This is a genomic window from Halomonas sp. ND22Bw (genome assembly GCF_003011945.1).
In the GTDB taxonomy this organism is placed as follows: domain Bacteria; phylum Pseudomonadota; class Gammaproteobacteria; order Pseudomonadales; family Halomonadaceae; genus Halomonas; species Halomonas halophila.
This window is the reverse complement of sequence record NZ_PXWD01000012.1, coordinates 1-55,677: the sequence shown is the minus strand read 5'-3', so window position 1 is coordinate 55,677 and position 55,677 is coordinate 1. Positions and strand designations below refer to the sequence as shown.

General features: G+C 67.7%; 55 protein-coding genes and 1 pseudogene (1 of these 56 only partly in view). 40 read left to right on the top strand and 16 right to left on the bottom strand.

Annotation, left to right across the window (positions count from 1 at the left end; translation table 11 throughout):
* Both CVH10_RS14215 and nadB read left to right on the top strand, forming a co-directional pair.
* A protein-coding gene (locus tag CVH10_RS14215) for an FUSC family protein (protein ID WP_035595553.1) crosses the window boundary here: on the top strand, positions 1-406 show its final stretch. The gene continues 722 nt to the left of window position 1, outside the view; 406 of the gene's 1,128 nt are visible here — the last part of the coding sequence; the start codon falls outside the window, past its left edge; it ends in the stop codon at positions 404-406.
* Positions 407-430: 24 nt separating this feature from the next.
* Entirely contained in the window at positions 431-2,017 is a 1,587-nt protein-coding gene (nadB, locus tag CVH10_RS14210) for an L-aspartate oxidase (RefSeq protein WP_106489023.1), read from the top strand.
* A 136-nt stretch (positions 2,018-2,153) separates the two neighbouring features.
* Here the strand turns inward: nadB and CVH10_RS14205 are convergent, their stop codons facing one another.
* The gene (locus tag CVH10_RS14205; protein ID WP_106489022.1) at positions 2,154-2,504 is read right to left on the bottom strand and encodes a hypothetical protein; all 351 of its coding nucleotides are present in this window, start codon (positions 2,502-2,504) and stop codon (positions 2,154-2,156) included.
* A 7-nt stretch (positions 2,505-2,511) separates the two neighbouring features.
* Complete coding sequence (locus CVH10_RS14200; protein ID WP_035595558.1) at positions 2,512-2,805, bottom strand: succinate dehydrogenase assembly factor 2; 294 nt, start codon at positions 2,803-2,805, stop codon at positions 2,512-2,514.
* A gap of 224 nt (positions 2,806-3,029) precedes the next feature.
* On the opposite strand from CVH10_RS14200, the gene CVH10_RS14195 reads away from it, so the two are divergent.
* The 3 genes from CVH10_RS14195 to lapB are packed head-to-tail and all read left to right on the top strand — an operon-like array spanning position 3,030 to position 4,898.
* Positions 3,030-3,350 (top strand): integration host factor subunit beta, encoded by a 321-nt coding sequence (locus CVH10_RS14195; RefSeq protein ID WP_258393819.1) that lies wholly within the window; start codon positions 3,030-3,032, stop codon positions 3,348-3,350.
* Positions 3,351-3,405: 55 nt separating this feature from the next.
* Positions 3,406-3,711: a lipopolysaccharide assembly protein LapA domain-containing protein gene (locus tag CVH10_RS14190; protein WP_035595562.1), complete on the top strand. Its 306-nt coding sequence runs from the start codon at positions 3,406-3,408 to the stop codon at positions 3,709-3,711.
* 2 nt (positions 3,712-3,713) lie between these two features.
* Positions 3,714-4,898, top strand: a complete 1,185-nt coding sequence (gene lapB, locus CVH10_RS14185; protein WP_035595564.1) for a lipopolysaccharide assembly protein LapB — start codon at positions 3,714-3,716, stop codon at positions 4,896-4,898.
* Between the two features lie 7 nt (positions 4,899-4,905).
* Here lapB and pyrF read toward each other — a convergent pair whose 3' ends face one another.
* A complete protein-coding gene (gene pyrF / locus CVH10_RS14180) occupies positions 4,906-5,607 on the bottom strand; it encodes an orotidine-5'-phosphate decarboxylase (RefSeq protein WP_106489021.1) in 702 nt (233 codons plus the stop codon).
* Between the two features lie 221 nt (positions 5,608-5,828).
* Between pyrF and CVH10_RS14175 the strand changes: the two genes are divergently transcribed.
* Positions 5,829-6,107, top strand: coding sequence for a ComEA family DNA-binding protein (locus tag CVH10_RS14175; RefSeq protein WP_035595567.1), 279 nt, complete (start codon positions 5,829-5,831; stop codon positions 6,105-6,107).
* A 66-nt stretch (positions 6,108-6,173) separates the two neighbouring features.
* Here CVH10_RS14175 and CVH10_RS14170 read toward each other — a convergent pair whose 3' ends face one another.
* Positions 6,174-6,935, bottom strand: coding sequence for an SDR family NAD(P)-dependent oxidoreductase (locus CVH10_RS14170; RefSeq protein WP_106489020.1), 762 nt, complete (start codon positions 6,933-6,935; stop codon positions 6,174-6,176).
* A gap of 180 nt (positions 6,936-7,115) precedes the next feature.
* On the opposite strand from CVH10_RS14170, the gene CVH10_RS14165 reads away from it, so the two are divergent.
* The 6 genes from CVH10_RS14165 (at position 7,116) to CVH10_RS14140 (ending at position 12,765) form a co-directional block, all read left to right on the top strand.
* A complete protein-coding gene (locus tag CVH10_RS14165; protein WP_035595570.1) occupies positions 7,116-7,634 on the top strand; it encodes an FxsA family protein in 519 nt (172 codons plus the stop codon).
* 204 nt (positions 7,635-7,838) lie between these two features.
* The gene (locus tag CVH10_RS14160) at positions 7,839-8,132 is read left to right on the top strand and encodes a co-chaperone GroES (RefSeq protein ID WP_035595572.1); all 294 of its coding nucleotides are present in this window, start codon (positions 7,839-7,841) and stop codon (positions 8,130-8,132) included.
* Between the two features lie 58 nt (positions 8,133-8,190).
* On the top strand, positions 8,191-9,840 hold the full coding sequence (groL, locus tag CVH10_RS14155) for a chaperonin GroEL (protein WP_035595573.1): 1,650 nt from the start codon (positions 8,191-8,193) through the stop codon (positions 9,838-9,840).
* A gap of 156 nt (positions 9,841-9,996) precedes the next feature.
* Positions 9,997-10,728 (top strand): RNA methyltransferase, encoded by a 732-nt coding sequence (locus CVH10_RS14150; RefSeq protein ID WP_106489019.1) that lies wholly within the window; start codon positions 9,997-9,999, stop codon positions 10,726-10,728.
* Between the two features lie 302 nt (positions 10,729-11,030).
* Positions 11,031-11,519, top strand: a complete 489-nt coding sequence (locus tag CVH10_RS14145) for a phosphate-starvation-inducible PsiE family protein (RefSeq protein ID WP_052052447.1) — start codon at positions 11,031-11,033, stop codon at positions 11,517-11,519.
* A 127-nt stretch (positions 11,520-11,646) separates the two neighbouring features.
* Positions 11,647-12,765, top strand: coding sequence for a histidinol-phosphate transaminase (locus CVH10_RS14140; RefSeq protein ID WP_106489018.1), 1,119 nt, complete (start codon positions 11,647-11,649; stop codon positions 12,763-12,765).
* Positions 12,766-12,779: 14 nt separating this feature from the next.
* Here the strand turns inward: CVH10_RS14140 and CVH10_RS14135 are convergent, their stop codons facing one another.
* Positions 12,780-13,070, bottom strand: coding sequence for a hypothetical protein (locus CVH10_RS14135; RefSeq protein WP_369335809.1), 291 nt, complete (start codon positions 13,068-13,070; stop codon positions 12,780-12,782).
* 1 nt (position 13,071) lies between these two features.
* Positions 13,072-13,260 (bottom strand): hypothetical protein, encoded by a 189-nt coding sequence (locus CVH10_RS14130; RefSeq protein ID WP_035595579.1) that lies wholly within the window; start codon positions 13,258-13,260, stop codon positions 13,072-13,074.
* A 231-nt stretch (positions 13,261-13,491) separates the two neighbouring features.
* On the opposite strand from CVH10_RS14130, the gene CVH10_RS14125 reads away from it, so the two are divergent.
* The 12 genes from CVH10_RS14125 (at position 13,492) to CVH10_RS14070 (ending at position 24,985) form a co-directional block, all read left to right on the top strand.
* Positions 13,492-13,740 carry a hypothetical protein gene (locus tag CVH10_RS14125; RefSeq protein ID WP_106489017.1) on the top strand — a complete coding sequence of 83 codons (249 nt, stop codon included), beginning with the start codon at positions 13,492-13,494 and terminating at the stop codon, positions 13,738-13,740.
* A gap of 318 nt (positions 13,741-14,058) precedes the next feature.
* Positions 14,059-15,513, top strand: coding sequence for an alkaline phosphatase (locus tag CVH10_RS14120; protein ID WP_106489016.1), 1,455 nt, complete (start codon positions 14,059-14,061; stop codon positions 15,511-15,513).
* A gap of 78 nt (positions 15,514-15,591) precedes the next feature.
* Positions 15,592-16,050, top strand: a complete 459-nt coding sequence (locus CVH10_RS14115; RefSeq protein ID WP_106489015.1) for a hypothetical protein — start codon at positions 15,592-15,594, stop codon at positions 16,048-16,050.
* Positions 16,051-16,647: 597 nt separating this feature from the next.
* Positions 16,648-17,313: a YoaK family protein gene (locus tag CVH10_RS14110; protein ID WP_106489014.1), complete on the top strand. Its 666-nt coding sequence runs from the start codon at positions 16,648-16,650 to the stop codon at positions 17,311-17,313.
* A 128-nt stretch (positions 17,314-17,441) separates the two neighbouring features.
* Positions 17,442-18,617 (top strand): zinc-binding dehydrogenase, encoded by a 1,176-nt coding sequence (locus CVH10_RS14105; protein WP_106489013.1) that lies wholly within the window; start codon positions 17,442-17,444, stop codon positions 18,615-18,617.
* Positions 18,614-19,666 (top strand): proline racemase family protein, encoded by a 1,053-nt coding sequence (locus CVH10_RS14100; protein WP_106489012.1) that lies wholly within the window; start codon positions 18,614-18,616, stop codon positions 19,664-19,666. Before CVH10_RS14105 ends, CVH10_RS14100 begins: the two co-directional genes overlap by 4 nt.
* Before the next feature lie 81 nt (positions 19,667-19,747).
* Positions 19,748-20,236, top strand: coding sequence for an NYN domain-containing protein (locus CVH10_RS14095; protein ID WP_106489011.1), 489 nt, complete (start codon positions 19,748-19,750; stop codon positions 20,234-20,236).
* A 119-nt stretch (positions 20,237-20,355) separates the two neighbouring features.
* The gene (locus CVH10_RS14090; RefSeq protein ID WP_035595591.1) at positions 20,356-22,098 is read left to right on the top strand and encodes a sodium:solute symporter; all 1,743 of its coding nucleotides are present in this window, start codon (positions 20,356-20,358) and stop codon (positions 22,096-22,098) included.
* Between the two features lie 191 nt (positions 22,099-22,289).
* The gene (locus tag CVH10_RS14085) at positions 22,290-23,414 is read left to right on the top strand and encodes a patatin-like phospholipase family protein (protein WP_106489010.1); all 1,125 of its coding nucleotides are present in this window, start codon (positions 22,290-22,292) and stop codon (positions 23,412-23,414) included.
* Between the two features lie 103 nt (positions 23,415-23,517).
* On the top strand, positions 23,518-23,856 hold the full coding sequence (locus CVH10_RS14080) for a hypothetical protein (RefSeq protein WP_035595593.1): 339 nt from the start codon (positions 23,518-23,520) through the stop codon (positions 23,854-23,856).
* Positions 23,857-23,891: 35 nt separating this feature from the next.
* Positions 23,892-24,350 (top strand): copper chaperone PCu(A)C, encoded by a 459-nt coding sequence (locus CVH10_RS14075; protein ID WP_035595595.1) that lies wholly within the window; start codon positions 23,892-23,894, stop codon positions 24,348-24,350.
* A 29-nt stretch (positions 24,351-24,379) separates the two neighbouring features.
* Entirely contained in the window at positions 24,380-24,985 is a 606-nt protein-coding gene (locus CVH10_RS14070) for an SCO family protein (protein WP_369335808.1), read from the top strand.
* Positions 24,986-25,050: 65 nt separating this feature from the next.
* Here CVH10_RS14070 and CVH10_RS14065 read toward each other — a convergent pair whose 3' ends face one another.
* On the bottom strand, positions 25,051-25,377 hold the full coding sequence (locus CVH10_RS14065) for a TfoX/Sxy family protein (RefSeq protein ID WP_106489009.1): 327 nt from the start codon (positions 25,375-25,377) through the stop codon (positions 25,051-25,053).
* Between the two features lie 85 nt (positions 25,378-25,462).
* Between CVH10_RS14065 and CVH10_RS14060 the strand changes: the two genes are divergently transcribed.
* Together CVH10_RS14060 and CVH10_RS14055 are read left to right on the top strand one after the other, a co-directional pair.
* Positions 25,463-25,978, top strand: a complete 516-nt coding sequence (locus CVH10_RS14060) for a nucleotidyltransferase family protein (RefSeq protein ID WP_106489008.1) — start codon at positions 25,463-25,465, stop codon at positions 25,976-25,978.
* An 88-nt stretch (positions 25,979-26,066) separates the two neighbouring features.
* The gene (locus tag CVH10_RS14055; protein WP_106489007.1) at positions 26,067-26,396 is read left to right on the top strand and encodes a hypothetical protein; all 330 of its coding nucleotides are present in this window, start codon (positions 26,067-26,069) and stop codon (positions 26,394-26,396) included.
* Between the two features lie 148 nt (positions 26,397-26,544).
* Here the strand turns inward: CVH10_RS14055 and CVH10_RS14050 are convergent, their stop codons facing one another.
* Complete coding sequence (locus CVH10_RS14050; RefSeq protein ID WP_106489006.1) at positions 26,545-27,429, bottom strand: AraC family transcriptional regulator; 885 nt, start codon at positions 27,427-27,429, stop codon at positions 26,545-26,547.
* A 210-nt stretch (positions 27,430-27,639) separates the two neighbouring features.
* Here CVH10_RS14050 and CVH10_RS14045 point away from each other — a divergent pair, with 210 nt between their 5' ends.
* The 6 genes from CVH10_RS14045 to CVH10_RS14015 all read left to right on the top strand — a co-directional run bounded on the left by CVH10_RS14045 (position 27,640) and on the right by CVH10_RS14015 (position 34,480).
* Complete coding sequence (locus CVH10_RS14045; protein WP_035595605.1) at positions 27,640-28,692, top strand: NAD(P)-dependent alcohol dehydrogenase; 1,053 nt, start codon at positions 27,640-27,642, stop codon at positions 28,690-28,692.
* A 140-nt stretch (positions 28,693-28,832) separates the two neighbouring features.
* A complete protein-coding gene (locus tag CVH10_RS14040; RefSeq protein ID WP_106489005.1) occupies positions 28,833-29,831 on the top strand; it encodes an NADP-dependent oxidoreductase in 999 nt (332 codons plus the stop codon).
* Positions 29,828-30,436, top strand: coding sequence for a nucleotidyltransferase family protein (locus tag CVH10_RS14035; protein ID WP_106489004.1), 609 nt, complete (start codon positions 29,828-29,830; stop codon positions 30,434-30,436). The genes CVH10_RS14040 and CVH10_RS14035 overlap by 4 nt, the downstream gene beginning before the upstream one ends.
* Before the next feature lie 47 nt (positions 30,437-30,483).
* Positions 30,484-30,954, top strand: a complete 471-nt coding sequence (locus CVH10_RS14030) for a (2Fe-2S)-binding protein (protein WP_106489003.1) — start codon at positions 30,484-30,486, stop codon at positions 30,952-30,954.
* Complete coding sequence (locus CVH10_RS14025; RefSeq protein WP_369335807.1) at positions 30,954-33,512, top strand: molybdopterin cofactor-binding domain-containing protein; 2,559 nt, start codon at positions 30,954-30,956, stop codon at positions 33,510-33,512. Before CVH10_RS14030 ends, CVH10_RS14025 begins: the two co-directional genes overlap by 1 nt.
* Positions 33,513-33,514: 2 nt before the next feature.
* Positions 33,515-34,480 (top strand): XdhC family protein, encoded by a 966-nt coding sequence (locus CVH10_RS14015; protein ID WP_106489002.1) that lies wholly within the window; start codon positions 33,515-33,517, stop codon positions 34,478-34,480.
* A gap of 98 nt (positions 34,481-34,578) precedes the next feature.
* Here CVH10_RS14015 and CVH10_RS14010 read toward each other — a convergent pair whose 3' ends face one another.
* From CVH10_RS14010 to CVH10_RS13995, 5 genes are all read right to left on the bottom strand, one after another.
* The gene (locus CVH10_RS14010; protein ID WP_106489001.1) at positions 34,579-34,857 is read right to left on the bottom strand and encodes a hypothetical protein; all 279 of its coding nucleotides are present in this window, start codon (positions 34,855-34,857) and stop codon (positions 34,579-34,581) included.
* Positions 34,858-34,923: 66 nt separating this feature from the next.
* A complete protein-coding gene (locus CVH10_RS14005; protein ID WP_106489000.1) occupies positions 34,924-35,202 on the bottom strand; it encodes a hypothetical protein in 279 nt (92 codons plus the stop codon).
* A 245-nt stretch (positions 35,203-35,447) separates the two neighbouring features.
* The gene (locus CVH10_RS26535; RefSeq protein WP_219924707.1) at positions 35,448-35,807 is read right to left on the bottom strand and encodes a hypothetical protein; all 360 of its coding nucleotides are present in this window, start codon (positions 35,805-35,807) and stop codon (positions 35,448-35,450) included.
* Positions 35,808-35,828: 21 nt separating this feature from the next.
* Complete coding sequence (locus tag CVH10_RS26530) at positions 35,829-36,362, bottom strand: class I SAM-dependent methyltransferase (protein WP_219924706.1); 534 nt, start codon at positions 36,360-36,362, stop codon at positions 35,829-35,831.
* A gap of 226 nt (positions 36,363-36,588) precedes the next feature.
* Positions 36,589-38,385, bottom strand: coding sequence for an NAD(P)/FAD-dependent oxidoreductase (locus CVH10_RS13995; RefSeq protein ID WP_106488999.1), 1,797 nt, complete (start codon positions 38,383-38,385; stop codon positions 36,589-36,591).
* A 385-nt stretch (positions 38,386-38,770) separates the two neighbouring features.
* Here CVH10_RS13995 and CVH10_RS13990 point away from each other — a divergent pair, with 385 nt between their 5' ends.
* The 7 genes and pseudogenes from CVH10_RS13990 to CVH10_RS13960 all read left to right on the top strand — a co-directional run.
* Complete coding sequence (locus CVH10_RS13990; RefSeq protein WP_106488998.1) at positions 38,771-40,702, top strand: sigma-54-dependent Fis family transcriptional regulator; 1,932 nt, start codon at positions 38,771-38,773, stop codon at positions 40,700-40,702.
* A gap of 282 nt (positions 40,703-40,984) precedes the next feature.
* On the top strand, positions 40,985-42,154 hold the full coding sequence (locus CVH10_RS13985; protein WP_106488997.1) for an isovaleryl-CoA dehydrogenase: 1,170 nt from the start codon (positions 40,985-40,987) through the stop codon (positions 42,152-42,154).
* A 57-nt stretch (positions 42,155-42,211) separates the two neighbouring features.
* Positions 42,212-43,819 (top strand): carboxyl transferase domain-containing protein, encoded by a 1,608-nt coding sequence (locus CVH10_RS13980; RefSeq protein WP_035595629.1) that lies wholly within the window; start codon positions 42,212-42,214, stop codon positions 43,817-43,819.
* Positions 43,820-43,860: 41 nt separating this feature from the next.
* Positions 43,861-44,667, top strand: a complete 807-nt coding sequence (locus CVH10_RS13975) for an enoyl-CoA hydratase-related protein (protein WP_106489044.1) — start codon at positions 43,861-43,863, stop codon at positions 44,665-44,667.
* Positions 44,667-46,730 (top strand): acetyl/propionyl/methylcrotonyl-CoA carboxylase subunit alpha, encoded by a 2,064-nt coding sequence (locus CVH10_RS13970; RefSeq protein ID WP_106488996.1) that lies wholly within the window; start codon positions 44,667-44,669, stop codon positions 46,728-46,730. The genes CVH10_RS13975 and CVH10_RS13970 overlap by 1 nt, the downstream gene beginning before the upstream one ends.
* Before the next feature lie 3 nt (positions 46,731-46,733).
* Entirely contained in the window at positions 46,734-47,633 is a 900-nt protein-coding gene (locus tag CVH10_RS13965; RefSeq protein WP_106488995.1) for a hydroxymethylglutaryl-CoA lyase, read from the top strand.
* 25 nt (positions 47,634-47,658) lie between these two features.
* Positions 47,659-47,826, top strand: a pseudogene (locus CVH10_RS13960) (hydroxymethylglutaryl-CoA lyase); the annotation flags it as partial.
* 153 nt (positions 47,827-47,979) lie between these two features.
* Here CVH10_RS13960 and CVH10_RS13955 read toward each other — a convergent pair.
* Positions 47,980-50,463: a YbcC family protein gene (locus CVH10_RS13955; RefSeq protein ID WP_106488994.1), complete on the bottom strand. Its 2,484-nt coding sequence runs from the start codon at positions 50,461-50,463 to the stop codon at positions 47,980-47,982.
* Positions 50,460-52,040, bottom strand: a complete 1,581-nt coding sequence (locus CVH10_RS13950; protein WP_106488993.1) for an NADH-quinone oxidoreductase subunit L — start codon at positions 52,038-52,040, stop codon at positions 50,460-50,462. Before CVH10_RS13950 ends, CVH10_RS13955 begins: the two co-directional genes overlap by 4 nt.
* 100 nt (positions 52,041-52,140) lie before the next feature.
* Between CVH10_RS13950 and CVH10_RS13945 the strand changes: the two genes are divergently transcribed.
* The gene (locus CVH10_RS13945; protein WP_035595638.1) at positions 52,141-53,040 is read left to right on the top strand and encodes a LysR family transcriptional regulator; all 900 of its coding nucleotides are present in this window, start codon (positions 52,141-52,143) and stop codon (positions 53,038-53,040) included.
* 115 nt (positions 53,041-53,155) lie between these two features.
* Here CVH10_RS13945 and CVH10_RS13940 read toward each other — a convergent pair whose 3' ends face one another.
* On the bottom strand, positions 53,156-55,366 hold the full coding sequence (locus tag CVH10_RS13940; protein WP_106488992.1) for an OsmC domain/YcaO domain-containing protein: 2,211 nt from the start codon (positions 55,364-55,366) through the stop codon (positions 53,156-53,158).
* Positions 55,367-55,677: the final 311 nt, after the last annotated feature.

Sequence of the window (55,677 nt, the reverse complement as noted above, 5' to 3'; positions counted from 1 at the left end):
CATGTTCTCGACCATCGAGCTGCTGCTCGAAACCCACTGGAACACCCGCGCCGGCCACGAGCGCATCGATGCCATGCACGGCCTTCGCGACCAGCAGCACACCCTGGCCCGCGCCATCGGCACCCTGGCGTTCCAGGTACGCACCGGCCACCCCATCGACGTCGACCTCGCCCCCTTCGACCTGCAGCGCCATGCCGAGCTCGCGGGCGATGCCTACGCCGAAGACGGGCGCCGCCTGTTCAGCCCCAGCGGCTACCTGTGGCTCAATCGCGAGCTGGCCCGTCTGACCGGCGAACTGGTCGAACGGCTGGGCAGCCTGGAGCGCCTGCCCAGCCGCCGTCTGCGCAAGGGCGCGTCGCGCCACGGTCTGCTCGAGCCGGACGACACCGGCCAGGCACCGCAGTAACGCCGCCATGAAAGGAACCGTCCGATGCCCGACAGCCCCCACGAGACCCTGATCATCGGCGGCGGTATCGCCGGCCTGGTCCTGGCCCTGGAGATCGCCGAACGCCGCCCCGTGACGCTGCTGCAACCGTCCCGCGAAGCCCTGGGCGCCAGCCGCTGGGCCCAGGGCGGCATCGCCGCCGTGCTGTCGCCGGACGACGATGTCGAGGCGCACGTCGCCGACACCCTGGTGGCCGGCGACGGCCTGTGCGACGAGGCCGCGGTGCGCTTCACCGTGGAGCAGGGGCCGGCCGCCATCGAGTGGCTGCTGTCGCTGGGCGTCCCCTTCACGCCGGATCCCGACCCCGAGGCCCGCTACCCGTATCACCTGACCCGGGAGGGCGGTCACGGGGCACGCCGCATCATCCACGCCGACGATGCCACCGGGCGCGCCGTGGTGGAGACCCTGCGACAGCACGTCGAACGCCACCCGGCCATCCGCCTGCGCACCGACCTGACCGCCATCGGCCTGATCGCTGACGTCGCCGGTCACTGCCGGGGCGCCCGCTGCCTCGATGAAAACGGCGGTCTGGTGGAGCTGATGGCGGCGGACACCGTACTCGCCACCGGCGGAGCCAGTGGCCTGTTCCGCCACACCACCAGCCCCGACCCGGCCTGCGGCGAAGGCATGCTGATGGCGGCCGAGCTTGGTGCCGAGCTGATGAACCTGGAATTCCAGCAGTTCCACCCCACCTGCCTGTTCGACCCGGACGGCCCACCTTTTCTGATCAGCGAAGCGGTACGCGGCGAGGGCGGCCTCCTGCTCGACGCCGACGGACGCCGCTTCATGCCCGAGGTCGACCCTCGCGCCGAACTGGCCCCGCGCGACGTGGTCGCCCGCGCCATCGACGCCGAAATGCAGCGCAGCGGCCGCGACCATGTATGGCTCGACGTGCGCCATCTGGGGGAAGATGCCATTCGCCACCACTTCCCCACCATCCACGCTTACTGCGCCTCGCGCGGCATCGACATCGCCCGGGAGCCGATCCCGGTGGTTCCGGCCGCCCACTACAGCTGCGGCGGCGTGAGCACCGATCTCGAGGGCGCCACCACGGTGCCCCGCCTCCATGCCGTGGGGGAAGTGGCCGGCACCGGACTGCACGGCGCCAATCGCATGGCCAGCAACTCATTGCTGGAGTGCCTGGCCTTCGCCCGCAGCTGCGCGCGTCGCCTGCGTGATGCCAGCGCGCCCGGCGATGCCCCGCTGACGTCCTGGCAGCCCGGCACCACGCCAGTGCCGGATGCAGAATGCCAGGCGTTGCTGAGCGAGGTGCGCACGATCATGAGCGAGAGCGTGGCCATCGTGCGCCATGATGCCGGGCTCGCGGCGGCCGAGGAACGCCTCGCCGAGCTCGCCGAGCGCCTGGCGCCATGCATCGCCGAGGCGCGTCCCAGCGTTCCCCTCGCCCGGCTATGGCATGCCCTGCGCCTGGCACGACTCACCGTGGCCAGCGCCCGGGCGCGCCGCGAATCCCGCGGCCTGCACTTCAACCCCGACTGCCCGCTGCACGGCGATCCCGCACCGCAGCCATCACGCCTCCACCTCAGCGACCTGACACCCGCCAGCCACTGAGGGATGCGCCCCCAGGTCGCTCGTACAAAAGAGCGGAACAACACGGGCAGCCGCCATGGAAGAGGCCCGGAGCGACACCTCATCGTTCGGCATCGGGGAAAGCGGAAAAGAGGAGCCGGCATCAGCCATGCCGGCATCAAGGAAGGGAGAGCAGCGCCTTGCGCAGCCGACGCAGCGATTCGGCGTCGCCGCTATCGGGCCAGAGCCAGAGGCGCCTGCCGGGCAGGCGCAGCCCGATCAGCCAGGGTCCCAGGTAGTCGCACCGCAGCGGCGCTTGCTGCCAGACCTCACTCCCCGCAGGACGCCAGGCCAGCAGTGGCGCCACACCCTCTCGCGGCTGCAGGCGCAGCGCACCCCGCAGCCGCTGCCGGGCGACATCGATCAGCACGGCAGCCATCAGCGCCGCCGCTGGCAGGGCCGCCCACCAGGTCACGAACGCGCCCAGCCACCCCACCACGCCCAGGGCCATCAGGCCCTGGGCGAGCAACGACAGCCTAGAGGTTGCGATAGTGATCGTTATCGGTGCTCTCGGCATGCTCGACGATCATCTTGACGATGCGGCGACGCTCGGGCTCCTCGGGCCACTCACGGCGCATCAACCAGGCGAAGAGATCCTGATCCTCCTCGTCGATCAGGGTGCGATAGGCGGCCTGGTCGCGCTCGTCGAGGGTATCGTAGCGTTGCTCCAGGAAGGGAATCAGCAGCAGGTCGAGTTCCCACATGCCACGACGGGAATGCCAGTAGAGGCGCTTGCGAAGGGCGGCTGCCGCGGACGAATCGTCGTTCAAGATCGGCCTCGTTGATCCGATGAATGTGTCGACAGTATACCCGAGCCGTCCACCCCCGGCAGCCCGCCCCGATCCACCGTGCCCGCGGCCAAGGCGACTGGCCGAGCAGCGTCGAGCGCGGGTCCGGCAGCGGCACGCAACTTGCGTGTGAAGGCTAGTGCGTTGTTTTATCAAAAGTTGCGCAGTATGCTTTGAGGAACGATCGCCCTGTGCCCCACGGCCGGATCAGGACAGCACGGAGAGAGCCGATGACCAAGTCCGAACTGATCGAACAGATTGCCATGCGACAGCCCGAGCTGTCCGTCAAGGACGTCGAGGCCGCCGTGCGGCTGATCCTGGATGACATCACCGACACCCTCGCGGACGGCGGGCGGGTCGAGATCCGCGGCTTCGGCAGCTTCTCACTGCACTATCGCGAACCGCGCGTCGGCCGCAACCCCAAGACCGGCGAGCCCGTCGATCTCGACGGCAAGTTCGTACCGCACTTCAAGCCCGGCAAGGAGCTGCGCGAGCAGGTGGACGCCAGTCGCGCCCTCGGTTACTGACGGGCGCGCCCGACCGCCCTTCCCACTCTCTTTCACACGACACGGGAATTCACACATGCGTTGGCTCAAAGGCCTGATCCTGGCCGTCATCCTGCTGGTGGTACTGCTGGTCGGCATTCTTTTCGCCGTCAACAACCAGCAAGCCCTGCCCCTCAACCTGATCTGGTTCGAGCTGCCGGCGGCGTCGCTCTCGGTGTGGCTGCTGGCCAGCCTGGTCGTCGGTGTACTGCTTGGCATGCTCGCCATGGGTGGCGTCTACCTGCGCCTGCGCACCCTGCTGACCCGAGCCCAGCGCCACAATCAGCAGCAGCGCAAGGAGCTGGACCAGCTGCGCGTCCAGGAGATGAAGGAACTGCCCTGAGCATGACCGATGTTCTGCTGCTGGCCCTGTTGTTGGCAGCGGTCGCCATCGGCTGGTGGCTCGGCCGCCGCGAACGCCGGAACACCGCCCCCGCGCCTCAGTCGCCGACGCTGGCCCGCGATTATTTCGTGGGCCTCAACTATCTGCTCAACGACCAGCAGGACCGCGCCATCGAGACCTTCATCGGCGCCCTGGAGGTCAACAGCGATACCATCGAGACGCACATCGCCCTGGGCAACCTGTTCCGCACCCGCGGCGAGGCCGACCGGGCGGTCAAGGTCCACCAGAACCTGCTGGCACGTCCCACGCTCAGCGCCCAACAGGGCGACCGCGTTCAGCTGGAGCTGTCACGCGACTTCCTGCAGCTCGGCCTGCTGGACCGCGCCGAGCGACTGCTCTACTCGCTGATCAAGGACAGCCATAACGGCGAGCATCGCCATGCCGCCAGGCAACTGCTGGTCGACCTGCTGGAACGGGAAGGCGAGTACCAGCAGGCACTGGACGTGGCCCAGCCGGCGCTGATCAAGGAAAGCAACGACGTGCGGCGCGCCGCCGCCCACTGGCTGTGCGAGATCGCCGACCAGGAGCGCCAGTCGGCGAGCCCGGTGTTGGCACGTCGCCATCTCAAGCAGGCGCTTTCCACCGACCGCCAGTGCGTTCGCGCCAATCTGATGCTGGCCGACATGGCACTGGAGACAGGCCAGTACCGCCAGGCGATCCGGCTGCTGCAGCGAATTCCCGACCAGGACAAGCACTTCATTCCGACCCTGCTAGAACCGCTGGGACGCGCCTATCGGCTGCTCGACGATGAAGAGGGACTGATTCGTCACCTCGAGTCGCTGCTCGAGACCGCGCCCTATACCAGCGTGATCATCATGCTGGCCGAGGCCCTGCGCCGCCATCATGGTGATACGGAGGCCGCCCAGGCGCTGCTGACCCGAGAGCTGGAGCGCTCGCCGAGCCTCGGCGCCGTCGACTACCTGATTCGGCTCTACCACCAGCAGGAAGGTGGCACGGGCAACCCGCGCATCGAACTGCTGCAGCGCCACACCCACACGCTGCTCCAGGCCCGCCCCCGCCATCGCTGCCAGCGCTGCGGCTTCAGCGGCGAACCGCTGCTGTGGCAGTGCCCCCGCTGTCGCAGCTGGGGCACCACCAAACCGATCACCGGGATCGAAGGCGAATAGCCAACCCTCAGCCCGTCGCCAGCTCCGCCTCGATGGCGGCCAGCGCCGCCATGGGATCCTCTGCCTGGGTGACCGGGCGCCCCACCACCAGATGGGTACTGCCCGCTGCCATGGCCGTTGTCGGCGTCATCACGCGCCGCTGATCGCCGGCGTCCGCCGTGGCCGGACGAATGCCCGGCGTCACCTTGAGGAAGTCGTCGCCGCACAGGGTGCGCAGCCGCCCGGCTTCCTGGGCCGAACATACCACCCCGTCCATGCCGCTATCGCGCGCCAGGGCCGCCAACCGCTCGACCTGCTCCGCGGGCGTGGCCGTCACCCCCACCTCTGACAGGTCCTCGGCCGCCATGCTGGTCAGCACCGTCACCGCGATCAGGTGAGTGGACAGATCATGCTGGACCAGACGCTGCTTGGCCGCCTCCATCATCCGCCCGCCGCCACCGGCGTGCACGTTGACCATCCACACGCCCTGTTCGGCGGCGGCCTGCACGGCACCGGCCACGGTGTTCGGAATGTCGTGGAACTTGAGGTCCAGGAACACCTCGAAGCCGCGCCCGTGCAGGGCCTCGAGCACGTCGGGGCCGCTTCGCGTGAACAACTCCTTGCCCACCTTGACCCGGCAACGGGCCGGATCGAGCCGGTCGGCCATGCACAGGGCGGCGTCCAGGGAGGCGTAATCGAGGGCGATGATCAGGGGAGACGCGGTGGGCACGGGCAGGGCTCCTGGTAGCTGATTGAACCTGCGCAGTATATCAGCCAACGCCCCAATCGCATGGGGAGATCACGACTCGCAGGCGTCGTCCATCGACGACAAGACACCGAGGCGATGGCTCGCACCCAAGCGCCCCCGACGCCACTAGCTTGAGACAGGTGCCGCCACGGCACCCGGGCTCACCCGTTCGCCCGCCACCCCCATCGAGAGAGGTCCCTGCCATGAAAACACGCTACATCACCGGTATCGCCGCCCTGGGCCTGACGCTGATGCTCGGCCTGGTATCACCGGCCATCGCACAGGACATGGCGCCGATCGACGTCAACACCGCCGATGTCACCCTGCTCGCCGAGCTGCCGGGCATCGGCGAGACTCGGGCCGCCGCCATCGTCGAAGACCGCGAGGCCAACGGCCCCTTCGAGAGCGCCGACGACCTTTCCCGGGTCAGCGGTATCGGTGAGATGACCGTACAGGGCCTCTCCGATCAAGTCACCTTCTGACCGCATCGACGGCGGACCCATCCTGCATCGGCGCCCCGATGCAGGATGGCACCTTGCCGACCGCGCCTAGATCCTGAGCCCGCCGTCACACTCCAGCACCCGCCCGGTGAAATAGTCGTTGGCGAAGATGAAGGCCACGCTCTCGGCGATATCGCCGGGCTGGCCCATGTGGCGCAACGGGATCTGCGACGCGATGCGATCGCGGATGTCCTCGCGCAGTTCGGCCGTCATTTCGGTCTCGATGAAGCCCGGCGCCACCGCCCCCACCCGAATGCCGTACCGGGACAGCTCCTGAGCCCAGGTCACCGTCAGCGAAGCGACCCCGGCCTTGGCCGCCGCGTAGTTGCTCTGGCCGACATTGCCACCGCGCACCACGCTGGAGATATTGACGATCACGCCCTGGCGATCGGCCTCGATCATGCGGGTGGCGGCCTCACGCCCGCACAGGAAGACGCCGGTCAGGTTGACGTCGATCACCCGCTGCCAGTCGGACAGCGACAGACGCGCCGACACCTGGCCGTCACGTGCCTTGACCAGCAGGCCGTCGCGCACGATGCCGGCGTTGTTGACCAGGCCATCGAGAGGCCCAAGAGATTCGCCGACGGCCGTGAAGGCCTCCGCCACGGAGGCCTCGTCGGCCACGTCGACGACAAACCCCCGCGCCATGATATCGGCCTCCGCCAGCCGGCTCACGGCGGCATCCAGGCTGTCGCCGTCTCGGTCGAGCAGCGCCACGGTCGCGCCCTCCCGGCCGAGGCGCTCGGCCATCGCCAGCCCCAGGCCTCGGGCGCCACCGGTGATGGCGATGATGCGATCCTGCAGTGTCATGTCGAATCTCCCCACGCTGATGATCGTGCGTCGCTGCCGGAGCGCAGAAAGGCCGGCGCCGACATCCTTCGTGCCTAGCTTATCCCGAATGTTGCGATGCAACACTCCGCCCTTCGAACGAGGCTTGATTTCCCACCACGACGCCCCCATTAAACCGGCATTCGTCAACGCGGAGTCATCATGCCCTTTCTCGCTTTCTTTACCGTCTTCGCCCTGCTCGACTTCGTCCTGCTGTTCACGGTCGGCAGCCACATCGGGCTGCTGACCACCCTGGCCCTGGTGCTGGGCACCGGCTTCCTGGGCCTGCACCTGATCCGTCGGGAAGGCGTCGCCACCTTCGCCCGCGCCCAGGAGCGCATGAACCGTGGCGAGCTGCCCTCCGGCGAGCTGCTGACCGGCGCCGCCCTGATCTTCGGTGGCGCCCTGCTGATGGCCCCGGGCTTCCTGTCCGATGCCCTGGGTTTCATGTGCCTGATTCCGGACGCGCGTCGCCTGCTCGGCCGACTGCTGGGTCGGACAGGCATGCGCTTCCAGGGCGTGCACATGCAGGCCGGTGCCTATCAGGCCCGCCAGGGGCGCGACGCCGACTGGCAGCAGGCCGGCGAATCGCACGAGCCAGGCCAGCGCAGCTCCTCCCGTGATGCTGACGGCGAGCCACTGGAAGGCGACTTCATCGCCCACGACGAGCGGCGCGGCTGAACGGCAAAAAATTTTCGGACGGGGGCTTGAAAGCCCACTGGCCAGCCCCACCTATCCGACAGCAACGAGTTTCGATTCCGGCCCGCCGGAATCATCCCCACGGAAGGCAGGCGCCTTCACCCCGCAGCGAGACCTGCGGGTTGATGATGAAAACGCCGGGGCAGCGACGCTCCGGCACAGCAAACCATCAGGAGAACGTGAGCAATGAACATCCGTCCCTTGCACGATCGCGTCGTCATCCGTCGCGTCGAAGAAGAACAGAAAACCGCTGGCGGCATCGTGCTCCCGGGCAGCGCCCAGGAAAAGCCGACGCGTGGCGAAGTCCTCGCCGTCGGTAACGGCCGGATCCTGGACAGCGGCGACGTTCGCCCGCTCGACGTCAAGGTCGGCGACACCGTGATCTTCAAGGATGGCTTCGGCGTCGAGAAGCAGAAGATCGACGGTGAAGAAGTGCTGATCATGAGCGAGTCCGACATCCTGGCCGTCGTCGAAGGCTGAGCCTAGACCGCCACCCGCTCGAAACCGACGTTCACGAACTCACAGGAAACCTACGAAAATGGCAGCGAAACAAGTCAAGTTCTCCAGCGATGCCCGCACTCGCATGGCCAAGGGTGTCGACACCCTGGCCAACGCCGTCAAGGCCACCCTGGGCCCGAAGGGCCGCAACGTGGTCCTGGAAAAGTCCTTCGGTGCACCGACCGTGACCAAGGACGGCGTTTCCGTGGCCAAGGAAATCGAGCTCAAGGACAAGTTCGAGAACATGGGCGCGCAGATGGTCAAGGAAGTCGCTTCCAAGACCTCCGACGTCGCCGGTGACGGCACCACCACCGCCACCGTGCTGGCCCAGTCCATCGTCAACGAAGGCCTGAAGGGCGTCATCGCCGGCATGAACCCGATGGACCTGAAGCGTGGCATCGACCAGGCCATCCAGGCCGCGGTCAAGGAAGTCGGCGAGCTGGCCGTGCCGTGCACCGACTCCAACGCCATCGCCCAGGTCGGTACCATCTCCGCCAACGGCGACAACAACATCGGCAAGATCATCGCCGAGGCCATGGAGAAGGTCGGCAAGGAAGGCGTCATCACCGTCGACGAAGGCCGTGGCTTCGAAGACGAGCTGGACGTCGTGGAAGGCATGCAGTTCGATCGCGGCTACCTGTCGCCGTACTTCGTGACCAACCAGGACACCATGGCCGTGGAACTGGAAGATCCGTTCATCCTGCTGGTGGACAAGAAGATCTCCAACATCCGCGAGCTGCTGCCGACCCTCGAGGCCGTCGCCAAGGCCGGCAAGCCGCTGGTGATCATCGCCGAGGACATCGAAGGCGAAGCCCTGGCCACCCTGGTGGTCAACACCATGCGCGGCATCGTCAAGGTCGCGGCCGCCAAGGCGCCGGGCTTCGGCGACCGTCGCAAGGCCATGCTGCAGGACATCGCCATCCTGACCGGCGGTACCGTGATCTCCGAGGAAGTGGGTCTGGACCTCGAGCAGGCCAACCTGGACCACCTGGGCACCGCCAAGCGCGTGACCATGTCCAAGGAAAACACCACCATCATCGATGGTGCCGGCCAGGACGCTGACATCGAGGCTCGCGTCAACCAGATCCGCGCCCAGATCGAAGAGACGTCCTCCGACTACGATCGCGAGAAGCTCCAGGAGCGCGTCGCCAAGCTGGCCGGCGGTGTCGCCGTGATCCGCGTCGGTGCCGCGACCGAAGTGGAGATGAAGGAGAAGAAGGCTCGCGTCGAGGACGCCCTGCACTCCACTCGCGCCGCGGTCGAGGAAGGCGTGGTGCCTGGCGGTGGTACCGCCCTGATCCGCGTGCTGACCAAGGTCGCCGGCCTCAAGGGCGAGAACGAGGACCAGACCCACGGCATCGCCATCGCCGTGCGCGCCATGGAAGCTCCGCTGCGCCAGATCGTCACCAACGCCGGCCAGGAGGCTTCCGTCATCCTGAACCGCGTCAAGGACGGTGAAGGCAACTTCGGCTACAACGCCCAGACCGGCGAGTTCGGCGACCTGTTCGACATGGGCGTGCTGGACCCGGCCAAGGTGACCCGTAGCGCCCTGCAGTCCGCAGGTTCCGTCGCCGGCCTGATGATCACCACCGAGTGCATGATCGCCGACGACCCGGACGAGCAGGACGCTGCCGGTGGCGGCGACATGGGTGGCATGGGCGGCATGGGAGGCATGGGCGGCATGATGTAAGCCGGTCCCTTCTTCCAGGCCACGCCTGAGACAGACCCCCGCCGGGCAACCGGCGGGGGTCTTCTCGTTAAGGGGAATGGCGGCTTGGCGGCCTGGCGGCCTGACGCGGTAAGATACTCGCTCCAAGTCTCCCATCTTCTGGCTGCCCTACTGTCCATGCTCTCCCATATCCGCATCGTCCTCGTCCAGACCTATCACCCCGGCAATATCGGCGCCTCGGCGCGGGCCATGAAGACCATGGGGCTCACCGACCTGGTGCTGGTCAACCCGCGCGACTTCCCTCACCCCGAGGCCAGCCGACTGGCCGCCGGCGCCGAGGACCTCGTCGACGCAGCCCGGGTGGTCGGCTCGCTGGAAGAGGCCGTGAGCGACTGCGTCCAGGTGATCGGCGCCAGCGCCCGACTGCGCAGCATGCCCCTGCCCCACTTCGACGAGCCCGCCGAGATGGCCGAGTCGCTGGTGGACCACGCCGCAGATGATCCCGTCGCCCTGGTGTTCGGCCGCGAGCGCTTCGGGCTGACCAACGACGAGATCCGCTGCTGCAGTCACCAGGTCAGCATTCCCGCCAACCCGGACTACGGCGTGCTCAACCTCTCCCAGGCCGTTCAGGTACTCGCCTACGAGACCTTTCGCGCCTGGCGACAGCGCCCGGACAGCGGCTTCCAGGCCGCTCCGCCGGCCCAGGATCGCCAGCCGACCCGGGAACAGCTGGGCCACTTCCACGACCATTTGTCTCGCCTGATGCAGGCCAGCGGTTTTATCACTCAGCCCCATGCCCGCACCGAGGAACAGCTGCAGGCGCTGTTCGCTCGTGCCCAGCCCTCGCGCAAGGAGCTCTCGCTGTTGCGCGGGCTGTTGAGTTCGCTGGAGCCTGACGCGGAAGGCTGACCCCCGAAGAGGGATACGGAAGCCAAAGCACGACCGACATCGAATCGTCATCGCCGATTCACCCCACCGTCATGCGCCTGGCCGACACTACAACGGCTCAAGACAGGAATCGGCAACGGACACTGCCACTCGCTTCGCCAGGGACGCACGGGGCAGGACGCCCCCAAGGGACGCCGATCTCGGCATCGGGACGATGCCCAGGGAGGAATGCAAGATCGCCACGACGCTCGCGTCGTGGCGTTTTTCTTGGTGGAAAGGATATCCCGGTGGCACAGTGAAGGTCTGGCGACCAGGAGGTCTTGATGAGCGACGAACGTGACGAGCCCCGGGTATCCCGCGACGATCCACCTCGGCTGCTCCACGACGAGCTCCCCGAGGAACACGAGGATCCGCTGATCGGCTGGCTTCACCGCATCATTCGCGTCGGTGTGAAGGCACTGGCCGTGCTGATGGTGTTCGTGATCCTGTGGGGCATCTTCGATGTCGTCTACGTGCTTTACCAGGAGCTCGCCTCACCTCCCTTCCTGCTGCTCGAGGTCGGCGACATCTTCCGGCTGTTCGGCGCCTTCATGGTGGTCCTGATCGCCATCGAGATCTTCATCAACATCCGCCTCTACCTGGGTACCAACGTTCTCCCCATCCAACTGGTCGTCGCCACGGCGCTGATGGCCATCGCCCGTAAGGTCATCGTGCTGGACATCTCGACCGTCTCCGCCGAATACGTGCTGTCCATCGCGGCCGTGGTACTGGCGCTGGGCGTGACCCACTGGCTGGTGGCCAGGAAACACTGAAGAGCACGCGCCTCGGTCTGGCCACGCCCTACTGGCAGGGTGACCCGAAGGGCCGGTAACCTCATACGATGAGCGAGCCCGCCTCCCAGGACAGGGCCCACATCCACCGTGCATCGAGAGAGGCCCCATGCCCCGCTTCGCCGACCACCTCTATTCGCCCGGTCCCGACAATCCCTTTCCCGGCCTCGCGGCGCTGCAGCGGCGTCTGGGCCACGCCATTCCGCACCGGCTGGGCTCCAACGAGGGGCTCGACATGCCCCATACCGCGCTGCGTGAGCACTTCGGCGAGGCCATGGCCGAGCACGTCACCTGCTACGGCGACGCCGAAGCCATGGCCCTGCGTGAGCGCCTGGCGCGTCGCCACGGTTTCGACGTCGACAGCCTGCTGGTGGATGCCGGCTGCGACAGCCTGCTGGCCCTGGCCCTTCGCACCGTGGCACCGACCGGCACCACCGTGATCGCCTCCGCCGGCACCTACCCGACCTTCGGCTACTTCGCCCGTGGCCAGGGCTGCCGCCTGGTGGAAGTCGACTATCGAGAGAATGAGGAAGGCCTGGCGCCGAACCTCGACGCCCTGGCCGAGGCCACCCGACGGGAAAACGCCCGCCTGGTGTACCTGGCCAATCCGGATAACCCCACCGGCCACCGCCATGAGGTCGACGACGTCACCCGGCTACGCGAGGCGCTTCCCGAGGACTGCTGGCTGCTGCTGGACGAGGCCTATCATGACTTCCGCGACGATGCCGACGCGCCCGGATTCACCCGCGCCCTGCCCGGCGTGATTCGCTGCCGCACGCTGTCGAAGGCCATGGGGCTGGCCGGATTGCGCGTCGGCTACGCGATCGTCGAGCCCGAGACCCGCGCGATGATGCAGAAGGTGCGCATCCACTATGCGGTGTCGTCACTCAGCCTGGCGGCCGCCGAGCGGGTGCTGGATCACCCTGCCGAGATAGACCGTCATCTGCGCGACGTCATCGCGCGGCGCGAGCGGCTGACGGCGCATTTCCGTGCCCTGGGTGCCGACGTGCTGCCGAGCGCCACCAACTTCATCGCCCTTCGCCTGCCCAGCGCCGAGCTGGCCGCACGCGTGCACGCCAGGTTGCTGGACGAGGGCAAACTGACCGCCCGCGCGGCTCATCCGGCACTCGGCCACCTGCTGCGGATCACCGCCGTGGAGGATGCCCTGGTGCCGGGCCGGCTGGCGACGCTGGAAGCGGCACTCGCGGAAGGAAACGAAGGCGAGTAGGCAGGCGGCGCCGCTCAGCAACGGCCCTGCATGGCCAGCCCGGGCGGGCAGAAGCCACCGCGACGACGATGATCGCCGTAGTCACGATGGTGCCTGTGGTGGCGACGCTCACGGTAGTGATCGTCATGACGACGATAGTGGCGATACTCGCGCCGCTCGTGATGACGGTGGCCATCGTGATAGCCACCGATCTCCACCAGAGGGCCGGTGTCGATGCGCGCCGGCGTGTAGCTGCACCCCGTCATCAGCAGAACGGCCGCCAATGCCAGGCCCCCCATGACGCCGCGGCGACGTGAGACGGTCATCTCAGCAGCGTCCTTTCTTCGCCTGGCCCGGTGGGCAGAAGCCACCACCATGGCGGTGATAGTCGCGATCGTGGTGCCCACCGATCTCGAGCAGCGGTTCGGGATCGATACGGGCGGGGGTGTAGCTGCAGCCGGCCAGAAACAGGGCAGCAAGCAGCAGGGTCGCAAGGGTCAGCGGGCGATGTGACATGGTGCCTCCTGGGCCAGATGAATGGCTGCCATTCTAGCGAAGCCGCAGAGCCTTACCCATGTGGCGCAACGCCGACACGAACCGTCTCAAAATACCAACAGGTTGATTGTGTTATCGTCGACAAGCCGCGCCGTTGAGCGCCTGAGGCCCGCTCATCCCCCTCCGTTACAGGCCCACATCGAGAGGTTTATCCTCGAAGTCTGCACACTGCAAGAAAGCGAAGGAGTCGCCGTGAAATACCTCGAAATCAACGTCAGAACGGCCGCCATCATCCATGGCTTCGACGGCGATAATCGCGAAATCCGCGAGCCGGGCCAGGACGACTTCACCACCAAGCTGGTGGCCATCGAACGCATTCAGTCGATCAGCGAGCAGTACCTGCTGGTGACGGGTTCGCACGGGCGCGTGATGTACTGGGAATACGAAGGGGGCCTGGCGCAGCTGCGCGACCGGCTGGACGCGGCGGGGCTGATGCTCTGAGACGCCTGTATCAATCCCGACGCAGCGGCCTGACCGCCATCGGCGGGCTGGCGTTCGGCCCTTCTGCCCTGCCCGATCAAAGCCACCCGATGATGCTGATACCTGCGCTCAGGCCGAGCACCAGTACGAGAAGCGGCTCACCCATGCGAGCGATTGCTGGCCCGGATGAGGCAACGGTGTCGTGGCAGCGGCGTCATCTGCTGGAGCAGCGTGGCGGCGAACGGCCCAGCTTTAATTTAGAAAACAATAATATTGTCATTTTTCGCCACTATCCTCCCTTGCTCGACTAACGTTTGATCTATCTGAAGGGATTACAGTATGCAGACGCTATTCAGACGCTCGCTCGTGGCGCTTTCCATCACCGCCGCCATGGCGGGAGCCGCCTCCGGAACCGCCGTCGCTCAGGAAGGGCCGGCCAAGAACGTCATCCTGATGATCACCGACGGGGCGGGAATCGAAACCTTCCGTGCGGCAAGCTATTTCCGCCACGGAGCGCTGGGCCACGAAATCTACGACGACTTCGACACCCAGCTGTTCATGGCGACTCACCCGCTCACTACCGCCAAGGCGCCAACCCACAGTAACGACGGCCGGGTCACCTTCGAGCCGAGCGAGCTGTGGAACGACGACACCGTGGATACCGTCTACGAAGGCAATCTCGGCAACTACAAGGGGTATTTCGCCGGCTACGACTACGCCCGCGCCGACTACACCGACAGCGCCGCCGCCGCCACGGCTCTGGCGTCCGGCCAGAAGAGCTACAACAGTGCCATCAACTGGTCCAACGATGATGCGCCGCTCAAGCATATCGGCGAGTACACCGTCGAAAGTGGCCGGGCGCTGGGCGTGGTCTCTTCGGTACAGATCTCTCACGCCACGCCGGCGGGCTTTCTGGCCCACAACATCAGCCGCAACGACTACACCGCCATTGGCCGCGAGATCGTCGATTCCGGGCTTGCCACCGTTGCCATTGGCACGGGACATCCCTATTTCGATGCCGCTGGAGAGCGCATCGACGAGCCGGGCGAGAGCAATTTCCGCTTCATCGGCGGTGAAGAGACCTACCAGCGCCTGGTGGACGGTGAGACGGACTACGCCTTCATCGAAAGCAAGGACGACTTCGAATCCCTGGCCTCCGGTGAGTTCGACCTGCCCAAGGAGAACGTGCTGGGCCTGGTTCAGAACATTCAGACCCTGCAGTACAACCGCCCCGGCGTAGGTGCCGGCGACTTGCTCGACACCTCGCCGAGCCTGTCGACCCTGACCGGCGCCGCCCTCAACGTGTTGAACGCCAGCGACGATGGCCGCGACAACGGTTTCTTCCTGATGGTCGAAGGTGGCGCCGTCGACTGGGCCGCCCACGCCAACAACCTGCCGCGCATCATCGAAGAGCAGATCGACTTCAACGAAGCCGTCGAAGCGGCGGTCGATTGGGTCGAGAGCGAGAGCTCCTGGGACGACACCCTGATCATCGTCACCACCGACCACGGCAACGGCCTGCTGGAAGGCCCGACCTCCGACGTCGAGGCCTACAGCCCGGTCGTCAACCAGGGCGCCGGCGCGCTGCCGCTGGTCCGCTGGCACTCCGATACCCACACTCGCGAGCTGGTGCCGCTTTACGCTCACGGTGCGGGAGCCGACTACTTCGTCGACATCGCGGAGCCCGAAGAGGGCCTGGCGATCTACGAGGTGGATGAAGACAGCCGCTACTGGATCGACAATACCGACGTGTTCCACGCCGGTATGCACGCCTTCGGTCTCGACGCCGACTAAACGTCCGAACGTTGCGCCGGAGCCGCCCATGGGCGGCTCCGTGCGTTGGTTATTCCGTGTTTTGTATCGAGTTTACCCATGACCCTTCGCGTATTGTTCACACTCTTGCTGCTGATGCTCACCAGCACCGGCACTTTCGCCCTCGACGCCGAGCGCTTCCCTACCGCCAGCGGCCACGCCTATGCCGAACCTTATCGGGCGGTGCGCAAGGAGGGGGTCCTCCACGTCGAGCTACGCTTCGTTACCGATTACGCCGGTTACTCCGGCGAGTTGATCTACAAGGACATTCCGCTAGAGCGCGTCGATGGACTGATCTATGCCGAGTTCGGCGACCAATCGTTCTCCCTGCTTCGCGAGAACGGGCGGGTCGTCGCCCCGAACAGCCTCCGCCTGGGCTTCAACTACGACCCTGAGCGCAACCCGCGGGTCGGTGCCTGGCAGGCCGACTTCGTCGCGCCCCAGCACGATGTCGACGAAATCACGATCTTCATGCCCAACGTCGCCCCCATCGGCCCCATCGCGATTCGCGACCGCTGAATCGCCGCAGCCCCTCTCGTCATCAGGGTGCTCCGGTGGAACTATCGGGGCACTGGCCCATGCCACGCGCCTGGATCCGTGGCCATGGATTCGAGCCGCCTCGGCAAGGCAAAGCGTATCATCGCCTTCAGCGATGCCATCCGCCGCTACCCAACGTCTGCCTTCTGCCAGGCATTCTGCATTGCAGTAGCCTTGAAGCCTGGCAGCGACGCCGGCGCTTAGAACGCGTTCTGCTGTTTTCAGACGCTTTCCGGCGGGCTTTGCCGGCGGCCGATGCCGTCAGCGACAGGGAAGAAGACGGCCCTCCCGCCACCGCCTGATCAGAGCCACCCGATGAAGCTGATATCGTTCACCCAAGCCGAGCACCAGCACAATCAGAAGGCCGTCCGCCGTGAACGGTTGCTCGCCCGGATGGGTAACTGGTGCCATGACAAGGGATGATCGAGGCACTGCCCCGTTCCTATTGTCGAATGGGGCGAAGAGCAGGATGCCCCGGACTCCCGCTGCTGGCATCTGCAGACCCGCGACGAAGGCTTCAGCGACTCTCAAATGCGTCAATGCGGGGGCAGGGCTCTCTCACCTCAGAAAGGAAGCATCGTGATCTCACGACTACCGAGATGGGTCGAATACGGCGCCTTCGTGCTGGCCTTCATCGCCGGCTGCGTCAATGCGGTCGGGCTGCTGGGCTTCGAGCACAAGGCCATCTCTCATCTCTCGGGCACGGCTACCCTGATGGGCACGGGGCTCGCCCACGGCGAGATCACATCGGCCCTGCACCTGGCCGGTATCCTGGGCAGTTTCCTGATCGGCGCGGCACTGTCGGGCTTGGTGCTGCCCGGCAGTTCACTCAGGCTCGGGCGCCACTACGAGACGCTGCTGATTCTCGAGGGGGTGCTGCTGCTGGCCGCCATCCACTTCCTCGACGACGGCTCCCGCCTGGGCCACTACCTGGCCTCCATGGCCTGCGGGCTGCAGAACGCCATGGCCACCACCTACAGCGGCTCGGTGGTCCGCACTACCCATCTTACCGGCACCATCACCGATATCGGGCTGATCCTCGGCAACGCCCTGCGCGGCAAGCCCTTCGACCGGCGGCGCGCCCAGCTGCTGACCCTTCTCGTGGTCGGCTTCGTGGCCGGCGGCGGCACCGGCGCCTGGCTGTTCGCCTCCCTGCATTTCCTGGCACTGGCAATCCCCGCCACGCTCTGCTTCCTGCTGGCACTGGGCTATCGCCTGTTCAGCCATCGGCACGGAGAGGGGTGAAAGCGAGCGCCGAACACAACCAAAAAATCCCCCATCGCGTCGCCCGAAATCGAAAAAAACCGTGGATGGAGCGGCCTCGCGACTTTGCTATCGTCACGGGACACCCACCCGACACGAGGAGCGAGCCGATGGGCGCAGCGCCCCTGCCCGACACCGTCCCCGCCACCATGGCCGCCATGCGACTGGTCGGCCACGGCGACGTGGACCAGCTGGTCTATGCCGAGACCGTGCCCACGCCACGCCCCGGCGCCGGCGAGGTGCTGGTCAAGGTCACCGCCACGGCCAAGAACAACACCGACCGCAAGGCCCGCGAGGGTCTCTACCCGACCAAGGACCAGGGCGACGTGACCTCGTTCGCCATGGGCGGCTCCCCGACGCTGACCTTCCCGCGCATCCAGGGTGCTGACGTCGTCGGCCGGGTGGTCGCCACTGGCGACGGCGTCGAGGCCTCACGGCTGGGCGAGCGTGGCCTGCTCGACTTCAACCTCTACGCCGACGCCCGCCGCGACATCAACCTGACGCCGGACTACTACGGCCACGGCGCCGACGGCGGCTTCGCCGAGTACGTCGCCGTACCCTCGGACCAGTTCCATCATGTGCCCAACGCCGAGCTTGCCGACGCCGAGCTGGCGGCCATGGGCATGTGCTCCTATCAGACCGCCTATCACATGATGACGGCGGCCGGCGTGACGTCGGGCGAACGCGTGCTCGTCACCGGCGCCAGCGGCGGCGTGGGCACCGCCCTGATCCAGCTGTGTCGCGTCGTCGGCGCCATTCCCTACGCCCTGAGCCAGCCCGACAAGGCCGACGCCCTGATCGAACTCGGCGCCGAGGCGGTGCTCGACCGCTCCGACATGAGCGATTTCGAGGAGCGGGTGAAGGCCGTGACCGGCGGTGCCCCGCTCGATGCGGTGATGGACCTGGTGGGCGGCGAGATGACCGACCGCTTCATCGACGCCATGATCTTCGACATGTCGGCCCGCTCGACCTACCCGCGGCTGTCCATCGCCGGCGCCAGCGGCGGCAACGTCAGCGAGATCATGTGGACCCGCATCTATCTTTACCAGGTGCAGATCTTCGGCGTCTCCCACGGCACCCGGGAGGAAGCCGAGCAGCTGATGGAATGGATCCGTGGCGGCCAGCTCAGGCCGGTGCTGCACGCCGCCTTCAGGCTCTCCGATCTGCACGCGGCGGAGCGCTACTTCGTCCATCGCGGCAGCCACTATCTCGGCAAGATCGTGATCGTCCCCGACGCCGAATGGGACGAGCACGGCGCGCCCTTCGCCCTCGAGGGAAAGCAATGAGCAAGCCCGAACTGACGCTGCGGCTGATGGACACCCACGCCGGCGGCGACGTCAGCCGCATCGTGCTCGGCGGCGTCATGCCGTTACCGGGCGCCACCGTGCGCGACCAGATGCACTATCTGCGCGACAGCGCCGACGGCCTGCGCACGCTGCTGCTCGACGAGCCCTACGGCATTCCCGAGATGTCGGTCGATCTGATCGTGCCGCCCAGCGACCCGGAGGCCGCGGCCGGCTATATCATCATGGAAGTGATGGGCTACCCCATCTACTCCGGTTCCAACACCATCTGCACCGCCACCGCGGTGCTCGAGGCCGGGCTGGTGCCCAAGCGCGAGGGGCGCCAGCACTTCCTGCTGGAATCGCCCGCCGGGCGCGTGCAGATCGAGGCGCTGGTCGAGAACGACGTGGTCGAGGCCATCACCTGCGAGGGGCTGCCGAGCTACATCGACACCTACCGCGAGACGATTCACGTCCCGGACATCGGCGAGGTCACCTACAGCGTGGCCTACAGCGGTGGCTTCTACGCCCTGGTGGATGCCACCGAGCTCGGCTTCTCGCTGGTCCGCGAGGAGGAACGCGCCCTGTCCGACTGCGCCTACAAGATCGTCGAGGCGCTGCAGGCCGAGCGCGGCTTCACCCACTACACCCTGGGCGACGTGGGCCCGCTGCCCTTCCTGCACTTCATGGGCCCGGTGACGGAAGTCGCCGACGGCTTCTACCGCTCACGCTCCACCACCTACGTGCATCCCGGCGTGATCTGCCGCAGCACCACCGGCACCGGCACCTCGGCGCGCCTGGCGCTGATGCATCAGGAGGGCCGCATCCGGCCGGGCGACCGGCTCGAGACCGTGTCGCTGCGCGAGACCGGCTTCATCGGCCAGTTCACCGGCACCCGCCAGGAGGGCGGCCAGGCGGTGGTGGAGAACACCATCACCGGCAAGGCCTTCGTGCTGGCGCACTCCGATATCGTCGTCAATCCCGATGACCCCATGATGCGCGACGGCAGCGTGTACCATATCCTCGGCCCGCGGCCCGAGGCCGCGGACTGAAAGCCGGCGCGCCGTTCTTAGGCGCCCCGGGCTTCCCGGGCGCAAGCCCGGTCCTTCCCACCTCGCCCACCGAGACCCCGCATGCCCACGGCACTGATCCTGCTCGACGTCCAGAACCTCTACTACACCAGCCGCCAGGCCCACGGGCGCAACGTCGACTACAACGCTCTCTGGGCCCGCGCCACCGAGGGCCGGCGGGTCGGCCGCGCCCTCGCCTACGCCATCGACCGCGGCGACGAGAAACAGCGCCAGTTCCAGAACATCCTTCGCGCCATCGGCTTCGAGGTGAAGCTCAAGCCCTTCATCCGGCGCGCCGACGGCTCGGCCAAGGGCGACTGGGACGTGGGCATCACCCTGGACGCCATCGACCATGCCAGTGAGGCCGACTTGGTGGTGCTGATCTCCGGCGACGGCGACTTCGCGCCGCTGGTCGACAGGCTGCGCGAACGGTTCGGGGTCGAGGTGGAGGTGTTCGGCGTGCCCGCCTATACCGCCGACGCCCTGATCCGCTCGGCCGACCGCTTCGTGCCCGTCGAGGGCCCGCTGCTGATGGGCCATGCCAACCGCTAGCCGGCCCTGTGACGGGGCCCATGTCGTATTGGCCTTGTATCATGACGCTGCGAGAACGCCCTGCCCCGGGCGGAACCGCATCATGAAGCGGCACAATTCGACAACACACGGTTCCCACCATGGTTTATACCAGCGCCATCCTGCTGAGCCTGATCGGCTACTTCGTCATCGGCCACCTGGCCGGACGACGGGTCAAGCACCTCGACGACTATCTGGTCGCGGGACGCAACGCCCCGACCTTCCTCATCCTCGGCACCCTGGTCGCCAGCTACCTGAGCACCAGCGCCTTTCTCGGCGAGACCGGCTTCGCCTACCAGGGCTATCCCTTCGTGATGCTGATCTTCGCCGCCATCAGCACCTCCGGCTGCCTGCTGGGCGCGCTGGCCTTCGGCCGCTACCTGCGCCGCAGCGGTGCCCTGACCGTGCCGGAGTTCTTCGGCAAGCGCTTCGCCTCCAAGCGCGTGCAGCGGATCGCCGGCCTGACCACGGTGCTCGGCCTGGGCGCCTACCTGCTGGGCGTGATGCAGGGCGCCGGCATCATGTTCCAGGAACTCACCGGCCTGCCCTACTGGGTCGGCCTGGTGCTGGTCTGGCTGACCTACACCGGCTTCATCCTCTACTCCGGCTCGCCGGGCGTGATGCTGACCGACACCATCATGTTCGTGATCTTCTCGGTAGCGGCGCTGGGCGGCTCGATCTACATCATCCATGACCTGGGCGGCTGGCACGGCGTGGTCGAGGGCCTGCTGACCCAGAGCGACAAGCCCGGCATCGCGCTCTGGCATGGCGTACTGCAGGGCGACGACGCGGCCTTCGCCACGCCGGGCGAAGCGCTGACCTGGGGCCTGACCCTGGGCCTGGTGTGGGCCGCCGTACTGGCGGCGAGCCCCTGGCAGTCCAGCCGTTACCTGATGGCGCGCAACGAACACGTGGTCATGCGCTCGGCCATGCTCACCGCGGTATCGCTGGCGGTCTTCTATGCCCTGATGATGATGACCGGCGCGGCCATCAACCTCTACGACCCGACCCTGAACGGCGAACGCGCCATGGTGTGGGCCGCCCTCAACGTGCTGCCGACCTGGCTCGGCGTGGTGATCCTCACCGGCGTCTTCGCCGCCGGCCTGTCGTCCTGCTCGACCTTCCTGTCGATCATCGGCTTCAGCATCTCCAACGACATCATGCCGGCCAACAGCAGCGAGGCCGCGGCCATGCGCACCAGCCGCTTCGCGGTGCTGGGCGCCGGCCTGATCGCCCTGATCCTGGCGCTGTTTCAGCCGCCGGCGGTGATGGCCGTGGTGTGGTTCGCCGCGACCCTGTTCGCCTCGTCCTGGGGCCCGGTGGCGCTGATGAGCATCTGGAGCCGTCGCATCACCGCCGCCGGCGCCGGCTGGGGCCTGACGGTCGGCTTCGTCGGCAACCTCATCCTGTCGCTGATGGTGCAGGCCGAGTGGCTGACGCTGCCGACCTATCTGCACCCGGTGCTGCTCAGCACGCTGATGGCGCTGGTGGCGATCGCCGTGGCCTCGTCGATGACCCGGGTCAGCCAGGCCGAGAGCGACTATCGGGCCTTCCTGCATCGCGACGACGAGCACGAGCCTGCCGGCTGGGCCGCCGGTTCCCGCGGCGTCGCCGTGTTCACCATGCTGGCGGGCGTCGGCGTCGGCGCCTTCCTGTGGCGCCAGTACGCCGACACCCTGGCCGAGCTGGCCGGCCGCTTCGGCATTGCCGAGTCCGCGGTCACCGGCGCCTATGCCCTGGCCATCGGCTGCGGCGGCATGCTGGTGATCGCCGGCGCCGTGGGCTATCGCGTGGTGCGCAGCCGCCACGCAGCGGCCCGTCAGGCCAGCACCGCCAACGCCTGACCCTTCCGCCTTTCCGGCGCCGGCCCCCTGCGGGCAGCGGCGCCGGCCCCTCCGTTCGAGCCCATCGCGCCCAAGGCCGATGGGCTCACGTCATTATCGAACGCCGCCCTGTCGCTTGCGTCGACGGCAATCAACGCCATGGGGGACTACACTGCAGCGCAGCATGGCGACCGAGAACGGAGACGAGCCACATGACGAACGGCACCCCGACGGCAGCGCGCAAGCGCATCGACCTGGCGCTGCAGGGCGGCGGCTCCCACGGCGCCTTGACCTGGGGCGTGCTCGACCGCCTGCTGGAAGACGACCGGCTGGAAATCGATGCCATCAGCGGCACCAGCGCGGGGGCCATGAACGCCGTGATGCTCGCCGACGGCCTGCATCGCAACGGCCGCGACGGTGCCCGCGAGGCACTGCGCGATTTCTGGCAGGCGGTGAGCCGGCTGTCGCGCTTCTCACCGCTACGCCGCACCTTCTGGGACCGGCTGGTAGGCAACGACAGCCTCGATCACTCACCGGGCTACCTGTTCATGGAGGGGCTGACCCGACTGGTCGACCCGGCACGCCTCAACCCGCTGGGCATCAACCCGCTGCGCGACCTGATCAGGGAGCAGGTGGACTTCGAACGCGTCAACGCCTGCGGGCAGGTCAAGGTGTTCGTCAATGCCACCAACGTGCGCACCGGCCGCGCGACGATCTTCCGCCAACCCCACCTGTCGCTGGACACCCTGATGGCCTCGGCCTGCCTGCCCACCCTGTTCCCGGCCGTGGAGATCGACGGCGAGGCCTACTGGGACGGCGGCTACAGCGGCAATCCGGCGCTCTACCCGCTGGTCGACAACCGCGGCTGCAGCGACCTGGTGGTGGTGCAGGTCAATCCGCTGGTGCGCCGCCAGCTGCCCGGCAGCGCCCGGGAGATCATCAACCGGGTCAACGAGATCACCTTCAACTCGAGCCTGATCAAGGAGCTGCGCAGCATCCAGCTGTTACAGCGGCTGATCGAGGTCGAGGGCCTGGAGCTCGAGCGCGTGCGCGCGATGCGCCTGCACCTGATCCACGCCGAGCAGGACGTCCAGGAGCTCAGTGCCTCAAGCAAGATGAACGCCGAGTGGGAATTCATCTCGCGGCTGCACGACCAGGGACGCGCCTGGGCCGAACGCTGGCTCGACGCAAACTTCGATGCCCTCGGCCGGCACTCCTCCTTCGACCTCGATGCGGTCTTCGACGACACCTTCAGCCCGCTCACCTATCCCGACGACGCCTGCCCCGACGCGGCGAAGCCCGATGACGACGAGCACGGCGACCGTCGCCAAGCCTGATCCCACACCGCCACGCTGATATCCCAGCCCCGCGGCCAAATGCCGCGGGACACCGAGCGGCGCTCGCTTGTCCGCCCCCGACAGGCGACATAGAATCGCCGCCATGACTCACAAGCGCCCTTTCATCTTCCTGCTGGCCATTCCGGTGGTCCTGATCCTGGCTCTTGCCGGCTTCATCTTCGGCGGCCAGGCGCTCTCCGACAGCGGCCTCGATCGCAGGATCCAGCAGGCCCTGGCCGACGAGCTAGGCGCCAGCGGCGAGATCGAACTCAAGAACCTGCAGGAAGTCCAGTACGGCTACGGCATCTGCGGCCTGTATCGCACCGAGGACGCGGAGCATGGCTACGCCTCCTTCTTCTACGATACCAACGCCGACCGCCTCACCCTGGACATCACCTCGCGCCGCTATCAGTCGCATTGCAGCCTGTCGGCCGTGTGCTGATTCCTCGGCCGCGTCCCGAACGGAGACACTACACCATGCCAAGCGCAAGACGCACCGCTCGCCAGTCCCGCCGAATGGCGCTGGGCCTGCTGACGGCCCTGATGACGACCGCCACCGTGCAGGCCGCCGAGCTGGACGTCAGCGACGCCCGCCTGCGGCTGATGCCGGGCGACCTGCCCGCCGCCGGCTATTTCCGGTTGCATAACGCTGGCGACGAGAGCGTCACCCTGACCGGCGCCGACAGCGACGCCTTCGAGCGCGTCATGCTGCACCGGACGGTGCAGGAAGACGGCATGTCGAGCATGCACGGCGTCTCCGAACTCGAGGTCGCGCCCGGCGACACCCTCGAGTTCGCGCCCAAGGGCTATCACCTGATGCTGATGCAGCGTAGCCAGCCGCTGGCCGTAGGCGACGCACTCGAGGTCACGCTGACGTTCGCCGACGCGCCGCCCCTGCCGGTGACCTTCGACGTGGTGTCTCCCGCCGCGCTGTAGTCGAGATACAGTTCGCCATGAGAGTGACCATGACCGCCACCCCGACCCGCCGGACGCTTGCTCGCTGGACCCTGCCGATGCTGGCCGCGCTGACGCTGGCCGGCTGCAGCGACCAGAACTGGCGCACCACCGACGTCTCCGAGATCATGCCGGCCCTCGACTTCACCCTGGTCGACGAGGACGGCGAGACGGTGCAGGCCGACGACTATCTCGGCAAGACCACGCTGCTGTACTTCGGCTACACCCACTGCCCGGACGTCTGCCCGACCACCCTGGCACGACTCTCGGCGGCTACCCACCAGCTCGACGAATCCCTCCGTGACGACGTTCAGGTGCTGTTCGTCTCGGTGGACCCGGACCGCGACACCCCCGAGGTCATGGGCCGCTATGCCGATGCCTTCGGGCCCCAGTTCGTCGGCCTCACCGGCGAGACCGAGCAGATCGATGCGCTGACCAACCGATATCGCATCACCTATTCCTACGACGAGCCGGACGCCGACGGCCGCTACGACGTCACCCACTCCAGCGCGGTCTTCGCCTTCGACCCGCAGGGCGATGCCCAGCTGCTGATGCGCGACAGCGACCCGCTGGACAACATCGTTGCCGATATCGAGCGCCTGGCCACCCAGAGCTGACGCCCAACGCCGGGCCATGGCAAGGTCTCTCGAAGAGTGTGAGCCTCCCCGGGCCGCCGCTCGCTTCAGGCACCGCGACCTCGCCGTGCCGCCTGAAGCGAGCGGCAAGCCCATTCCTGCGCCAGTTCGGGGTCCTCGAACAGCGCTTCCGGCGCCTGACGGTAGGAAAGCCTCACCACCTTGCCGCGGCGCAGGTACTCGAAGGCCGGCAGCCCCTCGCGTTCGAAGTCCTCGACGTTCCCCGCATCCGTCTTGAGGTACAGCGTCTCATCGACCACCAGGGCAAACATCACCCCATCGTGATAGACCCCGTGACCGCCGAACATGCGCCGCAGATCGATCGGCCCCAGCCGTACGAACACATCGCGCAGATACTCCGTGTACTCGCTCATGACAGCTCTCCATCAGGATAATGATCCATACGTCAGCTTGAATGCTTCCATTACCTGACGGTCACGTAGCGTATTCAGGAAGTGGATAGAGAATGACCCTGACAGACGGCAAGCGCTTGCCGCTGCCTCACGCCTTTCACTTCCAGACTGGTGCCTTGCCGCCGGCTTCGTGCGCAATCTTGTCTGGGACACGCTGCATCAATTCACATCCATCACACCGCTGAACGATATCGATCTTGTCTACTTCGACCCATCGGATATATCCGCAAGCCGAGACCGGGATCTTGAACATCGCCTTTCCCATATTCTCCATGTTCCCTGGTCGGTGAAGAATCAGGCCCGAATGCACACCAGAAACGGTGACAGCCCCTACACGTCAACTTCAGATGCCATGAGCCAATGGGTTGAGGTCGAAACGGCAGTTGGTGCCACCTTGAAAAATGGCCAAGACATTTCGCTCATCTCCCCCTTTGGACTCAAGGCGTTATTCGAACTCACGGTCACGCTGAACCCCAACAATCCGAAGCCACATGCACTCGATAAACGTTTGAGCGATAAGCGTTGGCTGGAAACCTGGCCCAAACTCTCGGTCAAAACATGAAAGACAAAACGCTCTTTTTCTGTCGCTGGCAAGCCACCCCGAATTTCGTTGTACACTTGCAGACTCGATAATCCACGAGAGGAACCCGATGAGCACCGACGACCTGAAGGATTTCGAACGATCCATGCACGAGGAGATCGACGCCTTCCTCGAAGCCGAATCACAGCCCGCCAGACCGCAGAAGACGACCCGGCCCGCCGCCAAGAAGCCCCAGCCGCCCAGGGCCTCCGCCAGCGAGATGAAGACCGGCCATATCGTCAAGCTTGCCGTACGCACCAAGCAGCTGGAGATGGACACCGCCTTCGAGTACCACTCCACCAGCATCTCCAAGCTCGAGGCTCAGATGGAAGCCGAGAAGGCCGCCAACAAGGCCGGCTATCCGATCATCGGTTACGTGATCGATATCCAGCGGGTGTGATCGCGGCCACCACCGACGCGGCGCTCCTCGCCTCGATGCCCGGTCCTTTTGATGCACCAGGCTACTGCCCTGCTTCCCGGGACGGTTCCGCTTCCTCGAGCGGGGGCCATGAAGGAGGTTGCCGATCGAGGCCCACCACCCTGCCGGCTCACGACGTCTGCAGTGCCCGCTCTTCCTTGCGATGCTGCAGCGGCGAGGTGCCGAAACAGCGCTTATAGTCGCGGCTGAACTGCGACACGCTGCGATAGCCCACCGCCTCCGCGGCCTGATTGACGTTGCTGGCTTCCTGCACCAGCAGCTGCTGGGCCTTGATCAGCCGCAGTCGCTTCAGGTACTGCAGCGGCGACGCCTGGGTGACCTGCTTGAAGTGCTGATGGAAGGTCGTGGGACTCATGCTGGCCTGGCGCGCCAGATCCTCGACCGACACGTCATCCGCATAATGGGCATGCAGCCACGACAGCACCTGCACGATACGCGAATAGTGCCCCTGATGATGCACCAGCGCTCGCAGCGCCCCACCCTGTCGACCGCGAAGCGCCTCGAAGACCACGTCGCGCACCCGCTGTGGCCCCATGGCCGCGATCTCGTCCGGGTCGTGCAGCGTACGCAGCAATCGCTCCACCGCGCCTTCCATGCCGGCCGACATCGAGACCGAGTCCATGGGCACCGGCGACGCCTCTTCCCCTGTCTTTTCGGCCATGGCCGCCACCAGCTCGCCGAGCAGTGCCGGATCCAGGCGAACCGATACGCCCAGCAGCGGCGCCTCCAGCGAGGCATGGGTCTCGCACTCGAAGGGCAGCGGCAGCGTCTGCACCAGGTACTGGCCGGGGCCATAATGAATCTCGCGGTCGCCGAGATATCCGATCTTGTACCCCTGGGCGACGATGATCAGGCTGGGATCATAGATCAGCGGCGTGCGTGGCACCGGTCGGCGCGAGGCCATCAGCGTGACGCCCGGCAGCCGCGTCGGGGTATAGCCGTCACGCTCGACCAGCGGCGAAATCAGCTCGATCAGAGGGCAGGTACGGGGCACGGACGGACGTCTCCTGTGAAGGTGATGGCGAGATGATCGTGACAATTTTACCCACTATCGCATCCACCGGTCGCCCCATGGCGAAGGATTTGACAAAAATGACGGAGAAACGTCGACCCGATGCCGGCGCCTGGCATCCATAATGCTCGAGCGATTCGCCGAGGTGCCTTGGGCACCTCGAGCCCTCACTACCCGCCAGGAGGATGCTTCATGAGTCAGACCAACGCTTACGCGGCCTTCGCCGCCGACAAGCCGCTGGCCCCGTTCAGCGTCGAGCGTCGCCAGCCTCGCCCGGACGACGTCGCCATCGAGATCCTCTACTGCGGCGTCTGCCACAGCGACCTGCACTTCGCCCGCAATGACTGGGGCATGACCCGCTACCCGCTCGTGCCGGGTCACGAGATCGTCGGCCGCGTGACCGCCGTCGGCGACGAGGTCAGCCAACACCAGGTCGGCGATATCGTCGGCGTGGGCTGCATGGTCGATTCCTGCCGTCACTGTCAGCCCTGTGAGGACGGTAACGAGCAGTACTGCCTGAACGGTTTCACCATGACCTACGGCAGCGACGATCGCCACGACGGCAGCCTCACCCAGGGCGGTTACGCCGACCAGATCGTGGTCAGCGAGCACTTCGTGCTGCGCATGCCCGAGGGCATCGACCTGGCCTCCGCCGCACCGATCCTGTGCGCGGGCATCACCACCTACTCGCCGCTCAAGCACTACGGCGTCAAGCCGGGCCACAAGGTCGGCGTGATCGGCATGGGCGGCCTCGGGCACATGGGCGTCAAGCTCGCCAAGGCGCTGGGCGCCGAGGTCACGGTGTTCACCCGCTCCGAGGCCAAGGTCGAGGAAGCCCGCCGTCATGGCGCCCACCACGTGGTGGTCTCCACCGACGAGGAGCAGATGGCGGCGGTCGCCGAGACCTACGACTTCATGCTCGATACCGTACCGGTGCAGCACGACCTCAATCCTTACCTGGCGGCGCTGAAATACGACGGCACCCACATCCTGGTGGGCCTGCTCGACCCGATCGAGCCGGCGGTGCAAGGCGCCAACCTGGTGTTCAAGCGCCGCGTGCTGGCCGGCTCGCTGATCGGTGGCATCGAGGAGACCCAGGAGCTGCTGGATTTCTGCGCCGAACACGACATCCGCTGCGATATCGAGACGGTGAACATCCAGGACATCAACACCGCCTTCGAGCGCATGGAGAAGGGCGACGTCCGCTACCGCTTCGTCATCGACATGGCCTCGCTCAAGGAATGAGGCACTGAGCGCTCACCCGCCGGCCGTCTCCCCGAGGCGGCCGGCGGCGTCATGGCCGCGGCTCGCTGGCCGATGATCGTCGCCATGGCGTAGGCTTTGAACCGCAGCGATCTCGCCATCCCCCACCAGGAGAGCACGACATGCAGTCACGCTACTTCACCATCCACGCCCACCCCGAAGGCACGCCGGAACGCGATCTCTTCGAGCTGGAAACCGCCGAACTGCCGGCGCTGGCCGAGGGCGAGGTCCGGGTGCGCAACACCTGGCTCTCGGTGGATCCTTACATGCGCGGACGCATGACCGGTGTAACCACCTATATCGCGCCTTTCACGCTGGGGGCGCCGCTGGAAGGCGCCGCCATCGGCGAGGTGATCGAGTCACGCGCCGAAGCCTTTCCCACAGGCACCAAGGTCCGCCACATGGGCGGCTGGCGCGACGTCGCCCAGCTTCCCGCCGAGGGGTGTGAGCGCCTGCCCGCCTTCGACGTGCCGGAGCAGGCCTACCTGGGCGTGCTGGGCATGCCCGGCATGACCGCCTGGGCCGGCCTGAACCGCATCGCCGAGATGAAGCAAGGCGACAACGTGCTGGTCAGCGGGGCCGCCGGCGCGGTGGGCTCGCTGGCCGTGCAGCTGGCCAAGGCCAGGGGCGGCACCGTGGTCGGCATCGCCGGCTCCCAGGACAAGCTCGACTGGCTCGAGGCCCACGGCGTCAAGGCGGTCAGCTACAAGGGCCGCGACGCCGCCCAGCTCACCGCGGCGCTCAACGAGGCCTGCCCCGAGGGCTTCGACGTCTACTACGAGAACGTCGGCGGCGTATGCCTCGAGGCAGCGCTGAACACCCTGAAGGTCGGCGCGCGCATCGCGGTGTGCGGGCTGATCACCGGCTACAACGAGGCCACACCGAGCCCCGGCCCCAGCAACCTGGCGATGGTGCTGATTCGTCGTGCGCGCATGGAAGGCTTCATCGTCTTCGACCACTGGGCCCATTACCCGACGTTCCTCGAGGAAGTCGGCCCCCAGGTGGTCACCGGCCGGCTCGACCACGAGGAAACCGTGGAAGACGGCCTGGAGCGCACCCCGGATGCCTTCCTCAAGCTGTTCGAGGGCGCCAACCGCGGCAAGATGCTGGTTAGGCTGTGAGACATGAGCCGGTGGCGGTGATCCTGGCCGCCGGCGCTTCCCGGCGCTTCGGTGCCACGGACAAGCGTCTGGCCCGACTGCCCTCGGGCCGGACGCTGCTGGCCGCCACGCTCGCCACGGCGTCGGTGGTCTTTCCGCATCTGCGGGTAGTGCTGCGCGAGGACGACGACCTCGTCGCCCTCGGCCTGGCGCCCGACACGCCGATCCTGCGCGCGCCCCGTGCCGTGGACGGCCTCGGCGCCAGCCTGGCCGACGCCTTCGCCTCACTGGCCGCCGATCCCGCCCTGGCCGAGGCGCCCGCCGCCGCGGTGCTGCTCGGCGACATGCCAGACATCGCCCCCGCGACGCTCGTGTCACTGAGCGATCGGGCCGCCCCCGGACGCATCGTCCGCCCCCGGCACGCCGGCCGACCGGGCCATCCGGTGCTGTTCGGCCGCGACTTCTGGACGGAGCTTGCCGCCCTCGACGGCGACGAGGGCGCACGGCGCGTCATCGCCCACCATCGCGACTGCAGCCATGAGATCGGGGTCGACGATCCCGGCATCCATCTCGATGTCGACGCGCCCGACGATCTCGCCGCCCTGTGGCACGAGGGCGACGACTAGACTGACCGGATGCGCAAGCACCAAGAACGACAAGAGGAGAACGACCCGTGACGACCCTCACCATCAACGGGCAGACCCACGAGGTGGATGCCCCGGCCGACATGCCCCTGCTGTGGGCGATTCGCGATCTCGTCGGCTTCACCGGCACCAAGTACGGCTGCGGTCGCGGCCTGTGCGGCGCCTGCACCGTTCATCTGGACGGCCAGGCCACCCGCAGCTGCATCACCCCGATTGCCGCGGTGGGCGATCGCGAGATCATCACCATCGAGGCCATCGGCGACGACCCGACCGGGGCCAGCGTGCAACAGGCCTGGCGCGAGCTCGACGTGGTCCAGTGCGGCTACTGCCAGTCCGGCCAGATCATGTCGGCGACCGCCCTGCTGCAGGGCAATCCCGCGCCGGACGACAGCGCCATCGACGGCGCCATGAGCGGTAACATCTGCCGCTGCGCCACCTATGCCCGCATTCGTGCCGCCATCCACGAGGCCGCGGCCTCCCTCGGCCAGGAGGTGTCCTGATGCACGTCTTGAAGCAGCACGCCCAGTCCCGCGCCGCGGCCCTGTCGACGATCAACGTCAGCCGCCGCGGCTTCATGAAGGGCGCCTCCGGGCTCGCCCTGGGGCTCTACATCGCCCCGCTGCTGGGCCATAACGGCCAGGCCCGGGCCGCCGGCGACAACGGCGAGTTCGCCCCCAACGCCTTCGTCCGCGTGACGCCGGAAGGCGAAGTGGTGGTGATCGCCAAGCACATCGAGATGGGTCAGGGCACCTACACCGGGCTCGCCACCCTGGTCGCCGAGGAACTGGACGCCGACTGGGCCTCGGTGCGCGTCGAGGGCGCCCCGGCCGATACCCAGCGCTACCAGAACCTCGCCTTCGGCATCCAGGGCACCGGCGGCAGCACCTCCATCGCCAACTCCTTCGAGCAGATGCGACAGGCCGGTGCCAAGGCCCGGGCCATGCTGGTGGGCGCCGCCGCCGAGCGGCTCGACGTCCCGCCGGGCAGCCTCAGCGTCAGCCAGAGCAAGGTCATCCACGAGGCCTCCGGGCGCGAGCTCGGCTTCGGCGAGCTGGCCGAGGCCGCCGCCGACCAGCCGGTGCCCGACGAGGTCACGCTGAAGTCGCCCGAGCAGTTCACGCTGATCGGCAAGCAGCGGCTGATGCGCCAGGACAGCCCGGCCAAGACCGACGGCAGCGCCCGCTTCACTCAGGACGTCCAGCTCGATGGCATGCTGATCGCCGTGCCGGCGCATCCGCCGCGCTTCGGCAGCCGGCTGACCGGCGTCGACGACACCGAGGCGCTCGAGGTGCCGGGCGTGGTGGCCAGCGTGCGCTTTCCCTCCCCGACCCGCGACGGCGACCTGGTCGCGGTGCTGGCCACCAACACCTGGGCCGCCATCAAGGGCCGCGACGCCCTGACCCTCGAATGGGACGACAGCCAGGCGTTCACCATGGGCAGCGAGGCGCTCGAGGCCGACTACCGCGAGCGCGCCGGCCAACCCGGCGACACGGTCACCGACCGAGGCGACGCCAGCGCGGCACTCAACGAGGCCGACCAGGTCATCGAGGCCGACTACGTGGTGCCCTACCTGGCCCATGCCGCCATGGAGCCGCTCAACTGCGTGGTCGACCTGCAGGACGATCACGTCAACATCCTCAACGGCGAGCAGTGGCAGACCCTCGATCAGCAACAGGTCGCCAAGCTGCTCGATCTGCCCCCGGAACAGGTACGCATCCAGCAGCTGTTCGCCGGCGGCAGCTTCGGCCGGCGGGCCAATCCGGTCAGCGACTACGTGCTGGAGGCCGCGGCCATCGCCCAGGCCGCCCGTGACCAGGGCCAGGCCGTGCCGATCAAAATGGTCTGGACCCGCGAGGACGACACCCGCGGCGGCCACTATCGCCCCTTCAACTATCACCGCGCCCGCCTCGCCCTGGACGCCGACGGCAACCTGACCGCCTGGCACCAGCGCCTGGTCGGCCAGTCGATCATGACCGACACGCCGATGGAATCGATGATGGTCAAGGACGGTATCGATCCCACCTCGGTGGAGGGCGTCGCCGAACTGGCCTACGGCGTGCCGTCGCTCAACGTCGAGCTGCACACGCCGAGCGATATCGGCGTGCCGGTACAGTGGTGGCGCTCCGTGGGCCATACCCACACCGGCTTCTCCACCGAGAGCCTGATCGACGAGGCCGCCGTGGCGGCCGGCCAGGACCCTTACCGGTACCGCCGCGAGCGGCTCCATGAGCGCCCGCGCTGGCAGGGCGTGCTCGACCTGGCGGCCGAGAAGGCCGGCTGGTCGACGCCGCTGGAAGGCGGCGCAGAAGGCGGCGCAGAAGGCGGCGCAGAAGGCGTGAAGCGTGGCCGCGGCATCGCCGTCCACGAGTCGCGCCCGCGCTGGCAGGGCGTGCTCGACCTGGCGGCCGAGAAGGCCGGCTGGTCGACGCCGCTGGAAGGCGGCGCAGAAGGCGGCGCAGAAGGCGGCGCAGAAGGCGTGAAGCGTGGCCGCGGCATCGCCGTCCACGAGTCGCGCCCGCGCTGGCAGGGCGTGCTCGACCTGGCGGCCGAGAAGGCCGGCTGGTCGACGCCGCTGGAAGGCGGCGCAGAAGGCGGCGCAGAAGGCGGCGCAGAAGGCGTGAAGCGTGGCCGCGGCATCGCCGTCCACGAGTCCTTCGCCAGCTACGTCGCCCAGGTCGCCGAGGTCTCGGTCGACGCCGACGGCCAGCTCAAGGTCGACCGGGTGGTGTGCGCGGTGGACTGCGGCCTGGCGATCAACCCGGACATGGTCCGCGCCCAGATGGAAGGCGGCATCGGCTTCGCCCTGGCGGCGGCGCTGCACAGCGAGCTGACCCTCGACGACGGCCAGGTGCAGCAGTCGAACTTCCATGACTTCCAGGTGCTGCGCCTGAACGAGATGCCCGAGATCGAGGTGCATATCGTGCCGTCCGCCGAGGCGCCGACCGGCGTCGGCGAGCCCGGCGTGCCGCCGCTGGCACCGGCGGTGACCAACGCCATCTTCGCCGCCACCGGCCAGCGCATTCGTCGGCTGCCGATCGCCAACCAGCTGAAGGGCTGACCATGCGCGCACTGGACGTGGACGTGGTCGAGGCCGCGCGGCGCTGGCACGCCGAGGGTCATGACCTGTGGTGGTGCACGGTGCTCTCGACCTTCGGCTCGGCGCCGCGCGAACCGGGCGCCCTGCTGGTCGGCCGGGCCGACGGCCGCCATGTGGGCTCGCTGTCCGGCGGCTGCGTGGAGGAGGATTTCCTGGAACGGCTCGCGGCAGGCGACTTCCGCGCGCCGGCCCAGGTCATCGCCTACGGCGACGGCGCCGATGCGCTGCACGGCAGCCGGGTGAGCCTGCCCTGCGAGGGGCGGCTCGAGGTGCTGATCGAGCACTGGCCGGCCGGCGCCGCGTCGGTGGCCGACAAGCTCGAGGCCTACGCCGAGGCGCTGCAGGGCGGCCAGCTGCTGGAGCGCCGCGTGGCCCTCGACGGCGGCGAGAGCCACTGGCAGCTGGCGGCGGCCATGGGACCGGGCGTGACGCGCGAGGCAGAAGCGGTAAGCATCCACGTCGGCCCCGCCGCGCGGCTGCTGGTCGCCGGCCTCTCGCCGGTCAGCCAGTTCTGCGTACAGTTCGGCCTGGCGCTGGGCTTCGAGGTGGTGGTGTGCGATCCGCGCCCCGAGGCCTGGGAAGGCATCGAGCTCGGCGATGCCCACGGCCACCGCGAGCTGCCGAGCGAGTTCCTGCGCCGCGAGGGGGCGCACCGCATGACGGCAGTGGTCGCCGTCACCCACGATCCGCGTCTGGACGACCTGACCATGCTCGAGGCCGTGCGCGGTGACGCCTTCTACATCGGCGTCATGGGTTCCCGGCGCACCTCGGAGAAGCGTGCCGAGCGTCTCAGGCGCAGCGGCGGCATCGACGAGGCGGCCCTCGAACGCATCCACATGCCGATCGGCCTGGATCTCGGCAGCAAGACGCCGGCCGAGATCGCCCTGGCGACGGTGAGCGACATCGTGCGGGTGATGCGCGGGAAGTGACGGGCATTCAGTCCAACGAGCGCTCATCAACGAACGAGGCCCCGCTTGGCGGGGCCTTGTTCGTTCCGGCAAGAAGCCAGCGTGGCGGCGGGCGCCTATCAGCTGGTGGCTTCCCGGGCCAGCGACAGAGCGTCGCCGGAAACATCGACATGGGTCTCGGCGCTGTGGCTCAGCAGGCTGGCGCGAGCCTCCTTCATGGCCCAGCTGTCGCCATCGGCCTGGTCGACATCGACCTGCACGTTCGAGGCCTGATGACTCGGCGCCGAGAGCGGCTGCTGGTTGAGCTGCAGGGCACGCTCGGAGGCGTTGTCGTGAGCCTGGGCGGCCAGCGGCAGGGCAGCGATCAGCAGAGCTGAAAGGGTCAGTTTGGTGTTCATGAAGCATCTCCTTCGAAAGGCAATGAATGTTGGATAACGGAGCGAACTCGGTCGCCTGGCGTCGTGTTAGCTGGTCGCCTGCTTGGCCAGGGTCAGCGGATCGCCGGAAACATCGATGTGAGTCTCGTCGCTGTGGCTCGGCAGGCTGGCGCGAGCCTCCTTCATGGCCCAGCTGTCGCCATTGGCCTGGTCGACATCGACCTGCACGTTCGAGGCCTGGTGGCTCGGCGCCGAGAGCGGCTGCTGGTTGAGCTGCAGGGCACGCTCGGAGGCGTTGTCGTGAGCCTGGGCGGCCAGCGGCAGTGCGGCGATCAGCAGGGCGGAAAGGGTCAGTTTGGTGTTCATGATGGGCCTCCTTCGGGCGCGGGATGAGGTGAAAGTTGGCGTGTCTCGATGACTTGTTAGAAAGCTTACAGTTCAATATTTACGAACAAAAGCGGCTTAAATCGAAATATATTTTCGATTTAATAGAATGAAATAACGAGTGACAGGTGCCGGCCCAGGGGGCACGTGAACGCAGAGAGGCACGGGCGGTTGCCCGTGCCTCTCTAGGTGGCGAACGGCGACGCGTCACCGCGCCATCGGAAGGTTCAGCCGTGGGACTTGCGGGCGACGATCGTCCAGGAACTCGACCCCATCACGATCCTGCCGCCCTGCTCGAAGGACGTCAGCGCCTTGCGCAGCGCCGCCTCGATGTCGGGACGCTGCCGCTCGGCCTCCTCGCCGGCCTCGCGGAACACCTCGCCCGCCGGCCCCAGCGCCAGCTGGAAACGCACCGCCTCCTCCACCGAGTCGCCCACCTCGACCGGGCCGTCGTTGCGGCCGAAACCGATGTCGGTAAAGCCGGCGATCTTGAGCTGCTGGCGGACCGTGTCGGGATCGGCCATCGAGAAGGGCCCGGGGCCACAGCTGCGCGCGTTGTCACCGGGAGGCGGCAGGAAGTCGAGCACCACCTCCTTCGGCAGCCCCAGCTAGGGATTGTCGGCGATATCGCGCCAGACGATGAACACCAGCTCCCCGCCGGGCTTCAGGGCCTGGAAGACGTTGCGCATGGCGGGGACCGGATGCTCGAAGAACATCATGCCGAAGCGCGAGAAGCACAGGTCGAAGTGCGCGGCGAAGGCGTAGCGCTCGACATCGGCGGCCTCGAAGCGCAGGTTGCGAACACCGGCTTGCTCGGCGCGGCGGCGGGCGTCCTCGAGAAAGGCGTCGACGCAGTCGATGCCCAGCACCTCGCCCTCGGGGCCGGTCATTCGCGCAAGCTGAATGGCGGTATCGCCCCAGCCGCAACCCACGTCGAGAATGCGCGAGCCGGGGGACAGCTCCAGCTCCTCGAGGGCCACCCGGCTGTGGTAGCTGAGGCCATTCATCAGGATGTGCTGGTAGCGGTTGAACTTGTCGGCCAGCGTATCGTTCCAGAAGGCGACGTAGTCGCTGGGCGAGGACATCCCGGCCGACGGCGGGGATGGGGAGGATGAGGAGGGAAAAGCGGAAGGCGTGCTCATGACGGTCTCCCTTGGCGTGCCGGATGGCACGTCCGAAGAACAGGAACCGCATGTCGGCAGGAGACCGTCCCTATCGCCCCTGTCGGCATCGCGGGGCTCGTTCTCTTAGTTCTAGCAGGTGCGCGTTATATGAGCAGGCTCGGCGGTCGGCCCCGAGGCGAACGCCCGGTGACACACGCAAGCGCCCTCCCGGAATCGGGAGGGCGCGGAGACCGTGCGCCGATGTTCAGCTCAGGTGATGAACCTCCTGCAGGCCATAGACGGGCGTGGGGATGCCCTCCAGCCGGGCCTTGAGCTGCAGTGCCAGGTACTGGGAGTAGTGACGGGACTGATGCAGGTTGCCACCGTGGAACCACAGCGCCTGCTGCTGGGTCGGCTTCCACATGTTGCGCAGCTCGCCTTCCCAGGGGCCCGGATCCTTGGGCGTGTCGGAGCCCATGCCCCAGCACTTGCCGACCTTGTCGGCGACGTCCTGGGAGATGATCCGCGCCGCCCAGCCGTTCATCGAGCCGTAGCCGGTGGCGTAGACGATCAGGTCCGCGGGCAGCTCCGAGCCGTCGGTCAGGGTCACCGAGTGCGGGTTGATGCGCTCGATGCTCACACCGCTGCGCAGCTTGATGTCGCCGTTGGCCACCAGATCACAGGCGCCCACGTCGATGTAGTAGCCGGAGCCGCGACGCAGGTACTTCAGGAACAGGCCGGAGTCGTCGGCGCCGAAGTCGAGCAGGAAGCCGGCCGCCTCGAGCCTGCGATAGAAGTCGGCGTCACGCTCGCGGATGGCGTCGAAGGCCGGACGCTGGAAGTCCGGCAGCACCTTGTAGGGAATCGAGGCGAAGATCAGGTCGGCCTTGTGGTGATCGATGCCGTTCTGCAGCGCCTGTTCGGAGTAAAGCGGCCCCAGCGCCTCTTCCATCAGCGAATCGGACTTCACCACGTGGGTGGAGGAGCGCTGCAGCATGGTCACGTCGGCATCGTGCTCCCACAGCGCCGCGCAGATGTCGTGGGCGGAGTTGTTGGCCCCCACCACCACGACCTTCTTGCCGCGATAGGCATCCGGCCCCGGGTGCTGGCTGGAGTGCTGCTGTTCGCCCTCGAAGGTCTCGGCACCGGGGAACTGCGGCACGTTGGGCATGCCGGACATGCCGGTGGCCAGCACCAGCTGCTTCGGCCGCAGGGTCACGCGCTCGCCGTCGCGATTGACCTCGACCACCCACTCGCCGCTGTCCTCGTCGAAGCGCGCGCTCTCGCACTCGGTAGAGCTCCAGTAGTTGATCTCCATGACCTTGGTGTACATCTCCAGCCAGTCGCCGACCTTGTCCTTGGGCGCGAACACCGGCCAGTTGTCCGGGAAGGGAATGTAGGGCATGTGGTCGTACCACACCGGGTCGTGCAGGCACAGCGACTTGTAGCGATTGCGCCAGGAATCCCCCGCCCGCGGATTCTTCTCGATCACGATGGTCGGCACGTTCATCTGCCGCAGGCGCGCCGCCAGGCCGATGCCACCCTGGCCGCCGCCGATGATCACGCAGTAGGGCTGACGCTGGTAGCCGAGCTCGGCCTCCTCGCGCTGGCGGGCCTCCAGCCAGGTCTCGCGCGCCTTGTTGGCACCGTGCTCGGCGCCCATGGGACGCTGAAGACCGCTGGGTTCGGGAAAATCCTTGAGCTCGCGCATGGCGGTCAGCAGCGTCCAGCAGCGGCCGTCCTTCAGGCGCAGCAGGCCCTTGCCCCGTGCCTCGGCGGTCTCGAAGGTGAACCAGGCCTCGACGACGCCAGCGGCCTCGCCGGCCTCGCCGTCCAGCTGCCAGTTCGAGGGCGCGACGCGATCCAGCGTCGCGTCGAGCATCGACTGGATCTCGTCCGGGCCTTCCAGCGTCTTGAGGTTCCAGGTGAAGGCGATCAGGTCGCGCCAGTAGCATTCCTCGCCGAACAGCGAGAGAACCCGCGCGATATCGCGTTGCGTCAGGGCGGCATCGAAGTCGTCGAGCCATTGCCGGGCGATCTGAGTGGGCGTGCGTGCGGTCATGGCGTATCTCCGCTTGTTATTGGTGATGTGTGCTCGTTGTCGGCTCACGCCCCCAGTCACTCGCAGCATTCGTGCCAGATCGTCGGGCATCGACAACAAACCACTGATAAAGAAGGTAAAACCGCACCCAGCACGGGCCGGATCGATAGGCCAGTGCACGGCGCGATGTCACAGCTGTACCCCGTACGCCGTGACAGCCCGCGTTACACCTGTCACCCCCGACCAAGGACGAAGCCCGCGCCGATTGACGCCCGCGCGCAGCGGCATAGGCTGAACGGAGCGCATCGACACATCACAACAACATCACAAGAGCCGCCATCAGGCGGCCCGAGCGGAGGCAGCCTTGGCTCTGCAACCCGAGAAACGCCAGCACATCCGGACCCTGATGCGGCTGGGCGAAGGCCACGAGGCCGGCCCTGCCGAGCACCGCGACGTCATTCGCCGCTCCTGGCAGCGCTGCCTGGGCGAGTATCGGCTCGATCCCTGCCACCCGCGGCCGGTGCGCGTGCTCACCCAGCAGGCGCTGCGCGACCACCAGGAGTCGGTGGACGAGCTGCTGCACGTGGCCCGCGCCGGGGTCGATCGCCTCTACGGCCAGGCCGCCCAGCTCGGCTACGCGCTGCTGCTCACCGACCGGCGCGGCATCACCGTAGCCTTTCGCGGCCAGTCCGAGCAGGACCAGGCCCTGCGCCGTGCCGGCCTCTACCTGGGCGCCGACTGGAACGAGCGGTATGCCGGTACCTGCGCGGTGGGCACCTGCCTGCACGACGGCCAGGCCATCACCTGCCACCAGGGCGAACACTTCGACGCCACCCACATCGACCTGACCTGCACGGCAGCGCCGATCACCGATCCCCAGGGTCGGGTGATGGCGGTGCTGGACATCTCCGCGCTGCAGTCGCCGCGCTCCCACGAGAGCCAGACCTTCGCCCTGTCGCTGGTCAACCTGCACGCGCGCATGATCGAGGACGCCTACTTCCTGCACCGCTACCGGGACAGCCTGGTCCTGCGCTTCGACAGCGCACGGGAATTCGTGCACCTGAACGGCCGTGGGCTGATCGCCATCGAGGAGGACGGCAGCCTGATCGCCGCCAATCACGAGGGCCGCGCCCTGATCGACGCCCACCTGCGCCGCTGGCCGCCCTGGTCGGCGGCCTGCCTGCCCGGCGCCACCCAGCTGTTCGACGCCGAGCTCGGCGACCTCTTGGGCATTCCGGCCGCGGGCGAGGATCAGATCCGCGCGTTTCGCGCCCGGGCCAACGACGCGACCTGCTTCGTCACCCTGCTCGAGCCGCGCGGACGCCCGCTGAAGGCCACCACCACGGCCGCACCGCGCGATGCGACGGTGCCGGCGCTGGATCGACTCGCCGGCGATGACCCGGCGATGCACCGCCTGCTCAAGCTGGCCCGGCGGTTGCGGAACGAGACCGTGAGCGTGCTGATTCACGGCGAGACGGGCACCGGCAAGGAGGTGCTGGCCCGCGCCCTGCACGACAGCGGCCCACGGGCCCAGGCCCCCTTCGTGGCGGTGAACTGCGCCGCCATTCCCGAGTCGCTGATCGAGAGCGAACTGTTCGGCTACCTGCCCGGCGCCTTCACCGGCGGGCGGCCCAAGGGCATGCGCGGGCTGATCCAGCAGGCCGACGGCGGCACCCTGTTCCTGGACGAGATCGGCGACATGCCGCTGACGCTGCAGACCCGCCTGCTGCGCGTGCTGGCCGAGCGCGAGGTGATGCCGCTGGGTGCCGAGACGCCGGTGAAGGTCGATATCCGCGTGGTCACCGCCACCCACCGCGACGTGACCGAGCTGATCGGTGCCGGCGACTTTCGCGAGGACCTCTACTACCGCCTCAACGGCGCCGAGCTGCGCCTGCCCGCGCTGCGCGAACGCGCCGACCGGCACTACGTGATCCGCCGCGTCCACGACGAGCTCCAGGCCGAACGCGGCCAGTCGCGTCACCTGCGCGCCGACGCCATGAGCGCGCTGCTGGCCCACGACTGGCCGGGCAATATCCGCCAACTCAGAAACGCGCTGGCCTTCGCCATGGCCACCGCGGAAGGCGACGAGATCACCCTTCACGACCTGCCCGAGACCTGCCACGGCGCCGCCGGGCCGACCACCCTCACGGCACCGGCGTCACCGAGCTCGGCACCTACTACGACCTCGGCGGACGGCCAGGCACTGCTCGAGCTGCTCAGGCGCTCGGCCTGGAACATCAGCCAGGTCGCCCGCCAGCTCGGCGTCTCACGCCCCACCGTCTACCGCCGCATGCGTCGCCACGGCCTGGTGGCGCCCAATCACCAGCCCGTCTCGTAGGGCAACAGGGAAAGGCGGCCGCCGCGCCGCCGCCCGCTTGCGCGCCCCCTCTCACTCTTCACTCTCACGCTAATCTCTTCCTGATGCCGTCCGGCTTCTATGCTCAAGACACGGCTCTTCACGATCACGGCGCTTCACGATCGCAACCCTGCACGATCACGACCTTGGTCTAGGCCTCAAAGGCTGCACTTTACGTTAACGTCAACCAATCCTAGGCTGGGCCACATCAGCCGAGCATTCGAACGCTCCCGGACCGACCAACAACGAACGGAGATCGCCGCCATGCACGCCCCCTACACGCCCCTCGACTTCGGCCTCGACGACGAGCTCAACATGCTGCGCGATCACGTCAACGCCTTCGCCCGCGACGAGATCGCCCCGCGCGCCGCCGAGATCGATGCGAACAACGCATTTCCCGCCGACCTGTGGCGGAAGTTCGGCGACATGGGCCTGCTCGGCATCACCGTGCCCGAGGAGGACGGCGGCGCCGGCATGGGCTATCTCGCCCACTGCATCGCCATGGAGGAGATCTCCCGCGCCAGCGCCTCGGTGGGGCTCTCCTACGGGGCCCACTCCAACCTGTGCGTGAACCAGCTCAAGCTCAACGGCTCGGCCTCCCAGAAGGCGAAGTACCTGCCGAAGCTGATCAGCGGCGAGCACGTGGGGGCGCTGGCCATGTCCGAGCCGGGCGCCGGCTCCGACGTGGTCTCCATGAAGCTGCGCGCCCGCCAGGAAGGCGACCGCTTCATCCTCGACGGCAACAAGATGTGGATCACCAACGGCCCCGACGCCGACGTGCTGGTGGTCTACGCCAAGACCGATCCCGACGCCGGCTCCAAGGGCATCACCGCCTTCATCATCGAGAAGGACATGCCCGGCTTCTCCACCGCCCAGAAGCTCGACAAGCTCGGCATGCGCGGCTCCAACACCTGCGAGCTGGTGTTCCAGGGCTGCGAGGTGCCGGCCGAGAACGTGCTCGGCGAGGTCAACAAGGGCGCACGGGTGCTGATGAGCGGGCTCGACTTCGAGCGTACCGTGCTGGCCGCCGGCCCCATCGGCATCATGCAGGCCGCCATGGACGTGGTGGTGCCCTATATCCACGAGCGCAAGCAGTTCGACCAGGCCATCGGCGAGTTCCAGCTGGTGCAGGGCAAGGTGGCCGACATGCTCACCACCCTCAACGCCTGCCGCGCCTATCTCTACGCCGTGGCCGGCGCCTGCGACCGCGGCCACACCTCGCGCAAGGACGCCGCCGGCGTGATCCTCTACTGCGCCGAGAAGGCCACCCAGGTGGCGCTGGACGCCATCCAACTGCTCGGCGGCAACGGCTACATCAACGAATACCCCACCGGGCGGCTGCTGCGCGACGCCAAGCTCTACGAGATCGGCGCCGGCACCAGCGAGATTCGCCGCATGTTGATCGGCCGCGAAGTCTTCAACGAATCGGCGTAACGGCATGGCGGCGCCCAGGCCGCACGTATTCCCGGCGAGGTAGCGAAGGAGCCATTGATGGCCATTCTGAACACCCAGATCAATCCGCGCAGCGAGGGCTTCCAGGCCAACGACGCGGCGATGCGCGCCGAGGTCGGCAAGCTGCGCGAGCTGACCGCCGCCATCGCCCAGGGCGGCGGCGAGAAGGCGCGCCAACGCCACGAGTCGCGCGGCAAGCTGTTCGTGCGCGACCGCATCGACCACCTGCTCGACGAGGGCTCGCCGTTCCTCGAGCTCTCGGCGCTGGCCGCCCACGAGGTCTACGACGACCCGGTGCCCGCCGCTGGCGTGGTCACCGGCATCGGCCGCGTCTCGGGCGTGGAGTGCGTGATCGTCGCCAACGACGCCACGGTCAAGGGCGGCACCTACTTCCCGCTGTCGGTGAAGAAGCACCTGCGCGCCCAGGAGGTCGCCCGCAAGCACCGCCTGCCGTGTATTTACCTCGTCGACTCCGGCGGTGCCTTCCTGCCGCGCCAGGACGAGGTGTTCCCCGACCGCGACCACTTCGGCCGCATCTTCTACAACCAGGCCACGCTGTCCGCCGAGGGCATCCCGCAGATCGCCGTGGTGATGGGCTCCTGCACCGCCGGCGGCGCCTACGTGCCGGCCATGGCCGACGAATCGATCATCGTCCGCGAGCAGGGCACCATCTTCCTCGGCGGCCCGCCGCTGGTGAAGGCCGCCACCGGCGAGTCGATCAGCGCCGAGGACCTGGGCGGCGCCGACGTCCACGCCCGCATCAGCGGCGTGGCCGACCACTACGCCGAGAACGACGCCCACGCCCTGCAGCTGGCCCGGCGCTGCGTGGCACGGCTCAACTGGCAGAAGCGCGGCCGGCTGGCCATGCAGGAATCCCGGCCGCCACGCCTCGACCCCGAGGAGCTCTACGGCATCGTCGGCACCGACCTGAAGAAGCCCTTCGACGCCCGCGAGGTGATCGCGCGGCTGGTCGACGACTCGGCCTTCGACGAGTTCAAGCGCGACTACGGCGACACCCTGGTCACCGGCTTCGCGCACCTGCACGGCCATCCGGTGGGCATCGTCGCCAACAACGGCGTGCTGTTCTCGGAGAGCGCGCTCAAGGGCGCGCACTTCATCGAACTCTGCGCCCAGCGCAAGATCCCGCTGATCTTCCTGCAGAACATCACCGGTTTCATGGTCGGCTCGAAGTACGAGCACGAGGGCATCGCCAAGCACGGCGCCAAGCTGGTCACCGCCGTGGCCTGCGCCAGGGTGCCCAAGTTCACCGTGCTGATCGGCGGCAGCTTCGGTGCCGGCAACTACGGCATGTGCGGCCGCGCCTATGACCCCAACCTGCTGTTCATGTGGCCCAACGCGCGCATCTCGGTGATGGGCGGCGAGCAGGCCGCCGGGGTGCTGGCCCAGGTCAAGCGAGAGCAGTTCGAGCGCGACGGCAGCGAATGGAGCGCCGACGACGAGGCCGCCTTCAAGCAGCCGATCCGCGACCAGTACGAGCACCAGGGCCATCCCACCTACGCCAGCGCCCGGCTGTGGGATGACGGCGTCATCGACCCGGCCCAGACCCGCGACGTGCTGGGTCTGTCGCTGGCCGCCGCCATGAACGCCGACATCGAAGACACGCGCTTCGGCGTGTTCCGGATGTGACGGAGATCGCCATGAACACCGACACCGAATCCCGCCCCCCGATGTGCCACCTCGAGATCGACGACCGCGGCGTGGCCCGGCTGACCCTCGACCGCCCCGAGGTCCACAACGCCTTCGACGACCACCTGATCGGCGAGCTCAACGATCACCTGCGCCGCGCCGGCGAGCTCGCCCACCGCGGCGAGGTGCGCCTGCTGGTGCTGGCCTCGAAAGGCAAGAACTTCTCCGCCGGCGCCGACCTGCACTGGATGAAGCGCATGGCCGACTACGACTTCGAGGACAACCTGGTCGACGCCCGCGAGCTCTCGGCACTGATGCACGGCCTCGACACACTGCCCTGCCCGACCGTCTGCCGCGTGCAGGGCGCGACCTTCGGCGGCGCCGTCGGCCTGGCCGCCTGCTGCGATATCGTCGTCGCCTCCGAGAAGGCCCGCTTCTGCCTCTCCGAGGTCCGGATCGGCCTGTCGCCGGCGGTGATCAGCCCCTACGTGCAGCGCGCCATCGGCGAGCGGCAGCTTCGCCGCTACGCCCTGACCGCCGAGGTCATCGACGCCGCCACCGCCCAGACGCTGGACCTCGCCCACTGCGTGGTCGAGCCCGATGCCCTGGACGCCACCGTCGACGCCATGATCGACACCCTGCTGGCCACCTCGCCCCAGGCCAGCCGCGCCACCAAGGCGCTGCTGGCCGAGGTCGCCCGCGAGCCCGACAGCAACGCCACCCGCGACCATACCTGCCGCATCATCAGCGAGCTGCGGGTGAGCCACGAGGGCCAGGAAGGGCTCTCCAGCTTCTTCGAAAAACGCCGCCCCGCCTGGGCCCCGGATTCCGACACGGAGCGCCATTGATGAGCCCGACGACCCATTCCACCCCGCGCTTCGACACCCTGCTGGTCGCCAACCGCGGCGAGATCGCCTGCCGCGTGATGCGCACCGCGCGCTGCATGGGGCTGCGCACCGTGGCGGTCTACTCCGACGCCGACGCCAACGCCCGCCACGTGCGCGAGGCCGACGAGGCCATACGCCTGGGCCCGGCCGCCGCCCGCGAGAGCTACCTGAACGTGGACGCGGTGATCGAGGCCGCGCGGCGCAGCGGCGCCGGCGCCATTCACCCCGGCTACGGCTTCCTGTCCGAGAACGGCGCCTTCGTCGAGGCGCTGGAGGCCGCCGGCATCGTCTTCGTCGGCCCGCCCGCCCCGGCCATCGCCGCCATGGGCGACAAGTCCGCCGCCAAGGCGCGCATGCAGGACGCCGGCGTGCCGCTGGTGCCCGGCTACCACGGCGAGAGCCAGGACGACGCCCTGCTGCGGGACGAGGCCGGGCGCATCGGCTATCCGGTGCTGCTCAAGGCCAGCGCCGGCGGCGGCGGCAAGGGCATGCGCGTGGTCGAGAACGACGGCGAGTTCCAGGCCGCGCTGGACGGCTGCCGCCGCGAGTCGAAGGCCGCCTTCGGCGACGACCGCATGCTGATCGAGAAGTACCTGGTGCAGCCGCGCCACGTCGAGGTCCAGGTGTTCTGCGACCGCCACGGCAACGGGGTCTACCTGTTCGAGCGCGACTGCAGCGTGCAGCGCCGCCACCAGAAGGTGCTCGAGGAGGCGCCCGCGCCGGGCATGACCGAAGCGCTGCGCCGCGAGATGGGCGAGGCCGCCGTGCGCGCCGCCCGCGAGATCGGCTACGTGGGCGCCGGCACCGTCGAATTCCTGCTGGATGCCGACCAGTCCTTCTACTTCATGGAGATGAACACCCGCTTGCAGGTGGAGCATCCGGTCACCGAGATGATCACCGGCCAGGACCTGGTCGAGTGGCAGCTGCGCGTGGCCATGGGCGAGCGGCTGCCGCTGGCCCAGGACGAGCTGACCATCACCGGCCACAGCTTCGAGGCGCGGCTCTATGCCGAGGACCCGGCACAGGACTTCCTGCCCGCCACCGGCACCCTGGACCGCTTCGCCCTGGACCTCGCCGGCGCCGGCCTCGAGGCCGACAAGGTCCGGCTCGACAGCGGCGTGGAGAGCGGCGATGCCGTGTCGATGCACTACGACCCGATGCTCGCCAAGCTGATCGTCCACGGCGACGACCGCGCCCAGGCGCTGGCCACCCTCAACCGCGCCCTGGCCGCGCTGGACGTGCGCGGCGTGGTCACCAACCGCGCCTTCCTCCAGCGGCTGGCCGGCCATCCAGCCTTCCGCGCCGCCGAGCTCGACACCCGCTTCATCGAGCGCCACGAGGCCACGCTGTTCACCGCCCGCGAAACCGCGCCGGAAGAATACGCCGCCGCGGCGCTGATCGGCCTGCATCAGCTGGCCCGAGAGTGCGAGAGCGACTCGCCCTGGGACCGCCACGACGGCTTCCGCCTCAACGCGGCGCACACTATCCGCATCGCCCTGTGCGCGCCCGAGCATGCGGCGGACGAGGACGACGCCGAGAGCGTCACGGTGGTCGAGGGCCGGCGCGAGCGCGAATCCGCCCCCTGGCAGCTGAGCCTGAACGGCCAGAAGTTCGAGGCCAGCCTCGAGCCGCTGGAGGGCGACGCCGTGGCGGTGACCATCGACGGCCATCGCCGCCGGCTCCAGGCGCGCCTCGTGGGCGAAGGTGGAGAGCGCAATGTCGTGGTGATGGTCGACCCGAGGCGCGAGACCCGGCTTTACTGGCGGCGCATCGACGCCATCGACCACGGCCAGCGCGAGGCCGAGTCCACCCTCACCGCGCCCATGCACGGCACCGTGGTGGCGCTGCTGGCCGAGGCCGGCGCCCGGGTGGAGAAAGGCATGCCGCTGATGGTGATGGAGGCCATGAAGATGGAACACACCCTGGCCGCCCCCGCCGACGGCCACGTGGAACGCTTCCACTTCGCCGCCGGCGATACCGTCGGCCAGGGCGACGTGCTGCTGGAATTCGCGCCGGAGGAGTAACCCATGACATTCCCCCCTCACGTTCGCCTGGTCGAGGTCGGCCCCCGCGACGGGCTGCAGAACGAGCCCGAGGCGATCGACACCGGCACCAAGCTGGCCCTGATCGACCGCCTGGGCGCGGCGGGCCTCACCCACATCGAGGCGGCGAGCTTCGTCTCCCCCAAGTGGGTGCCGCAGATGGCCGACCACCGCGAGGTGATGCACGGGCTGCGCCGCCACGAGGGCGTGACCTACTCCGCCCTCACGCCCAACCTCAAGGGCCTGGAAGCCGCGCTGGAATGCGGCGTCGACGAGGTCGCGGTGTTCGCCGCCGCCTCCGAGGCCTTCTCGCGGAAGAACATCAACTGCTCGGTGGCGGAGTCGCTCGAGCGCTTCGCCCCGGTGCTGGAGCGCGCCCGCGAAGCCAACGTCCGCGTGCGCGGCTACGTCTCCTGCGTGCTCGGCTGCCCCTACGAGGGCGAGATCGCCCCCGCCAGGGTGGCCGAGGTCGCCAGGTCGCTGCATCAGATGGGCTGCTACGAGATCTCGCTGGGCGACACCATCGGCACCGGCACCCCGCTCAAGGCCAAGCGCATGCTCGAAGCCGTGACCCGGGACGTGCCGATGGAGCGGCTCGGCGCCCACTTCCATGACACCTACGGCCAGGCGCTGGCCAACCTCTACGCCGTGCTCGAGGAAGGCATCGCGGTAATCGACAGCTCGGTGGCCGGGCTCGGCGGCTGCCCGTATGCGAAGGGCGCCTCGGGCAACGTGGCCAGCGAGGACGTGGTCTATCTGCTCGACGGCCTCGGCATCGCACACGGCGTCGACCTGGAGAAGCTCGCCGCCGCCGGCAGCTGGATCACCCGCGCCATCGGCCGGCCCAATCGCTCCAAGGCGGGCGTGGCATTGAGCAGCCGCTAGGCGGCTGCCCTCTCTCCATAGCCACCAAGGCGCCTCGGGCAACGTGGCCAGCGAGGACGTGGTCTACCTGCTCGACGGCCTCGGCATCGCGCACGGCGTCGACCTGGAGAAGCTCGCCGCCGGCAGCTGGATCACCCGCGCCATCGGCCGGCCCAATCGCTCCAAGGCGGGCGTGGCGCTGGCCTCGCAGTAGGCTCTCTCCCAAGAAGCTCCCCGTCAGCCCGCGCCAGAACGCAGAAGCCCCGAACCGGCTGACCGGCTCGGGGCTTTATTCTGGCGCAGGCCTCACCACGGTCCGGCACCGGGACGCCGACGAACGCGGGCAGCGCTTTGGCTCGCGAGCCCGCTAGGACTCGCGCCACTCCCCCTTCCGGTATGCCAGGATCTCCCCGCTCCGGTCGTCCAGCGAGAACAGGTGGAGCCAGCCGTTATCCACCAGCGACCCGAGCATCTCGTGACGCTCGACGATCGAGGCGATGGCTTCCGGAGGCGCCGCGAGGTAGGCGCTAAGACGCAGGGGCTCGTGGCGCCAGCGCTCGCCGTCGTGCAACGACTGCAGCGGCAGGCCGATGCGCAGGTCGCCGCCGTTGCCCTCGAAGACGCCGATGTGCCCGCCGACCACGTTGTGCAGTACCTTGTTGCCGCTGCCGAACTTGCGATTGTCGGTGACGGAGGCGTTGTACTGCATGTTGATCCAGTGGGCGACCACCATGGGCGCGGTCATGATCAGCTCCAGCCGCGAGAAGTCGGTATCCGAGCGCCAGTCGTAGTCGTGCAGGAAGCTGCGCCCGCCGAGGTCGAGCGGCGCCGTGAGCCGCCGCGGCGCGGCGATGAAGCTGGCGTTGTTGGCCAGGCCCCACTCCGGGCGCGTCTGCGACCAGTCGGCGCCGCGGCGATCGAGGGTCTTCTCGAGCTCCGGTGCATCGGCCGACAGGCCGAGCCTCGGCGCACGCTCGCGCCGGGCCTGGGCGCCGGCCCGTTCGAGCCAGGAACGCTCCTCCTCGCTCAGCGCGAAGGCATCCGTCTCCCCTTCCGGCAGCTCGATGCGATCGGTGATGGTGTGATGCAGCGCCGGCACGAAGCGGGTCGTCTCCGGGATCACGAGGCCACCCTCGGCCAGCGTCTCGCGCAGCGCGGGATCGTTGAGCAGCCTCGCCAGGGCTCTCACCGAGACCTCCCCCGACTGCCCACCGCAGGCCCCGCACTCGAGCCCCGCGGCATGCGGGTTGTTGCTGCTGTGGCTGCCGTGCCCCACCAGCAGCACCCGGGGAGAGAGGTGCTCGGTGAGCCCCATGGCCCCCAGCACGGTCCGCGCCAGCGCCGCCTTGTCGGCCAGGGTCAACGCCTCGCCGCTGTCGCGCCAGTGCCAGCCGAGCGCGTCCATGGCCAGCGGCTCGCGCTTGGCCTTGGCCTCGAGCGAGCGGCGCAGCAGCTTGCCGGCATAGAGCAGGCCGCCCGCTTCCACCGCGGTGAAGCTGGCACTCGCTGTGCGGCTCCATTCCTGCAGGCGCGCCTTCCAGTTCAGCCGCTTCGCCGAACGAGCCTCACCCTCGCAGGAACCGCTCCTGAGGGTCACCCGGGGCGCCAGCAGACCCGGCAGATGGGGCTGGGCCAGCGCGGTGCCATCCTGCTGGTGTTCCAGGGGCAGGCCGAAGAAGCCGGCGAAGCCCAGGGTCTGGATGGCCGGGCTCTGGCTTTCTAGCGCGCGACGCAGCGGCTCGGAGCGCACGTCGATGCAGAACACCGCCTGCAGACGAGGTTCGCTCGGCGACGGGGCCGAGGCACGCACCGCCCCGCCCAGGGCATGGTGCAGCGGCTGCTGGTAGGCCAGCTCGCCGGCGAGCTGCCACACCCACAGGGGCCGCTGGGCGCGCCGATGGCGCTCGACCCGCTGCGGCATCTCCAGCAGTTCCGCGTGCCAAAGACGGGTCAGGCGATCGCCCTGATCGGGATGCTCCGCCCGGATGTAACGCCACAGCGCCAGCTCCCACGCCAGGCGCATCGCCAGCAGGCTGCGCATGTCCGAGGCGGGCCCCGCCCTCTCTTCCTCCGGCGTGGCCAGCGCCTGCTGCCAGTCCTGGTAGGCGACCCAGGCGGCCCAGCCGTTGATGTCGAGCAGCAGCGCCTGGGCATAGCTCTCGAGACGCTCGGCGTCCACTTCCAGCTCGGCGACGGCGGCCTGAAAGAGCCCGTCCTCGGTGTCCGGCAGGGTCTTGAAGTAGCGCCGCAGCGACGGCTCGCCCATCAGGATGGCGATGCCGCGATCCTTCAGGGTCATCTCCCGCCAGTGCTGATAGAGCCGCTTGCCGCGGGGCGCCTGCAGACGCTCGGCGTTGAGCGGCCCATCCTCCTGAAAGTAGGCGGCGCAGAACTGGCTGATCTGCTGGGTGATCTCGTCACGCCAGGCCATCTTGTGCTGGCGGTCGCGACGGGCATCGATCAGGTCGCTGATGTTGTGCCAGTGGGGCAGCCGGCCGAGTTCCTCGACGACGTCCAGCAGGTTGCGGTAGCCGCCACGGTAGTCGAGCCGTTCGGCCGCTTCCTCCAGGTGCTCCGACGTGATCTCGCCACGTTGCCAGGCGCCCAGGTAATGGCTCGGCGGCATCAGGCAGTGGACGTTGCCCAGCGCCGAGAGCCGCGCCGACACGGTCGCGGCGTCCTCACCGCGCTGGGTCCAGTAGGGGCTCACCGCGATCAGCCGATCCAGCGGCCAGCTCGGGGCGATGCGTGCGCAGGCGCGATCCAGCGCCGCGTCCTGTTCGTCGGTCAGCGGCGCGACGTCGTTGGCGTCGGCCGGGCGCGCGATCCGGGGATGTTCGAGACTCGTCATTGGGCACTCCCGCGAAAGGCTGTGTGCAGCTGCTTGGCCCTGATCCGGCCGGGCAGGTCGTGGGGCCAGAGCCTGAGAGTGTTCCGGGTGACCCACTCGTCCAGGTAGAAACCGGCATAGCAGTAGCGGTTGAGCGTCTGCGAGGCCGGGTAGTGAAGCCCATGGCGCTTCAGCCAGTAGCCCGCGAAGAGCAGCACGAACAGCGCACTCACCCACAGGTCGCCCCAGAGCGAGACGCTGTGGCCGGTCTCGGGCAGGAAGGCGGCGAACAGCGTCTTGAGCCCGACGTAGGCGAGCACCACCAGCGCGGCCAGGCCGACAAAGCCGACGACGGAGCCCGCGGTACGCTCGCTGTTGCGCTCGGCCAGCAGCACGGTCAGGGCGAGGGCGAGCAGCACCCAGGGGCTGTTGGCGTCGAAGGCCGCCGCCTCGGTCAGGCCGCGGGCCAGCGCCACCACCGCCGCCACCAGCGACATGCTGATCAGGCCGGCCACCAGCCACTGGCCTGGCGTGGGGCTGCGCCCGGGGGCCTGGCGTCGCAACAGATCCTGTTCGACCGCCTCGCCCGAACTCAGGAAGGCGTAGGCCTTGTAGCAGGAGTGCGCCAGCAGGTGCAGCATCGCCAGCTCCGTCAGCCCCAGGGCGATCTCGACCAGCATCAGGCCCATCTGGGCACTGGTGGACCAGGCCAGGCGCACCTTGATGCTGACGCGGGTCATCATGACCAGCGCCGCCAGCACGCTGCCGAGGCCGGCCACCGTCAGGACCAGCGCCTGGGCCGGGCCTGACCGCAGCAGCAGCGGCGAGAATAGCAGCAGCAGGTAACCGCCGAGGTTGATCACGCCGCCGTGCAGCGTGGCCGACACCGGCGTGGGCGCCTCGACCACCTGAATCAGCCAGCCGTGCAACGGCAGCTGGGCGCACTTGATCAGCGCCGCCATCGCGAGCAGGCAGGCCGCCGCCTGTTCGCCCAGGGTCAGGGCGCCGTCGGCCGAGGCATAGTCGCTCACGATGACGCTGATCCGCCCGGTGTCATGGTGCAGGTAGAGCAGCAGGAAGGCCGTCATGGCACAGAGCTCGGCGGCGCGGGCGAAGAGGAACTTCTTGTGCGCCGCCAGCGCCGCGCGGGGGCGGTCGGGATAGAACATCAGCAGCTGATGCATCGCCAGGCTGATGCCCAGCCAGGCGAACAGGAACGCGAGGAGATGGTCACTGAGCACCGCCACGCTCACCGCGGCAAACACCGCCTGAACGAGCGCGACGAAGCGCCGCTGGCGCGGCTCGCCCTGCAGGTAGGTAGCGCTGTAGCGCACCACCACGAAGGCGATGAAGTTGGCCAGCAGCAGCATGACCAGCTGCAGCATGCCGCTATGCCACCAGCCGGCCACCGCCGGAAGCCCCGATGCCAGCCCCAGCACCATCAACGAGGCCGACAGCAGCAGGCCACTGGTGGTCGTGATCCGGCCGATGCGCCAGGCACGCCCGCGGGGGCCGCGTGCGCTCGTCACTGCCCCCAGCGCCAGGATGGCCGGCACCAGGGTGAGCAGGAAGGTGAAGAACAGCGCATGTCCGTGCATGGAGGGCCTCCGGTGATCCATGGAGCGAGCAGTATCCGGCGAGCCACTTTTTAATTAAAATAGATATTTATTGATCTATCGTTCTATAAAAAAGAACCCAATGAGCCGACTCAACTACCATCACCTCTACTACTTCTGGCGCGTGGCCCGCGAAGGCAAGCTCACGCGGGTGGCGGAAACGCTGCACCTGTCGCAGAGCGCCCTCTCGGCACAGATCCGCAAGCTGGAAGACAGGATGGGCAAGCCGCTCTTCGAGCGACGCCACCGCGCCCTGGTGCTGACCGAGGCAGGCCGACGGGTGTTCAACTATGCCGAGGTGATCTTCACCAAGGGCGAGGAGCTGGAATCGCTGATCAGCCGCGGTATCGAGCCGGAGTATCAGCGCCTGCGCATCGGCACGCTCTCCACCATGTCGCGCAACTTCATCGAGGGCTTCATCGCTCCCCTGCTCAACCAGAGCGGCCAGCGCGTCCACTTCAGCCTGCACGCCCGCGACATGGCCAACCTGCTCGATGGCCTGGCCCGCCACGAGCTCGACGTGGTGCTCACCAATACCCAGATGCCGCCATCCGATTCCCCGGACGCCTCCTGGCAGAGCCAGCTGCTGGCCCGACAGCCGCTGTCGATCATCGGCCCGCCCGACTCGACGCCCGGCCGGCCCTTCCCGGAAGGCTTCGACGACATGCGCTGGGTGCTCCCCGGCGAGCATCACGAGATTCGTCGTGCCTTCGATGGCCACTGCAGCCTGTACCAGTATCGGCCGAAAATCCTCGCCGAGGCCGACGACATGGCCATGCTGCGCCTGCTGGCCCGGGACAGCGGCGCGCTGAGCGTGATGCCCGAGGTGGTGGTCAAGGACGAGCTACAGCAAGGGCGACTGACCCGCCTGGAGCAGCTGCCCAACGTCTACGAAAACTTCTATGCCATCACCCTGCCCCGGGAGTTCATGCCGGGCATCGTCTCGGAGCTGCTGGCACGGCCTTTGAAGGACATGGCATAGGTCGGTCGCCCTGTAGTCCCAACGAAAAGCCCCGAGCCGGGAGACCGGCTCGGGGCTTTGCTGTAACCACGCGCCACTTCAACACGCTCTACGGCATGCTGACGTGGCCGACGACTCAGGCGCTGGCCTTCTCGGCGGCCAGGGCGGCGCGATGCGCGTGCAGCTTCTTGTAGCTCTCGATCAGGCGCTGGTGACGCTCCAGGCCCTCGAGCTGCATGCCGACCGGCTCCAGGCCCGGGAAGCGGACCGTGCCGTTCACCGCACCCACCACGGTCTCCATGGTCTCTTCGCCGAACATCCGCTTGAAGTTGTAGAGGAAGTCCTCGAGCTCAAGCTCGTCGTCCAAAGCGATCTCCAGCACCGCGTTCACGGCCTGGTAGAACAGCCCGCGCTCGACGGTGTTGTCGTTGAACTGCAGGAACATCTGCACCCGATCCAGCGCGTCCTCGAACTGACCGAGCGCCAGATTGGCCATCAGCTTGAGCTCGAGGATGGTCAGCTGGCCCCAGACGGTGTTCTCGTCGAACTCGATGCCGATCAGGGTGGTGATGGTCTCGTGATCGTCGATCTGGGTCTCTTCCAGGCGCTCCAGCAGGTCACTCAGCTGCTCGTCGTCGAGGTCGTGCAGATGCAGGATATCCTCGCGGAACAGCAGCGCCTTGTTGGTGTTGTCCCAGATCAGGTCCTCCACCGGATAGACCTCGGAGTAGCCCGGCACCAGGATGCGGCATACCGGCGCGCCCAGGTCCTCGTGCACGGCCTGGTAGGCCTCCAGCTCGAGCGCCTCGAGGATGCCGAACAGGCCTGCGGCCTCCTCTTCCGTACTGTTGGAGCCGCTGCCGGAGAAGTCCCACTCGACGAACTCGACGTCGGCCTTGGAGCTGAAGAAGCGCCAGGACACCACGCCCGAGGAGTCGATGAAGTGCTCGACGAAGTTGTTGGGCTCGGAAACCGCCAGCGAGTTGAAGGTGGGCGGCATGAAGTCGTTCAGACCCTCGAAGCTACGGCCCTGCATCAGCTCGGTCAGGCTGCGCTCCAGCGCCACCTCGAAGCTCGGGTGCGCGCCGAAGGAGGCGAACACGCCGCCGGTCTTGGGGTTCATCAGCGTGACGCACATCACCGGGAACTGACCGCCGAGGGAAGCGTCCTTGACCAGCACCGGGAAGCCCTGGGCCTCCAGCGCCTCGACGCCCTCGAGGATGTGCGGGTACTTCTGCATCACCTCCAGCGGCACGTCGGGCAGCGTGATCTCCTCCTCGATGATCTGGCGCTTCACCGCCCGCTCGAAGATCTCCGACAGGCACTGCACCTGGGCCTCCGGCAGGGTGTTGCCGGCGCTCATGCCGTTGCTGAGGAACAGGTTCTCGACCAGGTTCGACGGGAAGTAGACCGTCTCGCCGTCGGACTGGCGCACGTAGGGCAGCGAGACGATGCCGCGCTCGGCGTTGCCGGAGTTGGTGTCGATCAGGTTGGAGCCGGCCAGCTCACCCTCCGGGTCGTAGATCGCCCGGCAGTGGTCGTCGAGGATGCCCTCCGGCAGCGAGTCGTGCGGCCCCGGCTGGAACCACTTCTCGTCCGGATAGTGGACGAAGTCGTGATTGGCGAGGTCCTGGCCGAAGAACTGGTCGTTGTAGAAGAAGTTGCAGCTCAAACGCTCGATGAACTCGCCCAGCGCCGAGGCCAGCGCGCTCTCCTTGGTGGAACCCTTGCCGTTGGTGAAGCACATGTTGGAGTGGGCATCGCGAATGTGCAGCGACCACACGTGGGGCACGATGTTGCGCCACGAGGCGATCTCGACCTTCATGCCGAGGCGCTCGAAGATCGCCGTCATGTTGGCGATAGTCTGCTCCAGCGGCAGGTCCTTGCCCTCGATCCAGGTGCTCTCGCCCTCCTCCGGCTTGGCCATCAGCAGCGCCTGGGCGTCCTCGTCCAGGTTCTCGACCGTCTCGATCTGGAACTCGGGGCCGGTCTGCACCACCTTCTTGACCGTGCAGCGCTCGATGGAGCGCAGGATGCCCTGGCGATCCTTCTCGGAGAGGTCCTCCGGCAGCTCGACCTGGATCTTGAAGATCTGCTTGTAGCGGTTCTCCGGGTCGACGATGTTGTTCTGCGACAGCCGGATATTCTCGGTGGGAATATCACGCGCGTTGCAGTAGACCTTGACGAAATAGGCCGCGCACATGGCCGACGACGCCAGGAAGTAGTCGAAGGGACCGGGGGCCGAGCCGTCGCCCTTGTAGCGGATCGGCTGGTCGGAGATGACGGTGAAATCGTCGAACTTGGCCTCCAGCCGGAGGTTGTCGAGATAGTTGACCTTGATTTCCATTGACAAAGCACCGGATTCGTGTGTGGGGCGGCCGTAGCGCGTAGCCGGCCATTATCCAGCTTTTGGCGGGCTTCGTCTTGGGCGGGTGGTCAAAAATTCGCCGCGGGCGGGGCCAAGGGATGGCTGATGGTCCCTATGGCTTGGCGGGGCGAGGTGCCATGGTAATGAGGAAATTTGTAACGCCAAAGCTCAGTTGCCGATCGAAGCGCGCCAGCGCTTTGGGCGGTCAACTGCATGAGGTGTGACGGTATTTACCTGACAGTCGGCCGCTGAAAAGCAAAGTGGCCATAGTGCCCCCCGTGGGTTATAGA

Excerpts from the sequence above, each read along its gene's own strand:
- nadB (WP_106489023.1), top strand. The coding sequence starts at position 431 with ATGCCCGACAGCCCCCACGAGACCCTGATCATCGGCGGCGGTATCGCC.
- CVH10_RS14190 (WP_035595562.1), top strand. The coding sequence starts at position 3,406 with ATGCGTTGGCTCAAAGGCCTGATCCTGGCCGTCATCCTGCTGGTGGTA.
- lapB (WP_035595564.1), top strand. The coding sequence starts at position 3,714 with ATGACCGATGTTCTGCTGCTGGCCCTGTTGTTGGCAGCGGTCGCCATC.
- CVH10_RS14175 (WP_035595567.1), top strand. The coding sequence starts at position 5,829 with ATGAAAACACGCTACATCACCGGTATCGCCGCCCTGGGCCTGACGCTG.
- CVH10_RS14170 (WP_106489020.1), bottom strand. The coding sequence starts at position 6,935 with ATGACACTGCAGGATCGCATCATCGCCATCACCGGTGGCGCCCGAGGC.
- CVH10_RS14165 (WP_035595570.1), top strand. The coding sequence starts at position 7,116 with ATGCCCTTTCTCGCTTTCTTTACCGTCTTCGCCCTGCTCGACTTCGTC.
- CVH10_RS14160 (WP_035595572.1), top strand. The coding sequence starts at position 7,839 with ATGAACATCCGTCCCTTGCACGATCGCGTCGTCATCCGTCGCGTCGAA.
- groL (WP_035595573.1), top strand. The coding sequence starts at position 8,191 with ATGGCAGCGAAACAAGTCAAGTTCTCCAGCGATGCCCGCACTCGCATG.
- CVH10_RS14150 (WP_106489019.1), top strand. The coding sequence starts at position 9,997 with ATGCTCTCCCATATCCGCATCGTCCTCGTCCAGACCTATCACCCCGGC.
- CVH10_RS14145 (WP_052052447.1), top strand. The coding sequence starts at position 11,031 with ATGAGCGACGAACGTGACGAGCCCCGGGTATCCCGCGACGATCCACCT.
- CVH10_RS14140 (WP_106489018.1), top strand. The coding sequence starts at position 11,647 with ATGCCCCGCTTCGCCGACCACCTCTATTCGCCCGGTCCCGACAATCCC.
- CVH10_RS14135 (WP_369335809.1), bottom strand. The coding sequence starts at position 13,070 with ATGACCGTCTCACGTCGCCGCGGCGTCATGGGGGGCCTGGCATTGGCG.
- CVH10_RS14130 (WP_035595579.1), bottom strand. The coding sequence starts at position 13,260 with ATGTCACATCGCCCGCTGACCCTTGCGACCCTGCTGCTTGCTGCCCTG.
- CVH10_RS14120 (WP_106489016.1), top strand. The coding sequence starts at position 14,059 with ATGCAGACGCTATTCAGACGCTCGCTCGTGGCGCTTTCCATCACCGCC.
- CVH10_RS14115 (WP_106489015.1), top strand. The coding sequence starts at position 15,592 with ATGACCCTTCGCGTATTGTTCACACTCTTGCTGCTGATGCTCACCAGC.
- CVH10_RS14105 (WP_106489013.1), top strand. The coding sequence starts at position 17,442 with ATGGGCGCAGCGCCCCTGCCCGACACCGTCCCCGCCACCATGGCCGCC.
- CVH10_RS14100 (WP_106489012.1), top strand. The coding sequence starts at position 18,614 with ATGAGCAAGCCCGAACTGACGCTGCGGCTGATGGACACCCACGCCGGC.
- CVH10_RS14095 (WP_106489011.1), top strand. The coding sequence starts at position 19,748 with ATGCCCACGGCACTGATCCTGCTCGACGTCCAGAACCTCTACTACACC.
- CVH10_RS14090 (WP_035595591.1), top strand. The coding sequence starts at position 20,356 with ATGGTTTATACCAGCGCCATCCTGCTGAGCCTGATCGGCTACTTCGTC.
- CVH10_RS14085 (WP_106489010.1), top strand. The coding sequence starts at position 22,290 with ATGACGAACGGCACCCCGACGGCAGCGCGCAAGCGCATCGACCTGGCG.
- CVH10_RS14080 (WP_035595593.1), top strand. The coding sequence starts at position 23,518 with ATGACTCACAAGCGCCCTTTCATCTTCCTGCTGGCCATTCCGGTGGTC.
- CVH10_RS14075 (WP_035595595.1), top strand. The coding sequence starts at position 23,892 with ATGCCAAGCGCAAGACGCACCGCTCGCCAGTCCCGCCGAATGGCGCTG.
- CVH10_RS14070 (WP_369335808.1), top strand. The coding sequence starts at position 24,380 with ATGACCGCCACCCCGACCCGCCGGACGCTTGCTCGCTGGACCCTGCCG.
- CVH10_RS14065 (WP_106489009.1), bottom strand. The coding sequence starts at position 25,377 with ATGAGCGAGTACACGGAGTATCTGCGCGATGTGTTCGTACGGCTGGGG.
- CVH10_RS14055 (WP_106489007.1), top strand. The coding sequence starts at position 26,067 with ATGAGCACCGACGACCTGAAGGATTTCGAACGATCCATGCACGAGGAG.
- CVH10_RS14045 (WP_035595605.1), top strand. The coding sequence starts at position 27,640 with ATGAGTCAGACCAACGCTTACGCGGCCTTCGCCGCCGACAAGCCGCTG.
- CVH10_RS14040 (WP_106489005.1), top strand. The coding sequence starts at position 28,833 with ATGCAGTCACGCTACTTCACCATCCACGCCCACCCCGAAGGCACGCCG.
- CVH10_RS14025 (WP_369335807.1), top strand. The coding sequence starts at position 30,954 with ATGCACGTCTTGAAGCAGCACGCCCAGTCCCGCGCCGCGGCCCTGTCG.
- CVH10_RS14015 (WP_106489002.1), top strand. The coding sequence starts at position 33,515 with ATGCGCGCACTGGACGTGGACGTGGTCGAGGCCGCGCGGCGCTGGCAC.
- CVH10_RS14010 (WP_106489001.1), bottom strand. The coding sequence starts at position 34,857 with ATGAACACCAAACTGACCCTTTCAGCTCTGCTGATCGCTGCCCTGCCG.
- CVH10_RS14005 (WP_106489000.1), bottom strand. The coding sequence starts at position 35,202 with ATGAACACCAAACTGACCCTTTCCGCCCTGCTGATCGCCGCACTGCCG.
- CVH10_RS26530 (WP_219924706.1), bottom strand. The coding sequence starts at position 36,362 with ATGAGCACGCCTTCCGCTTTTCCCTCCTCATCCTCCCCATCCCCGCCG.
- CVH10_RS13995 (WP_106488999.1), bottom strand. The coding sequence starts at position 38,385 with ATGACCGCACGCACGCCCACTCAGATCGCCCGGCAATGGCTCGACGAC.
- CVH10_RS13990 (WP_106488998.1), top strand. The coding sequence starts at position 38,771 with ATGCGGCTGGGCGAAGGCCACGAGGCCGGCCCTGCCGAGCACCGCGAC.
- CVH10_RS13985 (WP_106488997.1), top strand. The coding sequence starts at position 40,985 with ATGCACGCCCCCTACACGCCCCTCGACTTCGGCCTCGACGACGAGCTC.
- CVH10_RS13980 (WP_035595629.1), top strand. The coding sequence starts at position 42,212 with ATGGCCATTCTGAACACCCAGATCAATCCGCGCAGCGAGGGCTTCCAG.
- CVH10_RS13975 (WP_106489044.1), top strand. The coding sequence starts at position 43,861 with ATGTGCCACCTCGAGATCGACGACCGCGGCGTGGCCCGGCTGACCCTC.
- CVH10_RS13970 (WP_106488996.1), top strand. The coding sequence starts at position 44,667 with ATGAGCCCGACGACCCATTCCACCCCGCGCTTCGACACCCTGCTGGTC.
- CVH10_RS13965 (WP_106488995.1), top strand. The coding sequence starts at position 46,734 with ATGACATTCCCCCCTCACGTTCGCCTGGTCGAGGTCGGCCCCCGCGAC.
- CVH10_RS13955 (WP_106488994.1), bottom strand. The coding sequence starts at position 50,463 with ATGACGAGTCTCGAACATCCCCGGATCGCGCGCCCGGCCGACGCCAAC.
- CVH10_RS13950 (WP_106488993.1), bottom strand. The coding sequence starts at position 52,040 with ATGCACGGACATGCGCTGTTCTTCACCTTCCTGCTCACCCTGGTGCCG.
- CVH10_RS13945 (WP_035595638.1), top strand. The coding sequence starts at position 52,141 with ATGAGCCGACTCAACTACCATCACCTCTACTACTTCTGGCGCGTGGCC.
- CVH10_RS13940 (WP_106488992.1), bottom strand. The coding sequence starts at position 55,366 with ATGGAAATCAAGGTCAACTATCTCGACAACCTCCGGCTGGAGGCCAAG.